The sequence below is a fragment of the Bacillus sp. PPSBB_11 genome (assembly GCF_038023285.1).
Taxonomy (GTDB): domain Bacteria; phylum Bacillota; class Bacilli; order Bacillales; family Bacillaceae; genus Bacillus; species Bacillus altitudinis.
The window spans coordinates 1240134-1297804 of the sequence record NZ_CP150633.1 but is presented as its reverse complement, the minus strand read 5'-3'; the positions used below and the strand labels follow the sequence as shown (position 1 = coordinate 1297804).

General features: G+C 41.8%; 56 protein-coding genes, 1 pseudogene and 2 riboswitches (1 of these 59 only partly in view). Of the genes and pseudogenes, 42 read left to right on the top strand and 15 right to left on the bottom strand.

Features of this window, described 5'->3' with window-relative positions; all coding sequences use genetic code 11:
* A protein-coding gene (locus tag V7L95_RS06580) for an amino acid permease (protein ID WP_007498042.1) crosses the window boundary here: on the bottom strand, positions 1-67 show its start. The gene continues 1271 nt to the left of window position 1, outside the view; 67 of the gene's 1338 nt are visible here — the first part of the coding sequence; its start codon is at positions 65-67; its stop codon lies beyond the left edge, outside the window.
* A gap of 318 nt (positions 68-385) precedes the next feature.
* Between V7L95_RS06580 and V7L95_RS06575 the strand changes: the two genes are divergently transcribed.
* Positions 386-1900 (top strand): PAS domain-containing protein, encoded by a 1515-nt coding sequence (locus V7L95_RS06575; RefSeq protein ID WP_017358622.1) that lies wholly within the window; start codon positions 386-388, stop codon positions 1898-1900.
* A 41-nt stretch (positions 1901-1941) separates the two neighbouring features.
* Here the strand turns inward: V7L95_RS06575 and V7L95_RS06570 are convergent, their stop codons facing one another.
* Together V7L95_RS06570 and V7L95_RS06565 are read right to left on the bottom strand one after the other, a co-directional pair.
* The gene (locus V7L95_RS06570; protein WP_008345742.1) at positions 1942-2925 is read right to left on the bottom strand and encodes a Gfo/Idh/MocA family oxidoreductase; all 984 of its coding nucleotides are present in this window, start codon (positions 2923-2925) and stop codon (positions 1942-1944) included.
* Positions 2926-3069: 144 nt separating this feature from the next.
* On the bottom strand, positions 3070-3429 hold the full coding sequence (locus tag V7L95_RS06565) for a MerR family transcriptional regulator (protein WP_007498034.1): 360 nt from the start codon (positions 3427-3429) through the stop codon (positions 3070-3072).
* 311 nt (positions 3430-3740) lie between these two features.
* Here V7L95_RS06565 and yidA point away from each other — a divergent pair, with 311 nt between their 5' ends.
* Positions 3741-4553, top strand: coding sequence for a sugar-phosphatase (gene yidA, locus V7L95_RS06560; protein ID WP_008345739.1), 813 nt, complete (start codon positions 3741-3743; stop codon positions 4551-4553).
* A 35-nt stretch (positions 4554-4588) separates the two neighbouring features.
* On the opposite strand, the gene V7L95_RS06555 is transcribed toward yidA, so the two are convergent.
* Positions 4589-5596: a LuxR C-terminal-related transcriptional regulator gene (locus tag V7L95_RS06555; RefSeq protein WP_017358624.1), complete on the bottom strand. Its 1008-nt coding sequence runs from the start codon at positions 5594-5596 to the stop codon at positions 4589-4591.
* A 125-nt stretch (positions 5597-5721) separates the two neighbouring features.
* Between V7L95_RS06555 and V7L95_RS06550 the strand changes: the two genes are divergently transcribed.
* The 3 genes from V7L95_RS06550 (at position 5722) to V7L95_RS06540 (ending at position 8976) form a co-directional block, all read left to right on the top strand.
* On the top strand, positions 5722-6429 hold the full coding sequence (locus tag V7L95_RS06550; RefSeq protein WP_048002491.1) for a class I SAM-dependent methyltransferase: 708 nt from the start codon (positions 5722-5724) through the stop codon (positions 6427-6429).
* Positions 6426-7523 carry a saccharopine dehydrogenase NADP-binding domain-containing protein gene (locus V7L95_RS06545; RefSeq protein ID WP_017358626.1) on the top strand — a complete coding sequence of 366 codons (1098 nt, stop codon included), beginning with the start codon at positions 6426-6428 and terminating at the stop codon, positions 7521-7523. Before V7L95_RS06550 ends, V7L95_RS06545 begins: the two co-directional genes overlap by 4 nt.
* A gap of 181 nt (positions 7524-7704) precedes the next feature.
* Positions 7705-8976 (top strand): MFS transporter, encoded by a 1272-nt coding sequence (locus tag V7L95_RS06540; protein ID WP_046526804.1) that lies wholly within the window; start codon positions 7705-7707, stop codon positions 8974-8976.
* A gap of 129 nt (positions 8977-9105) precedes the next feature.
* Here V7L95_RS06540 and V7L95_RS06535 read toward each other — a convergent pair whose 3' ends face one another.
* Entirely contained in the window at positions 9106-10929 is a 1824-nt protein-coding gene (locus V7L95_RS06535) for an acyltransferase family protein (protein WP_017358628.1), read from the bottom strand.
* Between the two features lie 239 nt (positions 10930-11168).
* Here V7L95_RS06535 and V7L95_RS06530 point away from each other — a divergent pair, with 239 nt between their 5' ends.
* The 11 genes from V7L95_RS06530 (at position 11169) to V7L95_RS06480 (ending at position 21846) form a co-directional block, all read left to right on the top strand.
* Positions 11169-12044, top strand: coding sequence for an aldose 1-epimerase family protein (locus V7L95_RS06530; protein ID WP_340968550.1), 876 nt, complete (start codon positions 11169-11171; stop codon positions 12042-12044).
* Positions 12045-12104: 60 nt separating this feature from the next.
* Positions 12105-13049 carry a sugar-binding transcriptional regulator gene (locus tag V7L95_RS06525; RefSeq protein WP_048002487.1) on the top strand — a complete coding sequence of 315 codons (945 nt, stop codon included), beginning with the start codon at positions 12105-12107 and terminating at the stop codon, positions 13047-13049.
* 84 nt (positions 13050-13133) lie between these two features.
* Positions 13134-13805, top strand: coding sequence for a deoxyribose-phosphate aldolase (gene deoC / locus V7L95_RS06520; protein WP_017358631.1), 672 nt, complete (start codon positions 13134-13136; stop codon positions 13803-13805).
* Positions 13806-13972: 167 nt separating this feature from the next.
* The gene (locus V7L95_RS06515) at positions 13973-15154 is read left to right on the top strand and encodes a NupC/NupG family nucleoside CNT transporter (protein WP_017358632.1); all 1182 of its coding nucleotides are present in this window, start codon (positions 13973-13975) and stop codon (positions 15152-15154) included.
* Between the two features lie 24 nt (positions 15155-15178).
* Positions 15179-16480: a pyrimidine-nucleoside phosphorylase gene (locus V7L95_RS06510; protein ID WP_052320658.1), complete on the top strand. Its 1302-nt coding sequence runs from the start codon at positions 15179-15181 to the stop codon at positions 16478-16480.
* Between the two features lie 541 nt (positions 16481-17021).
* Positions 17022-17465 (top strand): MarR family transcriptional regulator, encoded by a 444-nt coding sequence (locus V7L95_RS06505; RefSeq protein ID WP_052320558.1) that lies wholly within the window; start codon positions 17022-17024, stop codon positions 17463-17465.
* A gap of 13 nt (positions 17466-17478) precedes the next feature.
* On the top strand, positions 17479-18117 hold the full coding sequence (locus tag V7L95_RS06500) for a nitroreductase family protein (protein WP_046344796.1): 639 nt from the start codon (positions 17479-17481) through the stop codon (positions 18115-18117).
* A gap of 25 nt (positions 18118-18142) precedes the next feature.
* Positions 18143-18436, top strand: a complete 294-nt coding sequence (locus V7L95_RS06495) for a putative quinol monooxygenase (protein WP_008345714.1) — start codon at positions 18143-18145, stop codon at positions 18434-18436.
* A gap of 189 nt (positions 18437-18625) precedes the next feature.
* The gene (locus V7L95_RS06490; RefSeq protein WP_052320557.1) at positions 18626-21007 is read left to right on the top strand and encodes an immune inhibitor A domain-containing protein; all 2382 of its coding nucleotides are present in this window, start codon (positions 18626-18628) and stop codon (positions 21005-21007) included.
* Positions 21008-21214: 207 nt separating this feature from the next.
* The gene (locus tag V7L95_RS06485; protein WP_008345710.1) at positions 21215-21478 is read left to right on the top strand and encodes an ORF6C domain-containing protein; all 264 of its coding nucleotides are present in this window, start codon (positions 21215-21217) and stop codon (positions 21476-21478) included.
* The gene (locus V7L95_RS06480; RefSeq protein WP_007498006.1) at positions 21475-21846 is read left to right on the top strand and encodes a DUF1304 domain-containing protein; all 372 of its coding nucleotides are present in this window, start codon (positions 21475-21477) and stop codon (positions 21844-21846) included. The genes V7L95_RS06485 and V7L95_RS06480 overlap by 4 nt, the downstream gene beginning before the upstream one ends.
* 143 nt (positions 21847-21989) lie before the next feature.
* Here V7L95_RS06480 and V7L95_RS06475 read toward each other — a convergent pair.
* Positions 21990-22184 (bottom strand): annotated as a pseudogene (locus V7L95_RS06475) (hypothetical protein); the annotation flags it as partial.
* Between the two features lie 224 nt (positions 22185-22408).
* On the opposite strand from V7L95_RS06475, the gene V7L95_RS06470 reads away from it, so the two are divergent.
* The 11 genes from V7L95_RS06470 to V7L95_RS06420 all read left to right on the top strand — a co-directional run bounded on the left by V7L95_RS06470 (position 22409) and on the right by V7L95_RS06420 (position 34819).
* Entirely contained in the window at positions 22409-23065 is a 657-nt protein-coding gene (locus V7L95_RS06470; RefSeq protein ID WP_017358640.1) for a type 1 glutamine amidotransferase domain-containing protein, read from the top strand.
* A 141-nt stretch (positions 23066-23206) separates the two neighbouring features.
* Positions 23207-24334 (top strand): hypothetical protein, encoded by a 1128-nt coding sequence (locus V7L95_RS06465; RefSeq protein WP_008345703.1) that lies wholly within the window; start codon positions 23207-23209, stop codon positions 24332-24334.
* A 56-nt stretch (positions 24335-24390) separates the two neighbouring features.
* A riboswitch (TPP riboswitch) is annotated at positions 24391-24494 on the top strand.
* Positions 24495-24581: 87 nt separating this feature from the next.
* Positions 24582-25268: a thiaminase II gene (tenA, locus tag V7L95_RS06460; RefSeq protein WP_048001186.1), complete on the top strand. Its 687-nt coding sequence runs from the start codon at positions 24582-24584 to the stop codon at positions 25266-25268.
* Entirely contained in the window at positions 25265-25864 is a 600-nt protein-coding gene (locus tag V7L95_RS06455) for an ECF transporter S component (RefSeq protein WP_052320556.1), read from the top strand. Before tenA ends, V7L95_RS06455 begins: the two co-directional genes overlap by 4 nt.
* Positions 25839-27437, top strand: coding sequence for an energy-coupling factor transporter ATPase (locus V7L95_RS06450; protein ID WP_340968540.1), 1599 nt, complete (start codon positions 25839-25841; stop codon positions 27435-27437). Before V7L95_RS06455 ends, V7L95_RS06450 begins: the two co-directional genes overlap by 26 nt.
* Entirely contained in the window at positions 27427-28161 is a 735-nt protein-coding gene (locus tag V7L95_RS06445; protein ID WP_046344791.1) for an energy-coupling factor transporter transmembrane component T, read from the top strand. The genes V7L95_RS06450 and V7L95_RS06445 overlap by 11 nt, the downstream gene beginning before the upstream one ends.
* Positions 28162-28310: 149 nt before the next feature.
* On the top strand, positions 28311-29150 hold the full coding sequence (locus tag V7L95_RS06440) for a methyl-accepting chemotaxis protein (RefSeq protein WP_024719223.1): 840 nt from the start codon (positions 28311-28313) through the stop codon (positions 29148-29150).
* Positions 29151-29323: 173 nt separating this feature from the next.
* Positions 29324-30139, top strand: a complete 816-nt coding sequence (locus V7L95_RS06435) for a YwqG family protein (RefSeq protein ID WP_017358646.1) — start codon at positions 29324-29326, stop codon at positions 30137-30139.
* Between the two features lie 224 nt (positions 30140-30363).
* Positions 30364-31197 (top strand): PRD domain-containing protein, encoded by an 834-nt coding sequence (locus V7L95_RS06430; RefSeq protein ID WP_017358647.1) that lies wholly within the window; start codon positions 30364-30366, stop codon positions 31195-31197.
* Between the two features lie 324 nt (positions 31198-31521).
* Positions 31522-33429 (top strand): beta-glucoside-specific PTS transporter subunit IIABC, encoded by a 1908-nt coding sequence (locus V7L95_RS06425; protein WP_017358648.1) that lies wholly within the window; start codon positions 31522-31524, stop codon positions 33427-33429.
* On the top strand, positions 33401-34819 hold the full coding sequence (locus V7L95_RS06420) for a glycoside hydrolase family 1 protein (RefSeq protein ID WP_048001184.1): 1419 nt from the start codon (positions 33401-33403) through the stop codon (positions 34817-34819). The genes V7L95_RS06425 and V7L95_RS06420 overlap by 29 nt, the downstream gene beginning before the upstream one ends.
* Before the next feature lie 54 nt (positions 34820-34873).
* Here the strand turns inward: V7L95_RS06420 and V7L95_RS06415 are convergent, their stop codons facing one another.
* The 5 genes from V7L95_RS06415 to V7L95_RS06395 form a co-directional block, all read right to left on the bottom strand.
* On the bottom strand, positions 34874-35998 hold the full coding sequence (locus tag V7L95_RS06415; protein WP_048002481.1) for a 5-methyltetrahydropteroyltriglutamate--homocysteine S-methyltransferase: 1125 nt from the start codon (positions 35996-35998) through the stop codon (positions 34874-34876).
* Positions 35999-36085: 87 nt separating this feature from the next.
* A riboswitch (SAM riboswitch) is annotated at positions 36086-36198 on the bottom strand.
* A gap of 81 nt (positions 36199-36279) precedes the next feature.
* Positions 36280-37599, bottom strand: a complete 1320-nt coding sequence (locus V7L95_RS06410; protein WP_008345676.1) for a gluconate:H+ symporter — start codon at positions 37597-37599, stop codon at positions 36280-36282.
* 50 nt (positions 37600-37649) lie between these two features.
* A complete protein-coding gene (locus V7L95_RS06405) occupies positions 37650-39071 on the bottom strand; it encodes a four-carbon acid sugar kinase family protein (RefSeq protein WP_046526794.1) in 1422 nt (473 codons plus the stop codon).
* 6 nt (positions 39072-39077) lie between these two features.
* A complete protein-coding gene (garR, locus tag V7L95_RS06400) occupies positions 39078-39971 on the bottom strand; it encodes a 2-hydroxy-3-oxopropionate reductase (protein WP_340968534.1) in 894 nt (297 codons plus the stop codon).
* Positions 39972-40171: 200 nt separating this feature from the next.
* Complete coding sequence (locus V7L95_RS06395; protein ID WP_017368342.1) at positions 40172-41029, bottom strand: MurR/RpiR family transcriptional regulator; 858 nt, start codon at positions 41027-41029, stop codon at positions 40172-40174.
* Positions 41030-41190: 161 nt separating this feature from the next.
* Between V7L95_RS06395 and V7L95_RS06390 the strand changes: the two genes are divergently transcribed.
* Positions 41191-41868: a DUF3298 and DUF4163 domain-containing protein gene (locus V7L95_RS06390; RefSeq protein WP_008345668.1), complete on the top strand. Its 678-nt coding sequence runs from the start codon at positions 41191-41193 to the stop codon at positions 41866-41868.
* A gap of 78 nt (positions 41869-41946) precedes the next feature.
* Here the strand turns inward: V7L95_RS06390 and V7L95_RS06385 are convergent, their stop codons facing one another.
* Both V7L95_RS06385 and pepT read right to left on the bottom strand, forming a co-directional pair.
* Positions 41947-42126, bottom strand: coding sequence for a hypothetical protein (locus V7L95_RS06385; RefSeq protein ID WP_008345664.1), 180 nt, complete (start codon positions 42124-42126; stop codon positions 41947-41949).
* Between the two features lie 288 nt (positions 42127-42414).
* Complete coding sequence (gene pepT / locus V7L95_RS06380) at positions 42415-43647, bottom strand: peptidase T (protein WP_008345662.1); 1233 nt, start codon at positions 43645-43647, stop codon at positions 42415-42417.
* Between the two features lie 226 nt (positions 43648-43873).
* Here pepT and V7L95_RS06375 point away from each other — a divergent pair, with 226 nt between their 5' ends.
* The 5 genes from V7L95_RS06375 (at position 43874) to V7L95_RS06355 (ending at position 47270) form a co-directional block, all read left to right on the top strand.
* Positions 43874-44197 carry a WXG100 family type VII secretion target gene (locus tag V7L95_RS06375; protein ID WP_340968530.1) on the top strand — a complete coding sequence of 108 codons (324 nt, stop codon included), beginning with the start codon at positions 43874-43876 and terminating at the stop codon, positions 44195-44197.
* 4 nt (positions 44198-44201) lie between these two features.
* Positions 44202-45398 (top strand): glycine zipper domain-containing protein, encoded by a 1197-nt coding sequence (locus tag V7L95_RS06370; protein WP_017358662.1) that lies wholly within the window; start codon positions 44202-44204, stop codon positions 45396-45398.
* Positions 45399-45410: 12 nt separating this feature from the next.
* Entirely contained in the window at positions 45411-46169 is a 759-nt protein-coding gene (locus tag V7L95_RS06365) for a hypothetical protein (RefSeq protein WP_340968527.1), read from the top strand.
* A 21-nt stretch (positions 46170-46190) separates the two neighbouring features.
* The gene (locus V7L95_RS06360) at positions 46191-46718 is read left to right on the top strand and encodes a YfjD family protein (RefSeq protein ID WP_340968524.1); all 528 of its coding nucleotides are present in this window, start codon (positions 46191-46193) and stop codon (positions 46716-46718) included.
* Positions 46719-46814: 96 nt separating this feature from the next.
* Positions 46815-47270 (top strand): helix-turn-helix transcriptional regulator, encoded by a 456-nt coding sequence (locus tag V7L95_RS06355; RefSeq protein ID WP_008345651.1) that lies wholly within the window; start codon positions 46815-46817, stop codon positions 47268-47270.
* A gap of 51 nt (positions 47271-47321) precedes the next feature.
* On the opposite strand, the gene V7L95_RS06350 is transcribed toward V7L95_RS06355, so the two are convergent.
* Positions 47322-47669 (bottom strand): helix-turn-helix transcriptional regulator, encoded by a 348-nt coding sequence (locus V7L95_RS06350; RefSeq protein WP_008345648.1) that lies wholly within the window; start codon positions 47667-47669, stop codon positions 47322-47324.
* A 206-nt stretch (positions 47670-47875) separates the two neighbouring features.
* Between V7L95_RS06350 and V7L95_RS06345 the strand changes: the two genes are divergently transcribed.
* The 6 genes from V7L95_RS06345 to V7L95_RS06320 all read left to right on the top strand — a co-directional run bounded on the left by V7L95_RS06345 (position 47876) and on the right by V7L95_RS06320 (position 53600).
* The gene (locus tag V7L95_RS06345) at positions 47876-48865 is read left to right on the top strand and encodes an asparaginase (RefSeq protein ID WP_017358664.1); all 990 of its coding nucleotides are present in this window, start codon (positions 47876-47878) and stop codon (positions 48863-48865) included.
* Between the two features lie 28 nt (positions 48866-48893).
* Complete coding sequence (aspA, locus tag V7L95_RS06340) at positions 48894-50315, top strand: aspartate ammonia-lyase (protein ID WP_008345644.1); 1422 nt, start codon at positions 48894-48896, stop codon at positions 50313-50315.
* A 143-nt stretch (positions 50316-50458) separates the two neighbouring features.
* The gene (gene nhaC, locus V7L95_RS06335) at positions 50459-51865 is read left to right on the top strand and encodes a Na+/H+ antiporter NhaC (protein ID WP_017358666.1); all 1407 of its coding nucleotides are present in this window, start codon (positions 50459-50461) and stop codon (positions 51863-51865) included.
* 295 nt (positions 51866-52160) lie between these two features.
* Complete coding sequence (locus tag V7L95_RS06330) at positions 52161-52586, top strand: DUF5082 family protein (protein ID WP_017358667.1); 426 nt, start codon at positions 52161-52163, stop codon at positions 52584-52586.
* A 37-nt stretch (positions 52587-52623) separates the two neighbouring features.
* Positions 52624-52890, top strand: coding sequence for a YwqI/YxiC family protein (locus tag V7L95_RS06325; protein ID WP_008345634.1), 267 nt, complete (start codon positions 52624-52626; stop codon positions 52888-52890).
* 284 nt (positions 52891-53174) lie between these two features.
* Positions 53175-53600 carry a DUF5082 family protein gene (locus tag V7L95_RS06320; protein WP_007497950.1) on the top strand — a complete coding sequence of 142 codons (426 nt, stop codon included), beginning with the start codon at positions 53175-53177 and terminating at the stop codon, positions 53598-53600.
* A 47-nt stretch (positions 53601-53647) separates the two neighbouring features.
* Here V7L95_RS06320 and V7L95_RS06315 read toward each other — a convergent pair whose 3' ends face one another.
* Entirely contained in the window at positions 53648-53845 is a 198-nt protein-coding gene (locus V7L95_RS06315; RefSeq protein ID WP_017358669.1) for a hypothetical protein, read from the bottom strand.
* Positions 53846-53982: 137 nt separating this feature from the next.
* On the opposite strand from V7L95_RS06315, the gene V7L95_RS06310 reads away from it, so the two are divergent.
* From V7L95_RS06310 to V7L95_RS06300, 3 genes are all read left to right on the top strand, one after another.
* A complete protein-coding gene (locus V7L95_RS06310; protein ID WP_108611103.1) occupies positions 53983-55941 on the top strand; it encodes a BglG family transcription antiterminator in 1959 nt (652 codons plus the stop codon).
* An 89-nt stretch (positions 55942-56030) separates the two neighbouring features.
* Positions 56031-57341, top strand: coding sequence for a PTS transporter subunit EIIC (locus V7L95_RS06305; RefSeq protein WP_007497945.1), 1311 nt, complete (start codon positions 56031-56033; stop codon positions 57339-57341).
* 15 nt (positions 57342-57356) lie between these two features.
* The coding region (locus V7L95_RS06300; protein ID WP_340968514.1) for a mannonate dehydratase at positions 57357-57671 on the top strand (315 nt) is incomplete at its 3' end.

Sequence of the window (57671 nt, the reverse complement as noted above, 5' to 3'; positions counted from 1 at the left end):
CAATCATGCGAATATGACGCGGCGATAAAAGCTTTTTTAATTCGTGTTGTTCCTGATTCGCGCTCATGACGTTCTCCTTTTTTAAAATGCTTATGTTCCATTTTCTTTTTTCGAGCGGTCAGTGTCAATATAAAAAAAGAGATTTTTCAGACAAAATAGGCGGTTGATTCTATCAAATGAGCCGTTTTCTTCCATAAATCTTTTCCATGACCCATCCCCAAAATCTGAAACTTCGTGAAAAAATGAACTTTTGCCTTCATTCTGACATAAACAATTTTCAGTTTTTGTCGATATATCTTTTGTATTACTAAAGTCCTAATAAAGAATTGTTTATAACTGTAAAATATTTCAAAAACGTACGAAAGAATGAAAGGAGTTATTGAAGATGTTTATGAGAAAAGCAAGTGATTCATCGTCGGAGGCCCTTCTAAGTGAAAGCAGTCAATTAGTTGAACGAATAGAGAAGGGAGATTTTTCAGCCAGAATTGATACTGCTGCATTCTCTTCTAGTCAAACAATAGAAGCAGTGGCTCAAATAAATGAAGCGTTGCAAAAGATGCAAGAAGCGCAAGAAGATATTCATATGCGTATGAATTTAGTGACAAAAGCCATTCAAGTGGGTCTATGGGATATGACGGTTGTAGCAGGAGATCCTGTGAATCCAAAAAACGAATTCACATGGACGGATGATTTCCGCAGAATGCTAGGTTTCCAAAATGAAAACGATTTTCCGAATGTCTTAGACAGCTGGGCATCTCGAATTCATCCAGATGAGCAGGAATACACCTTGAATGCATTCTCTACGCATTTATTGGATCATTCTGGCCGTACACCGTATGATATCGAGTATCGTCTGAAGTTGAAAAATGGCGATTATCGCTGGTTCAAAGCAACTGGAACGACGATTCGAGATCGAAATGGGGTACCTCTTCGTGTGGCAGGGGCTCTTTTTGATATTCATGATCAGAAATTGAAAGAAGAAGAGCTGCAAGCATTCGTGACAAGATATGACTTGATCAACCGTGCGCTTGTGGAAGCGCCTTGGGATATGGTTGTAGAGGCTGGCGATCCTGTCAATCCAAACAATGAATTCTGGTGGTCTCCACAGTTTAGAAAAACGCTTGGTTTTACAGATGAAAAGGATTTCCCGAACGTGTTGAGCAGCTGGAGTGATCGTTTGCATCCTGAAGATAAAGAATCGGCTCTCCAAGCTTTTGCGGATCACTTAAATGACCATTCTGGCCGCACACCATTTGACATTGATTATAGATTGCAGAGTAAAAATGGCGAGTATCGCTGGTATCATGCGGGCGGTGAAACCATTCGTGATGAGAAGGGTGTCCCTTTACGTGTCGCAGGAACGATTCGTGATATTACGTTAGAAAAAAATAAAGAAAAAACAGCGAATGAAATGGCTTCTCAAGTAGAGCAGCTTTCAAGTTCTATTAGTGAAATGGTATCTGGCATCAGTTCTGTGACAAACCAAGCACAAGAGCTTGCTGTCGCTCAAGAGCAGTCAACGTCTGCTGCTAATCTGGCGAAAAACAGTGCAGATGAGACGAAGAACATTTCAGACTTAATCAAAGAAGTGGCAAACCAAACGAATCTGCTTGGTTTGAATGCCGCGATTGAAGCAGCAAGAGCAGGCGAGCAGGGACGCGGTTTCTCAGTCGTTGCCGATGAAGTGCGTAAGCTAGCGCTTCATAGTGCCAATGCGACAGAAAATATCGAATCTAGTTTAACTGAAATGAAAACACAAATCGATCAAATTCTTGAAAATATCTCCAATATGACAGCTCTTACGCAAACACAGGCTGCTTTAACAGAGCAAGTGAACGCTTCAGTTGATGAAGTGAATCATATGTCTCAGCGTCTGGTGGCATATTCAAAGAGTATCTAATGTCAAAAAACCGCCTTTTCATCAGAAGGCGGTTTTTTTATTTAAGCATGATCCGCTGGGAAAACAATACCGGCGTCTTTCCTAGCGGCTTCAAGAACCTTCATGACAGAAAGACTGTCATCAAGCCATTCATAACACTTTTCGACATTTCCTGTTTCAATGATATGCTGAAATGCTTCCGCTTCATAAAACAGGCGGTTTGAATTGGTTTGTGCATTGAGTGAAGTGACTTGGTCTCCTATATGCAGCAACACTTCCTCACAGCCATTCGCACCATTTTTCACATGCAGGAACCCTTTTTCCCCTTGAATCAAAGCGAAATTCATACTGCTTGTATCTTTGCTGCCAACACTTGTGGCGATGAAATCATTGTAAGTAAAAGTTAAAACACCAGATGTGTCGATGCCGTTTGGATGGCGGTTGGCCTGGTAACGAATGTCTTTCGGTGAACCAAATAGATTCATAATGAAATGAACATTGTAAATGTTAATATCCATGAGGGCACCGCCAGAAAACTCTGGGTTAAAGACATTCGGCGTTTCCCCGGCGAGCAGCTGATTATATTTACTTGAATATTGACTATAGTTGCATTGAACGAGTTTGATTCTGCCTAATTGATGAAGGTGTTTTTTGATTAAATGATAGTTGGGCATATGAACGGTCGTAATGGCTTCAAATAGGAAGAGCTGCTTTTCCTTTGCGAGAGCGATTAAGGCTTCTAGCTCTTTCACATTAGAGGTAAAAGGCTTTTCGCAAATCACATGTTTTCCGTGTTTCAATGCAGCCGTGGCATGCTCGCTATGTAAACGATTGGGTGATGCGATATATACCGCTTCTATGTGGGGATCTTCTAACATAGCGGTTAAATCCGTATAAGTCGTTTGCACCCCAAATTGATCTGCGAGTTTCTTTGCCGTAGCTTCCTTCCTTGAATAGACAGCGTGGCAAGAAGCACCTTCAAGCTGTTCAATTGCCTGGAGGAAACCTTCCACAATCACACCTGTTCCAATGGTTGCTATTCTCATTCTATTCATAACCCCTTCCATACGATTGATGTCACGTCAAGCTGTCTCTAGTATACCTGATGTTTTCATACAACGTGTACTTAACAGCTAGGCGCAGAGGGGTGCCAGTAAAAAATACCGGCACATCTTTGGCAGTCTCTACAATTAACTAATGTTAGCTAATGTTTGTTTCGTTAACAGTTGAATGGCCGCCTTCCTCTTTTTTAACTCTTGAATGGATTTTTGAATATCTTCTACTTTTTGTTCGAGCAGCTGTTCCGCTTCTGTTTTCGACTGTTTCTCGAATAGTGACGTGATAATTTCTCGAATTTCTTTGAGTGAAAAATCTAGCTTTCTTGCTTCAGTGATAAAGGATAGCATGAGTACATATTTTTTATCATATAAACGATAGCCGTTATGTGCTCTCTTAGGCTCGGGGAGCACACCCTCATTTTCATAAAAACGAATGGTTTCAATATGTACACCAGACATTTTTGACAATTTGCCTCTCGTAAATGTAATCATTCCCTGCACCTCCTTTCTTTGCTATCCATCATACAATTAGATTTGCTAGTTTCAAAATATTCTCCGATGAACATTTGTTCCTTTTCATACTGTTAAAATGACAGGTCTGTCCTATTCACAGCGGATTTCATAGAATAGGTTATAATAGATGAGGATGAAGTGATTTTTTGTTACAGATATGAACAAGTAGACAGTGTGAGAAAAAAACGATAGGCTAAAATAGGTACATAGTATGATGAACAGCATGTGATCATGTAGATGATCACTCAAAATAGTGACAGCATGTTTTGCTGAGAAAAGGGGAGCAGTGAATGTATAAATTAGTCGCAATTGATATGGATGGTACGTTATTAAATGATCAGCATATGGTGCCGGATGAGGTGTTTGAAGCCATTCAACAGGCGAAGGCAGAAGGCGTTAAAATTGTTTTATGTACAGGCCGGCCGATTGGCGGGGTGCATCGCTATTTAAAAGAGCTGCAGCTTGATCAAGAGGGGGATTATGTCATCGCCTATAATGGAGCGCTTGTACAAAACAGCCATACAAATGAAGTCGTATCAGAATTAACTTTATCCTATGATGATTTGACTTCTTTATATGAACTGAGCCGTCAGCTGGATACACCTATGCATTATTTCGATTCAGCTCATCTATACACACCAAATCGGGATATTAGTGAATACACGGTACTTGAATCGTACTTAACGAAATTGCCGCTCAAGTATTTACCTGTCGAAGAGGCAGACCCATCCATGAGACTTCCGAAGATGATGTATATTGATCAGCCGGAACGTTTGGAAAAGACGATACAAGCCATTCCATCTGAAGTGAAGGATCAGTACATGATGGTAAAAAGCACAGATTTCTTCCTAGAAATTCTTCATCCTGATGTGAGCAAAGGGAATGCTGTGAAGCTTCTAGCGCATGAACTGGGGATTTCTCGTGAAGAAGTGATGGCGATTGGTGACAATGGGAACGACGTGTCGATGCTAGAATTTGCGGGCTGTGGCGTTGCGATGGGAAATGCCATTGAAGATGTCAAAGCAGTTGCGGATGTTGTGACAAAATCCAATAACGAAGCAGGAGTAGCACATGTTCTGCATGAGCGAGTCATCGGAAAATAAAGAAAGAGCGGTCTACCAATGAGGTAGCCGCTTTTTTATATGTGTGAGAAAAAGTAAACGAGCATACGTCTGCTGTTCAAATTTGTTTTTTCGAGCATCGCCTTTACATGATCATGCACCGTATGAGGCGAGATAAATAACGTACTGGCAATTTCCTTTGTGGATTGTCCTTTTATTAAGCAGTCAAGGACGTTCATTTCTCTTTCTGTCAGCCGATATGTTTTCGCTATATAAGGAAGGATGTCACTTGTTTGAGCTCGTTTAATATGAATCATGACAGCCTCTTCCTGCCCGGCTGCTTGTGCTAAACGAAATGCTTGAAGAGAGAGAAAACGCCCTGTCGGCATTCTGGTGATGCTGACCGCTGTTTGGTCACCGCCGCCATATAAAAGCTTAGCACCTAATGCTCTAAACGGACGGGGCATGATGGCACCGTCATGAATTTGCTCAAAGGTTTGGAAGGTGTGGAGCCAATGAAGACCGGTTTCATTTCCATAAAGAAGATGGTAATCGTGTGAAAGAATGAGGAAGCCTTGGTGTTCCGCCGTTTCATCTTCTTCCGTTTCTCTTCTTTTAAAAAGTTCATCTCTCAGCTTGGCTGCGAGTGCTGGTGTTTGGCGACTAACCGCTTGTATATCTTGTTCATGAAAAGGTTCCTTCTCCTTTTTCCGATAAAGGCTGGCGATTCCCCAGCATTCACCTTGAATCACAAGGGCTGCCCGCAATTCATCTGCCCATCCGTTAGGCAACAAAATGTGCTGGTATCGACCACTATTGAGGTATTCTCCGCTTTGGACGAGACTGGCAACGTGGACAGGACCTTTCGCTAGATCTTCATGCTGGTGCACATCTTTTTTTAAATATTCATTTTGAAACAGCTCGTTATGTATGGCTTCAATCGGTTCATCTGTAAAAGAACCCGTCGAGAGGAGAGTAGCTGGATCAATAGTTGTGATACAGGCAGCATCAAAATCACAGATAGCAGCAAGTTCATCTCGAATGCTTTTTCTCAGCTGCTGAAAATGAGCGGCTGGATTGTTCATTTGATCTCCTCCTCAATATCCCTACTTTTAGGGATCGTTTTTTCTCATCTATCTTCTTACAATGAAGATAACATACCGTTAGTGTAAAGGAAACGAAGCAAAGCGGAAACTGGAGGAGAAGACATATGAGTGTAAATCAACATTGGCATGATCCTGTTGCTGAATCCTATGCAGCGACAATTGCACATAAAGTACCGGGCTATCATCTTTTGCATGAGCTGACAGTGGATAGAGTAGAAATCGATTTAATGGGAGCGGCTTCTCGCATGTTAACAGTCGGAGCAGGTGGGGGCGAAGAGATTATCAACATGCTTCAAAGAAATAAAGACTGGCATATCACAGGGGTTGATCCATCTCCAACCATGCTTGATATGGCCAAGCGCAGAGTGGCACAGCTTCATATGCAAGATCGCGTCACATGGTATGAGATGGCCTTAGACAAAGTGCCGGTTGAAAAGTTGTACGATGCAGCAGTAAGTTTGCTTGTCATTCATTTTGTAAAAGATCAACTGACCTTTTTACAGGAGATCGCCCGCCGGCTTCAACCAGGGGCGCCTCTCGTGTTGGCGTTTATTCAAGGAGACCCAGAAACGCCTGCATTTCAGCAGGAGCTTCAAATGCTTTCTCTCTTCATGAATCGTCAAGGCTTGGGAAAGGAAGTGTTTACATCCTTCCGAGAAAGGCTGGGTGTCACAACATATCCCGTGTCTGAAGAAAAAATGACAGCACAATTAACCGAAGCAGGATTTCAAGACATCAGACCTTATTTTCAAGCGGGCATGATCAAAGGGATTGTTTGTAAAAGAGGCAATAGAAAGGCGGTTGGAAAATGAGGTCAAAAGTGATGGTGATAGGCGGTTATGGACATGTGGGGCAGCAAATATGTCTTCAATTAAGTGACGTGTATCCAGGCCAAGTCTTTGCGGCTGGCCGAAGTTATGAGAAGGCTGAACAATTTGCACGCCAAACAAATGGGCGTGTACGTCCATTTCAGATAGACGTCAGACAACCAATGGATACGGACTGGATGGATGAAACGAAACTCGTGATCATGTGTCTGGATCAAGATGACACGTCATTTGCTGAAACATGCTTACGATCAGGTATTGATTATCTCGATATTTCGGCAAAAGGAGCCTATATTGAGAAGCTAGCAAAGGTCCATCAACAGCAATTGAACGCAACGGCTGTGCTGAGCGTAGGTCTTGCACCTGGTCTCACCAATTTGCTTGCAGCGAAGGCGGCATCTATTCTGACCTCTGTGGAGCAAATTGATATTAGTATCATGCTTGGGCTAGGTGACCAGCATGGAAAAGCAGCTATTGAATGGACGCTTGATCATGTGCATACGGATTATGAGCTAACGAAGAATCATCAGCGAAAGAAAGTCAAAAGTTTTACTGGAGGGAAACGCATTGATTTTGGCAAAACGCTTGGAAAGCGGCAAGCCTATCAATTCCCTTTCTCTGACCAGCAAACATTGCCTTCAACGCTCCATGTGCCTTCTGTGACAACAAGGCTCTGTTTTGATTCTGGTGTAGCGACACGTGCATTTGCTCTCACAAGGAAACTCGGAATGACGTCCCTTCTCACGATGCCGAAAATCAAGGAACGAGCCATTTCACTGATTCAATCTGCTCAAATGGGTACAGATCAATATGCAGTGAAAGTGGAAGCGGTAGGAATGAAGGGTAACGAAATTCATCAAGCAGCGCTTGGAATAAAAGGTCGCGATGAGTCTCAAGCAACGGCTCAAGTCGCCAGTGCTGCGGCACTGCATGTATTGAGCAGGCAGTTTCAGGCAGGTGTCTTTCATATCGAAGAATTATTTTCATTAGCGTATGAGAATGGTGATTTTGCGTTGGTGGATCAAAAAACGAAGGAAAAGCACGCATTAGCATTGAGAGCCAGCCTTTTAACGGCATAAAAGAAAACGACAAGAGATACGCATCAGCTCAAAAGTACAGGTCAGTCATGTGGCGCTTTATTCATGATCCGAAAACAACCGCTTGCTCTCCATGTAAATGGCCGAGAGGCAATCAAGGATGGTAGTCGGAACTGATATAATGGTTACATTGGGCAAATAAACCTCAAGTGGGTGTTTACAAGTGTTAGATACAGAACAAGATGTGGTGAAGAATTATATAGATTCACCCCAAAAATTGAAAAATTTATATAGACGAGTATTGTTCGTTGTCAGTCTATCGCAAATATTTGGAGGGGCTGGAATAGCTGCAGGAATTACGGTAGGTGCCATTTTAGCGCAACAAATGCTTGGAACTGAAGCCTATGCAGGAGTCCCAATCGCTTTATTTACTTTGGGGTCAGCTGGGTCAGCTTTCATTGTAGGAAAGCTTTCGCAACGTTATGGACGACGCATCGGTTTATCGACAGGTTTTGTTGCTGGAGGGCTCGGAGCAATTGGCGTTGTGCTGGCAGCTATGATGAATAGTGTCATTTTATTATTTGCATCGCTCTTCATTTACGGAGCAGGAACATCCACGAACTTACAAGCGCGTTATGCTGGGACGGACTTAGCGAATTCTAAACAGCGTGCAACTGCCATTAGTACAACAATGGTCATGACAACATTTGGAGCAGTAGCAGGTCCGAATTTAGTTGAAGTGATGGGTAAATTTGCAGTGTCCATTGGTGTTCCAGCACTTGCCGGTCCTTTTATTTTATCAGCAGTAGCATTTATTGTAGCTGGTCTTGTCCTTTTTATTCTGTTGCGTCCTGATCCATTAGACATTGCCCGAAGAATAGCAACTTACAAAGCAGAACATGGTCATGGAAATAAAGCAGATGCTGCTGATAAAAAAACAGATAAAAAAGGGCTTACAGTAGGTGCCACAGTGATGATCTTAACTCAAATTGTCATGGTGGCACTCATGACCATGACACCGGTGCATATGCAGCATCATGGTCATGGATTAGCCGAAGTGGGCATTGTGATTGGTTTTCATATAGGGGCCATGTATCTTCCTTCACCTATCACGGGTGTACTTGTAGATAAACTAGGACGAACAGCTATGAGCATAGCGTCGGGCATCACATTGTTACTTGCTGGTTTATTAGCAGCATTCGCACCAAGTGATTCAATGATTCTATTAATCATTGCTTTGTCTTTACTTGGATTGGGATGGAACTTTGGTTTAATTAGTGGTACTGCTCAAATAGTGGATTCTACAGATCCATCAACCCGGGCAAAAACCCAAGGAACACTCGATGTTTTTGTTGCGTTAGCAGGTGCTTCTGGCGGTGCCCTTTCAGGAATGGTCGTGGCGAATACGAGTTATGCTACATTATCTTTAAGCGGAGGAATTTTATCGTTAATTCTCATCCCTGTCATCGTTTGGTCTTTTAAAAGTAAAACATAATGCAGCTCCGTGCTCATCCATCACAAAAAAAGACATGCCTCCAATCATTGGAAAGCATGTCTTTTTTTGAATCTTCTATCAAAATACACAGAGCAACTGCACACATGTCTTCACAGGATGCTAGCTTTCTTATGATGCTGAGGACACATCTCCTTTTTTCTTGATACTGGCTTTAATGAGCTCAGTCAATGTGTCAGAGCCTTTTGTGGAAAGGTGAACACCATCTGGCTGAAAATAGGATGGCTGTCCGGTAGCGGCTGAATGCCAATCGACTAAGCTCACATTGTGATGTTGATTGGCCACACGCTCAATGACTGCATTCACATCATTTTCCCAAGATCTTGGAACGCGAGTGTTCACAAGAAAAATATGAGCCTTCGAGAAATGTTGAATGAATGAGGTCAAAGTCCCCTCTGTAAAATAACCATTTGTGCCAAGCTCAATAATAACAGCGGCATCAGCCTTGTTAAAAGAAGCATATTGAGGGGCGATGCGGATGGCTTCGTTCATTTGCCTTCCGACCCTTGCGTCAATGGTGATGGGTTCATAGGCCTTTTCTAAATTTGAAGCAATGTCTAACATGACGGAATCACCAATGGCAAGAACTTGGTTAAATTGTTTAGGATCCGCTGCTTTTTTCTCATGTTTGTCTTTCTTTTTCTTCACTTTTGATTCTGTCTGACCGCCTGCCTTTTGGGGCGCTGTCTTAATTTGTGTTACTTCCTTGGCATGTGGGGATGTATGAGACGAGCTAGACATGCCAATGGTAAATAAAATCAAAAGGACTGCGGCAATCCCAAGAAACACTTTGTTGGACATAGACCATTGCTTGATTCCTGTTTTCCAAATCGACCAAGAGGCAAAATAGTGTCTAAACCCGAGTTTACGAATCGGCTGTTCGATCAAACGATAGGAAGCCTCTGATATGAGTAGAATTGCGATGAGCTGCAATGTGACACGTCCTATGGAAGGCTGTCCAATCTCAATGACCGGTGTGGTCAGCACGATAATTGGATAATGCCATAAGTAGATGCCATAAGACCGCTTTCCGAGCCAAACGAGTGGTTGAAAAGACAGCCATTTCCCAATAAGACTGGCAGGATGGCAGACACACGCAATTAAGATCGCTGCATTCAAACAGAATAAAAGCATACCGCCTTGGTAGAGAAAGCCGTCAAATTCGTCGACTGCATAAACACATAAGAGGAAAATGACCATCGAACCGAATCCGGCTATTTGTAACATACGTCTGCCGACAGGAAGTAACTTTCTGCTGGAAAGTCTGTGCATGGGCCAGACAAATGCAAGACTGCACCCGATGAGGAGTGCAAACGCACGTGTGTCTGTTCCATAATAGATCCTGCTTGGGTCAGTATCCGGTGAATAGAGAATGGCCATCCATAACGCAGATACAAGTGCCAGACCAAAGGTGATCATAGGAAGATGGGATCTATTTTTCACCCATTTCAGTCCAGCAATCAACAGTACAGGCCAAATGAGATAAAATTGCTCTTCAATCGCCAAAGACCATAAATTTTTTAGTGGAGATACAGCATTGAAGCTGTCAAAGTAAGAGAGCTGATGAAAAATATACCACCAGTTACTCACATAAAAAAAGGACGATAAGGCATCGCCACGAATGGACATTAATGCATTTGAACCAGCAATGGCGCACCAGCTGACGATTAAAAAAATCATGACGTAGGCAGCTGGAAGCAGCCTTCTGATGCGGCCCATCCAAAAAGGCAGAAGCTCTTGATAGCCCAAATCCTGCTTATGCAGCAAGATGGTTGTAATCAAGTAACCAGAAATCACAAAAAACAAATCAACGCCAAGAAACCCGCCGCTTGCGGGTTCAATATGTAAGTGATAAGCAATGACCGCCAATACGGCAACAGCTCTCAGCCCATCTAATCCTAATATGTAACGTAAACGGTTTTCCTTGCTGTTCATGAAAAAGAATCCCCCATCAATGTCAAACGCGTCTTTTTTGTTGTCACTCCAAAAGAACAACGATTCTTTTATTTTATATAAGATTAGACGAATCAGCATTACATTTTGTTGGCGAATTTCTGTCTTTTTTAAAATTTTTTTATATGAAGAATTATTCTAAGGCTTGAGGGATTCTTATTTTTATACTCAAACCGAAAATCCCTGTCATAATAAAAGAAGAAGGAAAGGGGATGTGTTGAATGAGAACGATTGAAAATGATCTGTTATTGGTTCAAATCAATGAGAGAGGTGCCGAGGTGAGAGAGGTGCTTCATAAAGAAAGTGGACGTCAATATATGTGGTCTGGTGACCCTGCTTATTGGGGCAGGGTGTCGCCCGTCTTATTTCCGATTGTCGGACGGTTGAAGGATTATCAATACAAGATAGACGATCAAACGTATCAACTCTCGCAGCATGGATTTTTGCGTGATGTTGATTTTGAACTATTTGAAGAAGCAAAAGATCAGGTGATTTTTCAATATCAATCAAATGGCCGTCACACGTCACAATATCCGTATGAATTTACAGCGCGCATCAGTTATGCACTGTCGGAAAATGGACTAACGATTTCCTGGGAAATTGTTCATGAAGGAGATGGCACGATGTATTTCTCGATTGGTGGGCATCCGGCATTTCATGTCCCGCTTGTTGAAGGCGAGCAGACAGCTGATTATTCACTCACATTGATCCCTTCCACCGAACATGATCCAATTCAATATGAACTTCATGATTCACTTGTGAGAGAGAAGAAGAAAGGTGTTGAGTTTGAGTCGATTCAACTTCGCCCAGAACTTTTTCAGAACGATGCAATGATCTTTAGTCATATTGAGCAAGTATCATTGACTTCTCAAGCAGGTCACGGCGTTGAGGTCGATCTCAGTGGTTTTCCGTTCGTTGGTATTTGGTCTCCATATGATCAAGAAAAGGGAACAATGGCTCCTTTTGTTTGTATTGAGCCTTGGTATGGGATCGCTGATATGGAAGGGACAAACGGGCAGTATAAGGAGAAATTCGGCATTCAAACCTTAGAGAAGCAAGAGACCTTTCACGCAGCTTACACCATTTTCTTTAAATGAACATTTGTGCATGGTGAAGTGAACAATTTGTTATGATAGAGGAAAAAAGGAGGCGTACGAATGGATCGGGACAAACAGCAATTAAGTATTGAAGCAGCAAGGCTCTATTACTTATCTGATTACAGTCAGCAGGAAATCGCCAAGCAGCTTGACCTGTCGAGGCCAACGGTGTCTCGTCTGCTTCAGTATGCGAAGGAAAAAGGGTACGTCCAAATTACAGTGATGGACCCATTTGAGGATTTAAATGAGCTGTCCTTATTGCTGAAAGAAAAATATGATCTGCTCGAGGCTCATGTGGTATTTTCGCCAAAGGACGATTATCCAACGATTACGGATTACTTGAGCCGGTTTGGTGCAGATTATCTTCAAAATACGGTGAAAGACGGCGATATCGTTGGAGTGAGCTGGGGCACCACGATGTATCAAATTGCTCAAAAGATGCAACCTAAACAGGTAAAAGGGGTAGAAGTGGTTCAGCTGAAAGGTGGAATCAGCCATTCACATGTAAATACATATTCTGCGGAAACGATTCAGCTGTTTGCATCAGCTTTTCAAACGGCACCACGCTATTTGCCACTGCCTGTTGTGTTCGATAGTGCCGCCGTTAAAGAGATGGTCGAACAGGACAGACATATTCAGCGCATTATTGAAATGGGCAAACAGGCAAATATCGCTGTGTTTACTGTTGGGACGGTAAGAGATGAGGCGCTTTTGTTTAGACTCGGTTATTTCCGTGAAGAAGAAAAGGCGCTGCTCAAGACATCCAGTGTCGGAGATATCTGTTCGCGTTTTTATGATCAAGAAGGACGCATTTGCAGTGAAGCGATTAATAATCGCACAATCGGTGTGGAGCTGGATGATTTGAGAACAAAAGAGCGCTCCATTCTTGTTGCTGGTGGACATCGAAAGGTTGCCTCTATCCATGGGGCGCTGAGAGGAAAATATGCGAACGTATTGATGATCGATCAGCACACAGCAAGAGCTCTTTTAAATGTCACAAAATAGATGAACAAAATTTCATAACTATATTTACAATTGTTCAATAGTCATTTAAGATGAAAGTATCATATTTAAAAGGAAGTGTGAATCATGACAATAGCAAAGCTCATTGATCATACAGCACTAAAACCAGATACATCTAAAGCTGCGATCATGCAGTTACTAGAAGAAGCAAAGACATATCAATTTGCTTCCGTTTGTGTGAACCCAACTTGGGTATCTCTTGCGGCGAAAGAACTAGAAGGAACAGGCGTTGATGTATGTACAGTCATCGGTTTCCCGTTAGGTGCAAACACAACAGCAGTGAAAGCATTTGAAACAAAGGATGCCATTGAAAACGGTGCAACTGAAGTGGACATGGTCATCAATATTGCGGCATTGAAAGATGGCGAATATGATGCAGTTGAACAAGATATTCGTGCCGTTGTAGACGCAGCAAAAGGCAAAGCCTTAGTGAAAGTCATCATTGAAACTTGTCTACTCACGGATGAAGAGAAAGTACAAGCTTGTGAACTTTCTGTAAAAGCTGGCGCTGATTTCGTCAAAACATCGACTGGATTTAGTACAGGCGGTGCAACAGCTGAGGACATCGCATTAATGCGTAAAACAGTTGGACCTGACATCGGTGTCAAAGCATCAGGCGGCGTGAGAACAAAAGAAGACGTAGAAGCGATGACAGCTGCAGGCGCAACCCGTATTGGTGCCAGTGCAGGCGTTTCCATTATTAAAGGGGATCAATCAGCTCCTTCTAAAGACTATTAATTCATACGATCCTATGGTAGGATAACAATCATGACTCATTAGATGATGAAAAAGTCATATGCGGAAGGGTCTCATTTCTGGGATTTTCTTCCGCAATTTGTTTGCGAAATAGGGTTTGTTCCATACAAGCACATTAATGTAAACGAATTCATTCAAGGAGGAAAAACATGAAATACGTCATTGGTATTATCGGTTTGCTGGTGATTCTCGCCATTGCATGGCTGGCAAGTAACGGGAAAAAGCGAGTGAAATTCCGTCCAGTCATTGTCATGATTGTACTGCAATTTATTTTAGGTTATATTCTGCTCAATACAGGTGTTGGGAACTTCCTAGTCGGGGGCTTTGCAAAAGGATTCCAAATGCTTCTAGGCTATGCTGGTGAAGGGATCAACTTCGTATTTGGCGGTTTAATGAATGATAATGCGTCAACTTTCTTTATCAATGTCTTGCTGCCGATCGTCTTCATTTCTGCCTTGATTGGTATCCTGCAGCATTGGCGTATCCTTCCGCTGATCGTACGCGGAATTGGGTATTTGCTTAGTAAAGTCAATGGAATGGGGAAACTAGAATCTTACAACGCCGTAGCGTCAGCGATTTTAGGTCAATCCGAAGTGTTCATTTCCATTAAGAAGCAGCTTGGATTATTACCTCAACAGCGTCTTTATACATTGTGTGCATCTGCGATGTCGACTGTATCAATGTCCATTGTCGGTGCGTATATGCAAATGATTAAACCGGAGTACGTTGTTACAGCACTTGTGCTGAACCTATTTGGTGGATTTATTATTGCGTCTATCATCAATCCATATGAAGTGTCTAAAGACGAAGACATGCTTGAAGTCGTAGAAGAAGAAAGACAATCTTTCTTCGAAATGCTCGGCGAATACATTATGGATGGTTTCAAAGTAGCCATTGTTGTGGCTGCGATGTTGATTGGATTCGTTGCATTAATTGCGATGATTAATGGTATTTTCACAGCTGCCATCGGTGTTTCTTTCCAAGATGTACTTGGATATGTGTTTGCACCATTTGCTTTCCTTGTTGGTGTACCTTGGAGTGAAGCGGTACAAGCAGGAAGTATTATGGCGACCAAAATGGTATCTAACGAATTTGTAGCGATGCTTGCTCTATCTGGCGACGGTCTTCATTTCACTGCTCGTACAGAAGCGATCATTTCTGTATTCCTTGTGTCATTTGCGAACTTCTCGTCTATCGGTATCATTGCTGGAGCAGTGAAAGGCTTAAATGAAAAACAAGGAAACGTTGTCGCACGCTTTGGATTAAAGCTGTTATTCGGTGCAACACTCGTCAGCTTCTTAACAGCAGGCGTTGTCGGTTTGATTTACTAAACTAAAAAAGGAATGGTGAAAACAATGAGAATGGTAGATATCATTGCGAAAAAACGTGACGGAAAAGAATTATCTTCAGAGGAAATTTCTTTCTTTGTCAAAGGTTATACGGACGGAACAATTCCTGACTACCAAGCAAGTGCCTTGGCGATGGCGATTTTCTTCCAAGATATGACGGATCAAGAACGTGCAGATTTAACACTCGCTATGGCAAACTCAGGGGACACGATTGACCTGTCTGCTATCGAAGGTATTAAAGTAGACAAGCATTCAACAGGCGGTGTAGGCGATACAACAACGCTTGTACTCGCTCCTCTTGTTGCAGCACTTGATGTACCTGTTGCAAAAATGTCTGGGCGTGGTCTTGGACATACGGGTGGAACAGTCGACAAGTTAGAGGCAGTCAAAGGCTTCCACGTTGAAATTACAAAAGACGAGTTCATCGAACTGGTGAATCGTCATAAAGTAGCGGTCATTGGACAATCAGGCAACCTGACACCTGCTGATAAAAAACTGTATGCCCTTCGTGATGTAACAGGAACTGTTAACTCAATCCCGCTCATTGCAAGCTCGATTATGAGTAAGAAAATCGCTGCAGGCGCAGATGCAATCGTATTAGATGTGAAAACAGGTGCAGGTGCTTTCATGAAAACACCTGAAGACTCTGAGAAGCTTGCAAAAGCAATGGTTCGTATCGGAAATAATGTTGGCAGACAAACGATGGCTGTCATCTCAGACATGTCTCAGCCGCTAGGATTAGCGATTGGAAATTCCCTTGAAGTGAAAGAGGCGATTGACACGCTTAAAGGCGAAGGCCCTGAAGACTTAAACGAGCTTGTGCTCACATTAGGAAGTCAAATGGTCGTTCTTGCGAAAAAAGCAGAGACACTTGATGAAGCAAGAGAAAAGCTAATTGAAGTCATGAAAAACGGCAAAGCACTTGAGAAATTCAAGGAATTTTTAGAAAACCAAGGTGGAGACGGCTCGATTGTAGATCAACCGGAAAAATTGCCACAAGCACCTTATCAAATCGAAGTGCCGGCAAAAGAATCAGGTGTGATCGCTGAAATCGTCGCAGACGAAATCGGTGTTGCAGCGATGATTCTTGGAGCAGGACGTGCAACAAAAGAAGATGATATCGATCTATCTGTTGGCATCATGCTCAACAAAAAAGTAGGCGATCGTGTAGAAAAAGGTGAATCTCTCGTGACGCTGCATGCAAATCGTGAAGATGTTGAGAATGTCATGGAGAAAATTTATGACAACATCCGCATCGCTGACCATGCTGATGCTCCGACTTTGATTCATACAGTGATTACAGAATAAAGAGAAGAAGACAAAAGTGATGAATCGCTTTTGTCTTTTTTTTATGTAAATTTTAGGTAGCGCTTCTTCTAGATATGATAAGTTAGATGAGTGGGAGGGGATAAACCATGAGAATGCTCAAACTCATTCTCTTTATTTTTGTAGTCTTGATGATCATTGGATTTATCAGCTACTATGTGGGACCAACATCGACACCAAGTTCTTAAGGCGAGCAAAAGCTCGTCCCAGCGTGAAGACAAATCCTCGCATTCGGTGTCAGTCCTGCGCGCTGGTGCTCACGAATGTCAAATTCGCTCCGCAAAAGTAGCTGTCCTTTCTAGACTGCAAAGGTTTTCTATCACGCTGAAAAGAAGACAAAGGGCTCAAATAAACTACATTTTAGCCCTTTGTCTACGACGAGCAAAAGCTCGTCTTTTTTAATTGGAATAAAAAATTTCACTTTATGAAACAAACCTCTTGCAATCATGAAACAATGGGTGTATATTAGTTGACGAGTCAATGATTGATATATCAACTAATTGATCTGAATAGAAAAGAGGGGATGGCATTGACTGCATTTTGCTCTGAAGAAGCAGAGGTATTATATCGTTTGCAGTGTGTGAACCGTATGATGGGTGTGAAGTTCGAAGCATGCACGGGCATCAGCCAATCAAGACTGGAGTTGCTATCACTGTTATTCCAAGCCGACGAAATCAGCCAATCCGATTTGCAGAAAAAAGTAAATATTGATAGTGCAGCTGTGACGCGTCACTTAAAACAGTTAGAAACAAAAGGAATGGTCATGCGCAGAAGAAAGCCGGAAGATAATCGAGTCACGCTTGTTCGTCTGACAGATGAAGGCAGAACAAGAATCGAAGCTTCTAAAAAAGAAAAAGAACGATTTATCTCAGAAATGCTTGAAAACGTAAGTGATGAAGAACGAAAGCTTCTCACTGATGTGCTCATCCGTATACAACAAAACATCGAAAAGATTCAAACAACCTAAAGGAGTGTTACACATGGCTATAACATTAAAAACAAACGATTTTATGGATATTATGAAAGGGCGCCGCTCCATTCGTAACTATGATCCAGCAGTGAAAATTAGCAAAGAAGAAATGACGGAGATTTTAGAAGAGGCAACAACAGCACCATCATCAGTGAATGCACAGCCTTGGCGCTTCATGGTCATTGACAGCCCAGAAGGAAAAGAAAAGCTTGCACCACTCGCAAAATTCAACCAAACACAAGTAGCTACATCATCAGCTGTCATCGCTGTGTTTGCAGATATGAAAAACAATGAATACTTAGAAGAAATTTATTCAAAAGCAGTAGAAAATGGCTACATGCCGCAGGAAGTAAAAGAAAGACAAATTGCTGCATTAACTGCACATTTTGAAGCTCTTCCAGAGCAAGTGAATCGTGAAACGATCTTAATTGACGGTGGACTTGTGTCAATGCAACTGATGCTTGCTGCTCGTGCGCATGGCTATGATACAAACCCAATTGGCGGATATGACAAAGAAGTCATCGCTGAAACATTCGGCTGGGATAAAGAGCGCTATGTACCAGTTATGCTTCTATCCATTGGGAAAGCGGCTGACGAAGGTTATGCTTCTTACCGTTTACCGATCGATCGCATCACAGAGTGGAAATAATTTTTTAAAAAAGGGAGACGATCATATGATTATTATTCATGCAGGGATGACCATTCATCCAGAGAAAGAAAACGTATTTCTAGAAGAAATCAACGGTTTAATGAAAGCTTCACAGGAAGAAGCAGGCAATGTGTCCTACAAGCTTTTCAAGGATACAGAGAAAGAAAACACCTTTTTAATGGTAGAAGTGTGGAAAGATGAAGCAGCGGTTCAAAGCCATAATGCAAGTGCACATTTCCAAGCTTTCGTCGCAAAGGCAAAAGAATTTTTAGCCGCTCCACTTGATGTTGTTGCATATCAAGGAGAGCAGCTTTCATAGAAAAACAACAAACACCCTAGGCATTTATAGCCTAGGGTTCTTTTATTTTCGACAATTCGTTCCACCTATTTCAATCTCGTATTGTGCATTTTCCACAAAGTTTCTGAAAATAAAATGTTTTTCGACTTAAGTATATTGGAATATGCTAGAATTAGATATTATTTATTACCAAATTAGGGAGGAACCAATATGAAAAAAGGGAAATGGACGAGCATCGCACTAACAGCTGTCCTCAGTTTAGGCACATTGACAGCTTTCAGCACCCCTCTATCTGCCCACACCTCAGAAAAGTCAACATCCTCAGATGGTGGTCATTATTCAGGTATTCCATTCGACGCAAGTGTTGTCAATGAAGACCGCCTCATCAAAGCCTTGAAAAAACAAGGAAAGATCAAAAAGAATGCCAATGAGGCAGAAACCCAAAAAGCATTAAAGAACTACTTAAAGAAAAAAGAAGAAGCAGCGATGAAACAAAGCGCAAGTACCTTAACAGAAGAACCTGAATTCCTAAAAGAATACAAACAAAATGTACATAATAAACTAGCCAAAAAGAAAAAGTTAAAGAAGCATAAAGGAAAAGAAGGCAATCAAGTAAAGCCGGTGAAAAAGGAAAAATATAAAGGCGACGTCCGTAATGATAAAGTTTTGGTATTATTAGTAGATTTTAAAGATTATAAGCATAATAGTATTAAAAAAGAAGAGACTGATATGTACTATGACAAGTACGATCAGCAGCATTACCAAGATATGCTTTTCGGAAAAAATGGCTACATCGGTCCAGATGGTAAAAGAAAAGTATCTATGAAGCAGTATTATGAAAAGCAGTCCGGTGGAAGCTACACGATTAGTGGAACAGTAGCTGGATGGTATACAGCCAAGCATGAAGCAGCATATTATGGCGGGAACGTACCAGACGAATCAGGCAGTGACGGCAGACCGCGCGAATTGGTGAAAGAAGCCCTCGAAGCAGCGGCAAAGGATCCAAACATTGACCTTGGTGAATATGATCAATGGGACCGCTATGATATGGATGGGGACGGTGTTTATAATGAGCCGGACGGTATCATTGACCACCTCATGGTTGTACACGCTGGCGTAGGTGAAGAAGCTGGCGGCGGACAGCTTGGCTCTGACGCGATTTGGTCACATCGCTGGTCACTTGGTGATGTATTTGAGATTCCAAACACTGAATCAGAAGTGGGTCAAGGCGGAAAGTTAGGCGCTCTAGATTATACGATTGAGCCTGAAGATGGCGCAGCAGGCGTGTTCACACATGAATTTGGACATGATCTTGGTCTGCCTGATGAATACGATACACAATACACAGGCAGAGGAGAGCCCGTTTCTTATTGGTCTATCATGTCAAGCGGAAGCTGGGCAGGTAAAGTACCTGGTACGGAACCAACAGGTTTTAGTCCATATGCAAAAGAAATGCTTCAAAACTTGCATGGCGGCAACTGGCTTTCTGGAAAAACCATTGATGGTAAGACATTAACAAAAAGCAAAACAGTGTTAATCGATGAAGCAGCAACAAAAGGAACCAACCATGATGCGGTTCGAGTCGATTTGCCAGATAAAGAGATTGTGGTCACTCAGCCTGCACAAGGGCAATATTCATACTTCAGCGGAACAGGTGACAATTTGAATGCTACCATGACGACATCAGGGATTGATTTGTCGAAGGGAAGCAAAGCCGAGCTTACGTTTAAAGCATGGTACGATATCGAAGAAGATTATGACTATGCGTATGTAGAAGTTCGTGAAACTGGGACAGACAAATGGACAACCATTGCTGGTAATATTACGAATGATCGAAATGAGGCAGGAGCGAATGAAGGCAATGGCATCGATGGAAAATCAGATGGCTGGGTAGATGCATCCTTTGACCTTTCTGCTTATGCAGGGAAGAAGATCGATCTGCAATTCCGCTATACAACCGATGCAGGATATTCACTGCCAGGTTTATTTGTAGATGATCTAAAGATTACAGCAGATGGAGCAAAAGTGTGGTCAGATGATGCCGAGGGAACGTCCACGTTCACTTTTAATGGATTCTCTCAATCTAATGGAAAACAATATGCCGCTCAGTATTATTTACTAGAATGGCGCTCTTATGCTGATGTCGATAAAGGCTTAAAGCATATCAAACGAGGAGCAAGTCTGATGAGCTATAATAACGGTTTGGTCGTGTGGTACGTCGATCAATCGTACAGTGATAACTGGGTTGGAAAACATCCAGGGAACGGCTTCCTTGGAGTCGTAGATGCAGATCAACAAGTGTTGAAATGGAGTGACGGCTCTATTGCAGCGACAGGTTTCCAAGTACATGATGCAGCATTCTCTTTGAATCCAAGCACGAAGCTGAATATTGATTATACTGAAACAACAGGCTTAACCTTAGAGGATCGCTATATCCGCCCAACGCGTACATTTAGTGATAAAAAGAACTATGTGAATCCAAATAACCCGGATGCAGGACGTGATGTGCCAACATACGGCCTATCCTTTAAAGTCGTCGGACAAAGTAAGGACCGTTCTGTTGGAAAGGTATTAATTTCTAAAAGCAACTAAACAAAAAGCCGGATTCTATCCATGAATCCGGCTTTTTGATACGTTAAGACATGGATTTTTAGCGTATGACTCGTCTTTGATCGAATGTTTGTTCTTTTTTATTTTGATATCCGAATGAAACCATTATATAATAGAGATTGGAAGGTTTTTCTTTCATTCAATGTTCTTTTTAGTTGTTAAAAAACCAAGAAAGGATGAGCGTTACCAATGAGTTGTGTCACTGCCAAGCAATTAAAGGTGATTCGAGGGACGATGCAGACTTTTTGCAGCCATTTAGAGTATGATGGCCACGGTAAGCTTCATATTAATACCATCATGGCTTTTATTAAAAAGGAATTTGGTGTAAGAAAAATGAAAGACATTCCACAAAGTCGTTTTCATGAGGCGTTAGAGCTAATCCAAGACTTTGATTTATACACGGACAAAATACAAATACGAGACCGTCTATCAGAAAGGAATTCACTAAATTGAATATTTTAGCAATGATTTTAGTAGGAATTGTCGCTTTAGAGCACATTGTCATCATGTTACTAGAAATGTTTTTTATGGAATCAAAAATGGCGAAAAGATCTTTCAATCTGCCTGAACACTTACAAAAGGATCCAAATGTGAAAGTGATGTTTGCTAATCAAGGGCTATACAATGGCTTTCTAGCTGCTGGACTCATTTGGGGGCTCATTCTTGGTTCGAATACCGTAGGATATATGATTCAGCTATTTTTCGTTCTTTGTGTGTTCATCGCAGCAGTATTTGGCGGTGTGACGTCTAATAAATCGATTATCATCAAACAAGGGTTACCAGCTTTTCTTGCATTAATTGCACTTATCCTGGCTATATAATCCTATCAGCGTGATAGAAAACCTTTGCAGTTTAGGAAGGACGAGCATCGGAGCGAATTTGACATTGGTGAGCACCGAAGCGCAGGACTGACACCGAATGCGAGGGTTTGTCTACACAGTAAAGCCGCCCCAGAGGGCGGCTTTTATCTTTTACGCATTCCCATCAAACGAATAATGGACGTAAGACAAAGGGCAACAGCGACAGCCAATATGATTTTTCCATACATGACGCCCGTAAGATTCATTAAAAAGACAGCCAATATGATACAGAGCGTGATGATAATCATCACAATCGAATAGGTTTTCATCTCTTTTTCCACTCCTTTTAAATTCCCTCTAGCGCAAGAGGTCTGTCAATTGTTTCTCATATTATATCATTTCATCACAATTTTACATGAAATTCCCTGTCAATAGAATGTGACAGAATGATTAGATTTGAAGTGAGGCTATATTTTTTAAAAAATCGGGTATAACATAAAGAGTTGTATCCAAGTCTGATTGCTTGATATTTAATTGTGCAAAATATAAAATAGCCACATGATAAATAGAAAGGATGATAAAGTTGAGCAAGAACGTTTTATTAGTATCAACAAGCAGCTCAGAAATGAACGGACACCCAACAGGCTTATGGCTAGAAGAATTGGCCGAGCCATTTCATATTTTTAAAGAAAATGGACTCAACGTGCAAATTGTTTCAATAAAAGGTGGAACAGTACCGATCGATAAAAATTCAATTCCTGAAGGAGTTCCAGCACAATATCAAGATGTGTATGAATTACTTCAAGACACAAAGGCACTGACAGATGTAAACCCAGCTGAGTATGATGGCATTTTCTTTGCTGGAGGACATGGCCCAATGATCGACTTTGCATCCAATCAATTGGTTGCCGATGCGATCTTAGCGATTTCAGACAAAAATGGAGCCGTTGGGGCAGTTTGCCATGGCGTTTCTGCCTTTGTTGATGTGAAGGATCGTGATGGAAAATCATTTATCGACGGCAAGAAAATAACAGGATTCACAAATGAGGAAGAGGATGCTGTTCAGCTGACATCTAAAGTTCCATTTTTATTGGAAACAAAACTTCGCGAGCAAGGGGCAGCATTTGAAAAAGGCGATGCATTTGCGCCATTCGCTGTTGTAGATGGACAAATCATTACTGGACAAAATCCAGGATCAAGTGCAGAAACAGCACGCTTATTTGTCAAAACCATTGCATAAATCATCAAAAAAACCAGTCGTGACTCATACGGCTGGTTTTTTGTTATAAAAATTTCCTAAAAAAGTCCAAAACAAGTATTAGAAAAATGGTAAAATAATCACAGGGTAAAAAACCCAAATTAGGGAAAAGGGGATGTTCCTGTGAGAGCATTTTATGTCAAAATCACCGCCGCCTTACTGTCTATTTTATTGGTCACAACAGGTTTATTTTCACCAGCAATCAAAGCAGAAGATGCACCAAAATCAAGTGAAAAAGTATCGCCACTGACTGAAAAAGCCATTCAGCAAGTGCAAGAGTCGTTTGAAAAGCAGGATAAAGGGACTGCGGTTCAACAGAAGGAAGTAAAAAAATCATTTAAAGTAGATAAGAAAAAGGGAATAAGTATTAAACGAAAAGCGGCTGCAGATGGAAAGATGCGCACGTCTGCCGTTCGCTCTATTGATGGACTAGCCATTAATCAATCGGCAGTTTTAAACGAGGAAGATCCAGTTGATTTATGGTTCTTAAGTACATCGTCCCCTCAGGCGCTCATCAGCAGGATTACCTCTCCAAATGCTGATTATTTCGTTCAGTTATTTGTTATTGATTATGAAGAAGGACAAGCTTATCCAACGGATCTGATTCAACCAGCAGGCAGTCTGCTTGCGTTAAGCAATTTACCAGCGGGTGATTATGCGTTTGGTATTACTAGCGGTGGAGACTTTGGAGACTCATATACATTACAGGTGAATGCAAAAAACCCACCAAATTTCACAGGTGCTGAATCCCTGTCATCAACATTGCAATACTTTGTTGCTTCGTATGCCAATGGGGATGTTTTCGCAAATGGTACAAAAGTGTATAACAAACAATCTAAGACCGCCGATTATAAATGGGAGCGTGTATTTTATTTCTCATATGATGGAAAATATCAACAGAGAACGCATTCTGTTGACAGTGTAAAAGTGAAAAGTATTTCGGCACCAGTATCGTACTCTGCTCCATACGCGAGTTCCTCTGAGGCCATTCTTGTCTACTTAGATGTGGAGACATTATTTATGTATCATGAATCATCGTTTGCTAGTGGGCAGTACTACCATAGCAGCTTTGTTGATACTCTCGGAAAGACAACGCCAAGGCGTTTAGACATTGATGACCTGACAAATTACGGCGATCATATTTTGGCTGTTGATTTAAAGACAGGAAAGCCAATTGATTTCTTCAGTGTCCTTAATTTCTACTATGCAGCAGGGATCGAGAAGCTGCCAACGATCAATACATTGAATTAAGATCGGCGGTTGACATCAAATCGCCACATGTGTAGAGTAAAGATAATTAAATGACAAAAGTCCACTAGGGGAGTCATGTATGACTGAGACAAGAGAAAATCTTGGACCCTTTGAACCTGATCTAGTTTGTACTAGCGGAGGGAAGTGGAGCTGGACCTTGTCTTATTCATGATTGAATCGATAAGAAGGCCGCTCCATTTGGGGTGGCTTTTTCATTTATTCAACTGAAAAAGAGGAGGCTTTTTTTATGACATTTTCAACCCAATTAAGGCAAGAAGCAGAACCATTATTTGAAGCGATTTATCAGCATCCGTTTGTGAGAGGACTCGCAGCAGGAGAACTCGAAAAGGAACAGATCATTCATTATGTCAAACAGGATGCAGAATATTTAAATGCCTTTATTAAAATTTATGCGGCAGCCATTAGCAGATGTACAGACAGAGAGGACATTACCTTTTTCCATCAACAAATGGCTTTTGTCCTTGATAGTGAGACACATCCTCATCAAAACCTTTGCCGGGTGGCAGGTGTCGCTTATGATGAACTGCAAGGTGCATCTTTGGCGCCAAGTGCTCATCACTATATTCATCACATGCTGCAAGTCGCCGAGGAAGGGACGCTAGGAGAAATCATTGCGGTTTTGCTCCCTTGCCCTTGGACCTATTGGGAAATAGGCAAACGAATGCTCAGAGATGTAGAGCCCGATCCTGCCCATCCATTCTATGAGTGGATCACGTTTTATGGCGGGTTAACGGACTCTGTTACAGTGGAGCTTTGCAAACGGCTTGATCAGTGGGCGGAAGAAGCAAGTGAGAAGGAAAAGAAGAAAATGAAACAGCACTTCATCTTAAGCTGTCAGCTTGAGTATAAATTCTGGGACATGGCCTTTACTGTCGAAGAGTGGCCTGTCCAAATGGAGGTGCATTCTTCATGACATGGAAGATGAAAGAAGTCGTTCTTGCTGTCATTTTATCTGTGGCATGCGGAGTCATCTATTTAGGGTGGTCGACTCTTTATTTACCGATTACAGCCCTTGTCGGTCCAGCAGGAGGCAACATCATGTTCGGAATTTGGGTCATTGCCAGTCCAATCGTTGCTTACATTATCCAAAAGCCTGGCGCTGCCCTCATCGCAGAAACAGCTGCCGCCGCCGTGGAATTACTGACAGGCAGCCACTTCGGTCTTTCTGCGCTTTTGATTGGTGTGTGCCAAGGACTTGGAGCAGAAATCGCCTTCGTTCTATTTGGCTATAAGCGATATCGCATGTGGACACTCATGTTGTCTGGTGCCTTTGCAGCAGTAGGGGCAATGGCATATAGCCTCATTGCCAATGGATTCGGCTATTACACGCCTCAAGTGTTACTCATGACCCTTGTCACTCAAGTCATTAGCGGCATGTTACTCGGTGGTTGCTTGGCAAAGGTTGTGGTGGATGCTTTATCTAAAACAGGTGTGCTGGATCAATATGCCATCATGAAAGAAAAACGAAGTAAGGGTGACCAGCATGGATTCATTTCTCGCGTGCAGTAATCTCACTGTCCGTTTTTATGAACAGGCGAATCCCGTTCTTCATCAAGTATCTCTTTCTATTCAAAAGGGGGAAAAGGTGCTGATTTTAGGACCAAGTGGAAGCGGGAAATCTACGCTGATTTCTGTGCTTGCTGGCATTATTCCAGAGCATATGGAAGCTGAAGTACAGGGAGAAGTGATGCGGCAAAGGCATACTGGTGTCATGTTTCAAGACCCAGATTCGCAGTTTTGTATGCACCGAGTCAATGAAGAAATTGCGTTTAGCTTAGAGAATCGATCTGTCCCTCGTGAACAAATGGATGATATGATTCAGCATCTCATGAAAAAAGTACAGCTAGATGTCGACCCAAATACAGATATTCATACCTTATCTGGCGGAATGAAGCAGCGGTTGGCGCTTGCTTGTTTACTAGCATTAGAGCCAGATGTCCTGTTCTTTGATGAACCGACTGCACAGCTTGACCCAGCAGGAAGAATGGAGATATTTCAATTGCTTCAGCAGCTTTCGGCTGAACAGAATCAGACGATGATTTTTGTGGAGCATGTGTTAGACGGTGTCATCGAGTGGATGGATCGGGTGATCTTATTAGATCATCAAGGCTGTATTATAGCAGATGGAACGCCAAAAGGCGTGATGAACACATTTGAGGGAGAAATGAAAGAAGCCGGCATTTGGCGTCCGAAAATATTTCCCGAGAAATGGTCCACTATCGTACAAGATTCATTTCATCCACTGAGTCAAACACTCTTGCAAACCTTTGAGGCGAGAAAAGAACGTCATGAGAAATTGTCATCAACAAATCGAGAGATCATTATTCGCACAGATCATCTACAATTAAGCTACGGGAAAAAAAGCATTATAGATGACCTGCACCTTGATATAAAAGCAGGAGATTGGGTTGCGATCATTGGTGAAAATGGAAGCGGAAAAAGTACGTTTCTTAAACATGTCATCCGTTTAGAACCAATAAAGAAAGGTCACATTTTTTTAAAAGGAAAACACCTGAAAAAGTGGTCTGACCGAACATTATATGAAAAAGCCGGCTTTGTATTTCAAAATCCAGAACTTCAATTTATACAGGACACAGTGTTTGATGAAATCGCATTTGGTGGGAGACAGCGAAATTGGCCAGAGCCTGTGGTGCAAGAAAAAACGAATCAGCTATTGGCAGAGTTCGGCCTAGAGAAGCATAGAGACGTGCATCCTTTCACCTTAAGTTTAGGACAAAAAAGAAGATTAAGTGTTGCCACGATGCTTCTTTTTGATCAGGATGTACTCATTTTAGATGAGCCGACCTTCGGGCAGGATGAGAAAACGGCGAGGGAGTTAATCCGGCGTTTAAAAGAACGTCAACGACAAGGCACCACTATTATCATGGTCACACATGATATGGAACTCGTTGATGAGTGCGCTGATCAAGTGCTTGTTTTTCATCAAGGGGAGCATGTTTATGATGGTACGCCTTTTGATTTATTTTCTCATCAGGAACTTGTCACTTCCTGTGAGCTGAGAGTGCCGTTACATTATCGCTATATGGCTGAAAGAAAGGAAGTGATGACGATTGCAAAGTAATCACTCTTTTCTATCCACTGTAAATCCAGTCATGAAATTACTCGCCCATCTCCTTGCGATGTGCGGTCTGATGGCGATTTCTGATCCTAAAACGACGTTCATCATCTGGCTGTTTGCACTTGGAATTGGACTTGTCCTAGGCGGCTGGAATTTGAAATATCTCATCACCAGACTTGTACCTTATCTGCTCTTTTTCATTCTCGTGTTTTGGATGATGGCGGCCTTTGGCAAGGGAGATCATACAGTTTGGAAATGGGCATGGTTTCATATCACAGAGGAGAGTTTAAGAAATGGGCTGACCATTTCTTTTAGAATGCTTGGGTTTGTGACATTTGGTCTCCTTTTTACATCAACAACTGATTTGACGGCCTTTATGATGAGCTTAATCCATCAATGCCGAATGTCACCCAAATGGGCATATGGGATGCTGGCAGGCTTCCGGTTTATCCCGTTGTTTCAAAGTGAATTGAAGCAAATGAAGGCTGCACATAAAATTAGAGGTTACAAGCAAAAAAACAGTTGGAAAGCGTTTATACGTTATGCACTCCCTCTTTTCACGCAAGGCGTACGGAAATCTGAACGACTAGCCATTGCGATGGAAGCAAGAGGCTTCACAGGGACGAGGGAGAGAACGTATTATCATGTCATCAGCACTTCATGGATCGACTGCATGTATCTTTTTTTCATCGTCATTAGTGTGTTGATATGCATCTTCTTCTTTTAAAAACAGCCACATTCTCTTGATAGAATGTGGCTGTTTTATATGTCTTAGGTCATTTGGTTGATATTAGTACACATTGCAGGCTGTAATAGATCATATAAAGAACCGATAAAGAGAGTGTACTGAGAAAAAGAGAGGATGAACGTGAGCGAATGTCACAGAGAATTGATAACATAATAGACGCTTTACCAATCGTTGGACTAGCTATGAGAGAGCAGCTAACCTTTTCTGTATTAGGGAAAGAGAAGGTTCTTTATTATCAGCAGCACGGGAACATTGACTTAGGGTTTAAAGCAGGGGACGTTGTAGCTCCCGGGTTCCAAAACTTTTCGATGTTGAAAAATGGGAGAGAGCCATCATTTATCCAGATTCCTAAAGAGGTGTACGGTATTCCTATGGACATCGTCGCCGTCCCGATTAAAGATGACAATGGTCAAGTGATCGCTGCCTTCTGTGTAGCATATGACCAAACGAATCAACAACGATTAGAACACATTATGACGGAAAGTAACGATGCTTCCGAAAAACTGGTCGCGATGGTACAGCAAGTGGCTGCACATTCAGAGGAACTACAAGCGACAAGTGAACAAATTCTACAAAATACAAAAACCACTGTCGAAAATTCCTCTAAAATCAACCAAGTGTCTAATCTCATCAAAGGTATCTCTGATCAAACGAACTTACTTGGACTCAATGCATCCATTGAGGCTGCAAGAGTCGGTGAAGCAGGAGCAGGCTTTGGGGTGGTTGCTACGGAAGTGAGAAAGCTGTCTACTCACGCGAAGCAAGCAACGACTGATATTGAAACAGCGCTAAAAGATGTGCAAGGCTCAATCAAAGGAATGGAAGAAGAAATAGCACAAATCGTGGCTTCTTCTGAACATCAAGCAGAACTCGTTGGCACTTTCACAAAAATTATTGAGGGGCTGCACGAAACGAACGAAACGATGAAATCATTGGCAACAGACTTAGTGAATTATCAAGTGAAATAAATAAACGAATCACAAAACCTCCAGCCGTATCGGAGGTTTTTTAACGTGTTGAAGTGAGTTTTTTGTCATGATATTGACGGATTTTTCACTGACAGGGAAGTTACACTTCTGTATGATAGAAAAAGAGAGACCTGTTTTGATCATTAGACCTATTCATAAGGAGGAAGACCATCTTGACACAATCAGCAAAGCTGCAAGAAGTACTTGCGCCTTACCGTCCATTGCTAGATCAAACTGAAAAACCACTGATTCAATTACAGATAAAACAAGGAAAAACAGGACCATATGACAGCAAAATAGCAGGTGATCCTTATTTCCCCAAAAACGACGAATATCCCGTTGATGGAGAAGGCCATCCTATGAAGCTGCTGGCACAAATCAATTTCGGCCAGCTGCCAAAGCTGAAAGATTACCCAGAAACAGGACTTTTGCAAGTGTTTATTTCTGTACATGATGATCTTTATGGGATGAATATTGACCAAAAAACAGAGCAAAAAGATTTTCGGATCAAATTTATTGAGGAACCTTTCTTAGCTGAAGAAGACTTATTGACTGATTTTTCATTCGTGAAAATTCCTGACGATTTTTATTTTCCAGTTACGAAGGAAGGTGCAATTACAGGTGAATTATCAAGCGAAACGATCAGTGTAGGAGATTTCCGCTTTGAAAAAGTCACAGGAAAGCAAAGCTGGGATCTATTCGAAGATGCTGTTGGTATTGATGGTGATGAAGCAGATCAATTGCTAGATGAATTTTATGAGACAGCAAGTGGTTTTGGCCATAAAGTTGGCGGATACCCAGGTTTTACACAAGAAGACCCGCGTACCTATGTAGACCAAGAACATACTGTGCTATTATTGCAAATTGACTCAGATGATGAAGTGGACATGTTGTGGGGAGATTGCGGCATTGCTAACTTTTTTATCAAACCAGAAGACCTCAAACGAAAACATTTCGAAAATGTCGTCTATAACTGGGATTGCTCCTAATTTTGTAAAAAACACTCTTTTTGAAGAGTGTTTTTTGTCTATTTTTAGCCTTTTTGCCCCTAAATCGTCATTTCTGAGAGGTAATATGTCATTCTTTCTAGTTGACCGTATCAAAAAAAAATGTAAAATCATCTTAAAGTCCTCTTTTTTGAAAATAATAATAAAATGACATATCAATCAACAATGAAATGCTCGAAAAAGCGGAATGTACTGGGGGGGATCAATTGATCATTTCGAAAGTAATCAACAATAATGTGGTCAGTGCGTATGATGACGAGCAGCATGAGCTGGTCATTATGGGTAGAGGGATTGCGTTTCAAAAGAAAAGCGGAGACCCGATTGACGAAGAACGTATCGAAAAAGTATTTTCCATTCAAAATAAAGATATATCAGAAAAATTCAAAACCCTGCTTTATGATATTCCGATCGAGTATATGCAAGTGTGTGAGGCAATTATCGATTACGCGAGAACGACCCTTAACAAAAATTTAAATGACAGCATCTATGTCACATTAACGGATCATATTACCTTTGCTATTGAACGTCATCAAAAAGGAATGGACATAAAAAATGCCTTGCTTTGGGAAATCAAACGGCTGTACAAAGAGGAATTCATGTGTGGTGTAGAAGCGATTCGGATCATACAGGACAAGCTCAACATCCATCTTCCCGAGGATGAAGCAGGCTTTATTGCGATGCATATTGTCAATGCAGAACTGAATGAGGAAATGCCGAATGTCATTCAAATTACAAAACTGATTCAAGATATTTTGAACATCGTAAAGTATCATTTCCAAATTGATTTGGACGAAGAATCATTAAATTATTTCCGTTTTGTCACGCATTTGAAGTTTTTTGGACAGCGTCTGTTTAACGAAACACAAATGGAAAATCAAAATGAGTTTCTGTATGAAGTGGTAAAGGAAAAAAATACAGCCGCTTTTCAATGTGCGGAGAAAATTAATGACTATGTTCAAAAAGAATACAACCGAAGTCTCATAGAAGATGAGATGTTATACTTAACTTTGCACATCGATCGAGTCATAAAAAGAAAATAAATCAAAAAGAAAGCGTTGACATATCAAAATTAACATGCTAATTTATAACTATAAACTCAATAACCCACAATCTTTTAGGATTGTTACTGGTCAAGCAGGCAAAACCTAAATCATTGTCCCTATCTTTGATAAGGCATGATTTAGGTTTTTTGTATCTAAAGGCTTATAAAATTGAATAACGATCAATCGCTATGAAGGATTGTTACTGGTTAAGCAGGCAAAACCTAAATATCGATTAATGTCTGAATCGCTATTTTTCGGGCATTAATGGATGTTTAGGTTTTTTCTATATCAAGATGAAATCAACGATTGGAGGGTAACACAATGAACCACAAACAAACAGCAAAAGAAGTTCTAGAGCTTGTCGGCGGTGAAAAGAATGTTAAGCATGTCACGCACTGTATGACAAGGCTCCGCTTCAACTTATACGATGAAAGCAAAGCGGATAAAGAGAAGCTGCAATCAACAGACGGCGTCATGGGCGTGAATCAAAGCGGCGGTCAATACCATGTCATTATTGGCAACGACGTATCAAACGTCTATCAAGCAATGATTGCTGATTCTGGGTTATCAACAGATGTAAAGTCAGGCGATTCAGAAGAAGCATCAAAACAAAATGTGATTTCAAAGCTTTTCGATTTTATCTCTGGTGTCTTCACACCGATTCTTCCAGCCATCGCTGGAGCTGGTATGATCAAAGGGATCTTGGCATTAATGCTGACGTTCCAATGGATCTCAGATAAAAGCAGCACATATGCGATTTTAACAGCTATCGGAGACGGAGCCTTTTACTTCTTACCGATTCTGCTTGCTGTAAGCGTAGCCAAGAAAATTGGCACAAATCAGTATATCGCCGCTGCCATTGCAGCAGCCGCACTGCACCCGCAGTTAACTGCTTTACTAGGTGCAGGAAATACAGAATTTCTAGGCTTGCCAGTGGTTGCCGTTGTGTACTCTTCATCGGTGATTCCAATTCTACTCACTATCTGGCTCGGCTCATATGTTGAAAGATTCGCAGAAAAATATAGTCCGAAATCACTAAAAATCATTCTTGTTCCAACAGTTACACTTCTTGTCGTGGTACCAATTATGCTCATCGCGGTTGGACCGCTTGGTGGGATTATCGGAAATGGCCTTTCAGGTGGAATTGATTTATTGTTCAAACATGCAGGTATTTTGGCCGGACTCTTAATCGGTGGCTTTATGTCACCATTGATCATTACGGGCATGCACTATGCACTACTTCCAATCATGATCAACAACATTACATTAAACGGTTTTGACTTCATTCTTCCAATGATGTTTGTAGCGAATATGGCACAAGCAGGCGCAGCATTCGGTGTCTTCTTAAGATCAAAAAACAAAACATTCAAATCATTGGCGATGTCTACAAGTATCACTGCATTAATGGGTATTACTGAACCTGCTATGTATGGTGTGAACATGCGATTGAAAAAACCGTTCCTTGCAGCCCTCATTGGTGCAGCAGCAGGCGGCGTGTTCATGTCCATCTTCAAAGTAAAGTCGTATGTGATATCTGGATCAGCAGGTCTCCCAGGTCTCCCAACGTTCATTGGACCGACATTTGTTTACTCCATCATTGGATTAGTGATCGGCTTTGTTGTAGCAACCATCATGACACTTGTTCTAGGATTCAAAGATGTACCAGTGAAAGATGATACAAAAGCAGACAAACCAGAAGAAAAGAAAGACACAGTAGCGCTTCAAAATGAATTGGTACAAAGCCCGCTTGAAGGTCAACTAAAGCCGCTCAATCAAGTAAATGATGCAACATTCTCTAATGAAATCATGGGTAAAGGAACAGCCATTGTCCCAACAGTTGGACGTGTAGTAGCACCGTTCAATGGCAAGGTTGAAACCATTTTCCAAACAAAACATGCCATTGGTTTAAAGAGTGATCAAGGCACAGAGCTTCTCATCCATGTGGGGATTGATACAGTAAAACTTGGCGGTAAACATTTCACAAGTCATGTAGAGTCAGGTGATCTTGTTCAAGCAGGAGATGTGCTCGTTGAATTTGATATCGAGGGCATTCAGCAAGAAGGCTATGATGTAACAACGCCAATTATCGTCACCAACACAAATGATTATGCACAAGTTGATGCGAAAACAGATGGGGCGATTACAGTAAAAGAGACATTGCTTACAGTCAGTGTAGAAGAAAATGAGGAGGGCATTCAACATGACCAATTTAGAAAAAACATTTCCTAAAGGTTTCTTATGGGGCGGCGCAGTAGCCGCCAACCAAATTGAAGGCGCTTATAACAAAGATGGAAAAGGCTTATCCACAGCGGATGTATCACCACACGGTATTATGCACCCATTCGATGAATCAATGAAAGACCTTAACTTATATCATGATGCGATCGACTTCTATCATCGCTACAAAGAAGATATTGCCCTGTTTGCAGAAATGGGATTCAAGTGCTTCAGACTATCCATTTCTTGGCCACGTATTTTCCCAAATGGCGATGATGCGGAACCGAATGAAGCGGGCCTCGCTTTCTATGAAAAAGTATTTGATGAACTGCATAAGCATGGAATTGAGCCAGTTGTCACGATCTCTCACTATGAAATGCCACTTGCACTTGTGAAAAACTACGGCGGATGGAGAAACCGTAAGCTTGTGGGTCTTTATGAAACATACGCTAAAACATTGTTCACTCGCTTTAAAGATAAAGTGAAATATTGGATGACCTTCAATGAAATTAACGTCGTCTTACATGCTCCTTTCACAGGGGGTGGCCTTGTATTTGAAGAAGGCGAAGACGAGAAAAGCATTCAATATCAAGCTGCGCATCATCAGTTTGTTGCAAGTGCTCTAGCTGTTAAAGCAGGACACGAAATCATTCCTGATGCGAAAATCGGTTGTATGATTGCAGCGATGACAACTTATCCGTACAGCTCAAGACCAGAAGATATGTTTGCTGCGATTGATCAAGATCGTAAAACATTGTTCTTCTCAGATGTACAGTCAAGAGGCTATTACCCTGGATATATGAAACGTTATTTCCTGGAAAATAACATCAACATTGAATTCCAAGACGGTGACGAAGACATTCTAAGAAACCATACAGTCGACTATATTGGCTTCAGCTATTATATGAGTTTTGTGACAAGTACAGATCCAGAGGTACTTGGACAAGTGACTGGTGGCAACCTATTTGAAGGCGTGAAAAACCCTTATCTAGAAGCAAGTGATTGGGGATGGCAAATTGATCCAAAAGGACTTCGTACAACACTAAACCAACTATATGACCGCTACCAAAAACCATTGTTTATCGTAGAAAATGGATTGGGTGCTGTGGATCAAGTAGAAGAAGACGGCTCAATTCAAGACGATTACCGAATTGATTACCTAAGAAGTCATTTGCTTGAGGCAAGAGAAGCGATCGCAGACGGCGTTGACCTGATCGGCTATACAAGCTGGGGCCCAATTGACCTTGTCAGCGCATCAACAGCTGAAATGAAAAAACGCTACGGCTTCATTTATGTCGACCGTGATAACGAAGGAAAAGGTACATTAGATAGAAAGAAAAAGAAAAGCTTTGATTGGTATAAACAAGTGATTGCGACAAATGGAAAGCATTTAGACGCATAAAAAAAAGAGACAAACCGCTGATCAAACGGTTTGTCTCTTTTTATTGTGAGTGGACTATGATGTCCACACTTGATCCGCAATCTCAATCACATGACGCAGCTTTTCCCATTGCTGTTCTTCTGTTAACAAATTGCCTTCCTCTGTTGAAGCGAATCCGCATTGTGGGCTCAAACAGATTTGGTTGATGTCCACATATTGAGCTGCTTCCTCGATTCGTCTTTTGATCTGATCAACGGGTTCAAGTTCCCCATACTTTGAAGTGACAAGACCTAGTACGATTTGAAGGTTTGGATTCTTCACATAACGCAGGGGTTCAAATCCGCCAGAACGGTCATCGTCGAATTCTAAGAAGAGACCATCCAAATCGAGACCCGCAAAAATCGTTTCTGCCGCTGCCTCATAACCACCTTCGGCTGCCCAAGTTGATTTAAAATTACCACGGCAAATGTGCATAGTGATCACCAAATCCTCTGGTCGATCGGCAACCGCTTCATTGATTGTTTTCGCAAACGATTCACGCAGTTCATCTTCCTCGCGGCCAAAAGCTTTGATTTGTTCATGTCCTTTTTCAGAAAAGAACACAGCCCAAGCTGTATCATCTAGCTGCAAATAGCGGCAGCCTGCATCATAAAAAGCACGGATGGCTTTTTTATAAGCTTGTGCCACGTCATGGTGAAAATCATCTAAGCTGTCGTACACACCTTCTTCAAGCTTTCCACGGAAAAAGAGCATATTCGGACTTGGAATCGTCATTTTAGCCGTATGATCACCCGCGATGCTGTGAAGGAAGCGATAATCCTCCAGCATTGGATGATCAGTAAAATCAATCTTACCTGTTACTTTGATGCCTCTCGCTTTTGTCGTCGTATTGTGGAATTGAATGCCTTGGTCTGCTTCAAATCCTTCGACCCCATCAAGCCCTTCTAGAAAGTCAAAATGCCACCATGCACGTCTGAATTCTCCATCTGTGACAACCTCTAATCCAATTTCTTTTTGCTTCTCTACAATACGAGTGATTTCTTCGTTTTCAATTTGTCTGAGCTGTTCTGCTGTCAGTGTACCGTCTGCTTTTTGCTTGCGGGCTTCTTTGATGCGTTCAGAACGAAGTAAACTCCCTACTTGATCTGCGCGAAATGGCGGCTTTGTTGTTTTCTTACCAATGGTTTGTACTTGTGTCATGCTGAATCCCTTCTTTCTTCAGGTTATAATTCAAATAAAAAAGCTCTTCCTTGGATAAGGAAGAGCATCATATACTGTGAGATCTCTGCCTTATCTTCAAACAAGCTTCAGCTTGCTTAAGGAATTAGCACCATTCTGTTCCTAGGAACAGCGGTTGCCGGGTTTCACAGGGCCAGTCCCTCCACCACTCTTAATAAGGTTACCTTTGATTCAATTTTCTTAATAAACACAATTATTCAATCTTTTCGAGAAAAAGTCAATGGTTTTTCCTATTTATTTTCCTACATAAACAAATCAGCGACGAGAACACCTGCTAATCCAACAAGTGATAGAACTGTCACCATTAAAGTCCACGTTTTAAAAGTTTGAGCCATCGACAAATTAAAGTATTCTTTGTAAATCCAGAAACCTGCATCATTCACATGAGAGAATGTTATACTGCCGGCGCCTGTTGCAATCACCATTAGTTCTGGGCTGACTCCCGTCAAACCAATTAGCGGTGCAGAAATGCCAGCTGCTGTGAGACCCGCGACAGTCGCTGACCCTAAAGAGACACGAAGGACAGCTGCAATTAGCCAAGTGAGGAGCAGAGGAGACAGTGTGCTTCCTTGCATAATCCCTGCAATGTATTGATCAACGCCGCTGTCAATGAGCACCTGTTTAAAGGCGCCGCCGCCTGCAATGATCAATAGAATCATCGCAATGGAGCCAATTGAATCCGTAATCGACTTCATGACGTCCTGCATGCTCTTTCCTCTGCCAAGACCAAATGTGTAGATGGCAAGTAGCACAGAGATTAATAGGGCAATCGCCGGCTCACCTAAAAACTCAGCCGCCGGTAGCAGCGGGGAGGAAGGGAAGAAAATTTCTAAACATGCTCTGAATGTCATGAGCAATACAGGTAAAATAGCGGTGAAAATACTAATGCCGAAGCTTGGCATTTCCTCTTCTGTAAATTCCTTTGGATTAAACAAGTCCTTTGGAATGTGTGCATGCAGTTGGTCTTTCTTAAATAGTTTCGTAAACAGAAGTCCGCCTACTAAAACAGCAGGAATGGCTAAAATAATTCCAACCAATAAGGTTTGTCCCATGTTGGCTTGAAATACATTGGCAATGGCTGTCGGCCCTGGGTGAGGAGGGAGGAAGCCATGTGTGGTAATGAGTGCAGCGACGAGCGGCATTCCCACATACAACACAGGAAGTCTTGCGGCTTGAGCAATGGTAAAGACTAATGGAATAAGAATAATGAATCCGGTTTCATAAAATAGAGCAATTCCGATAACAAATCCAGTCAGCATCGTCGCCCATTGGATTTTCCCGATACCAAAGCGGTCGATGAGTGTCATGGCAATACGCTGAGCACCGCCAGAATCAGCCATCAATTTACCAAGCATCGCTCCAAAGCCAAGAACCAACGCCAGATGGCCGAGTGTACTTCCAAGCCCTTTTTCGACTGAAGCAATCGCTTCAAGTGGTGACATGCCTTCTAAAACGGCAACGATTAAAGAGACAATAATCAACGAAATGAAAGCGTTTAACTTAAAGACAACCATGAGTAAAAGTAATAACAAAACGCCAAGTCCGATAAAAACTAACGACATGATCTTTCCTCCTTTGTGCTGCATAAGGGAGCGTGAACGCTCCCTCTGCTTTATCCTTCAAGTATGTCTACTGCTTCTTTTAACGTATCCTTTGAGCCAACATTTCCCGGGAAAATCACATAAGACATGAATGGGAATTTGCTTTCTTCTCCTGTTTGCCAAACGGGAATACCTGGTTTGATTTGACCTGCGACGGTCGCACGTTTGACGCTGAGTCCTCTTGTTCCAATATCGCTTGAGGTGATTCCACCTTTGGCAATGAGGTACTTAGGACGAATGGAGAGGCGCTGGACAATGCTTGTCACCGCATCACTAATCTGAACAGAGAGTTTCAATTCTTCCTCTCGGCGATTGTCTCCAAGATCAAGCCGTTCTCTCCTTGTATAAACAGCAACCGATTGTCCGGTTGTTAAAAGCCTTTCAGTTTGTTGAATCACGCGGTCAATTTCCTCTTGAAATGCTTCAGGTTCTAACACGAGGTGTGTATCAAATTCAATAAATGCAATGTCTTTATTTTGCTGCAGCGCTCGCAATTGTTCCGTTGTTTTTTTGACATGGGAACCGACCATGATGAGGCCACCGTGCGTGCTTTCTTCCTGTATTAAGTCTTGTCTAGCTAAAAGTGCTTGATCCTCAACACCGCCAAGCACTTTTGTGAGAGCGGCCGCACTTCTAAATAGAAAGTGCTGACCTGCTTTGATGGCATCTATGAGGGCAATGACAAAGACTTTGACATCGTCATAGTCTACTGCATTTACAACCACTTTTTGAAAATCCTTCACGGTCATCAGCTGATCCTTGATTTGTTCAATACGTAAAGCCCGGATATCTTCTAAAGAAATATAAGTAGTGTTTTCCTTAGTGAACGATCCGTTTGATTTCTCTTCGATCCATTCTCCGAGGTGAGAAGATTGAAATCCGAATGTACGATCCAATGCAAATTCTGTGTCACCAGCAGGAATTAATTCGTGACCTTCCTGTACATAGTGAATATTGCCAATCGTAAAGCGGCCGCCTTCTTTAAAAAAGGGAAGAAGGATTTCGCCGTCAAATTGGCGGGAGCTTTGCTGTTCAATGGTCGTTCTGAGAATGTCAGTCTCTAGCGGAAAGTGTCCACGCAGGGTGGAGTCCCCCCGGCTGACAATGATGAAATCTTGATCAAGCCGTTCAGCCGTTTTCACAATCGTTGATGCGATCATTTCATGAAGAACCGCCGTTTCTTTCTCTGTCATACTGCGAGAGTTGGTTAAGATAAAGAACATACGGCTGTCTTCAAGAAAACCAGCTTCAATGCTTTTCTCTGACCAATCGGTGAAAACAGAGACGCCGTGTACGGTTTGAATGCCTGTTGGGTCATCGTCTAATACAATCACTTTATGGTGGAAATGGTTTAGTGCTTGTTCGTATGCTGATTGAATGCGGTCTGAATCCGCTTTCGGAATGGCATTTAGTAATTCAATGCTTTGTTTCATAGAACCTCATCCTTTCTTCACTTCAACATGAGCCATTTTTTCGTAATATTGAACGATTCCGCCATGATCAAGTCCAGATTTTCCGTCAGCTTTAAGGGCGTGGAAGATTTCTAGCAGCTGACTAGAAAGCGGGAGAGGAACGCCGATATCATGGGCGGTTTCCATGACATTGGTTAAATCCTTTAAGTTGATGTCAATACGTCCACCAGGCTCAAAGTTTCGTTCTAAAATGAGGGGAACCTTCGCATCGAGGACAGCACTTCCTGCCAGTCCACCTCGGATGGCTTCATACATTTTATCAATCGCAATGCCAGACTTAGCGGCAAGGATGAGTGCCTCGGACATGGCAGCGATATTTAAGTTGACGATGATTTGATTCGCAAGCTTAGCGGTTGTCCCGCTTCCATTTGATCCAACTAATACGACATCTGTGCCCATCGCATAGAGGACATCCTTTACTTGTTCAAAGATCTCTTCTTCTCCGCCCGCCATAATCGCAAGTGTCCCGTCTATCGCCTTTGGCTCTCCGCCACTGACAGGAGCATCGATAAATTCGATCTGATGCTGTTTTGCCAGTGCCGCTAATGCTCTAGAAGTAACAGGTGAAATAGAGCTCATATCTATAATGATCGTGCCAGGTTTTGCTGTAGCCAATATGCCTTGTTCACCTGCTACGACTGCTTCTACATGCTCACCTTTTGGAAGCATCGTGATGATGATATCGCTTACAGATGCTGCCTCAGCAGCTGATGCAGCGGCATTTGCACCCACTTCTTTTAATGCTAGAACAGCTTCTGTATGAATATCGAAAACAGTCACAGTATGACCGGCTTTTAATAGATTGAGTGCCATAGGTTTCCCCATAATGCCTAATCCAATGAATCCAATTTGCTTTGCCATTTTGTCCGCCTCCTATTTAGAAACCCCTTACAAAAAGCGCTTTCTTTTCTTTTTGTTAGTATATATACTATCTTTCTAATTTAATAGTAGGAAATAAACTATTGTTCATTTAATGTACATGACGAAATAGGAATGTGTCAACGGAAAATATGAGAAAAGTCACAAAAAAAAGACCGGAAACAGCTCCGGTCTATTGTCGATTATGTTTTATTTTTAGCTACAGCTAATCGAGAACGTTTGACGTTGTCGATCGCATTTGATCCTAATTCTAAAACAGCTGCGACATACAAAACATCAATAATCACAAGCTGATTAATACGAGAAATCATTGAGTCAGAACGATAGGTTGTTTCTCTCGATGAACTGAGCAGATGAAAGTCAGATTTCTTGGCGAGCTCTGATTTCGGATAGCTCGTAATCGAGGCGACCGTTGCACCTTTTTCCTTTGCAAATTGTACGGCATCAAGGATTTCTCTACTTTCCCCTGAATGTGAGATCGCGACGATAAAATCATGTTCTGTTGCATGTGTTGCAATCATATTCATCATATGAGGATCGCTGCATAGACTCACTTCAAAGCCAAGCTGGAGAAACTTATGATAGGCATCTCCGGCAATAAAACTGGAGGCACCTGCTCCAAAGAAGACGGTTTTATGAGCCTGTTTCATTTGCTCAATAAATTGTGTCACAGCTTGGTCTTCTAAAATATGTTTCATATCCTGAATAGAGTTGGTTGTTAACTCTATGACCTTATGTTTAATATCTGCGACACTATCAGATGCTTCGATCTCACCGTATATGGATTGAGGCGTATTGGTCGCAATATCCTGCGCGACATGGACACGAAACACTTGATAGGACTCATAGCCAATTTTTCGCAGAAAACGAAAGATCGTCGTTTCACTTGTGTTGCATTCAGCAGCGAGTGCACTAATCGAATGAAGCACAACTTTCTGAGGGTTTTGTAAAATGTAATTGGCAATCTTTTTCTGGGTAGGGGACAAACTATGAAATGTTGTCCGGATATGACTAAAAATATTCTCTTCTATGATAAACACCACACTTCATCTAACATTCTATCTTAAGCATACAGGAACTTATGAAAACGGTAAACAAACCTCACATGAAAAATAAAGAATAATATGGAAGAAAACACTTCTTTTGGTTCTTTTGTCATGGTATACTCAATTGGTAATAGACAAAAATGGGGGTTTTTACTATGACAATGAAAAAAGGCCTAACGATCAGCCTGCTCATTTTTTCGCTGATTGTTTCGTTGTTTGCGCCAGTTGGATCTGCGGATGCCAAACAAGTGAAAAAAGCAAAAGTAAGTACACACTATTATAAAAAGAAAAAAACGTTTAAATATGCACAGGTGAAAAACCTTAGTAAAGCGCATATGAAAACCATCAATCGTGATTTAAAAGAAGATATTGCATTCTCTTATTCTACGTACTTGTTCTTAAAGGACGAAGCGAAAAAGGAAGGCTACGGGAAGGTCACGTATGAGAGAACGTATGAAACGAAATTTAACAATGGTAAGAAACTGAGTATCTTAAACTATGATTACATGTATAACGGTGGAGCGCATGGGGATACGATGGTTACGAGCATGAACTATGTGTTAACAAAGAAAAAAACAAAGCAACTGTACTTTACAGATGTGGTGAAAACAAAGAAAAAGCGTACAAAAGTAAGAGATTATATCTATAACTACACAAAGAAGCATAAAAGTAAATTCTATGCGAATCTGAAAAAAAGCGATATTCAAATCGGCTACGACACGCAGTACTACTTCACGAAAAAGGGAATCGCTGTTGTCTTCCAGCCATATGAAATTTCACCGTACTATGTAGGAATTCCTATGATTCAAGTACCTGCGAAGGTGTATAAATAAACAAGAGAAACGGCCATGAATTTGGTCGTTTTTTATACATAAAAAGAGCCCCTGGTGATGAGGCCCTTCTTTTTACATTTATACTTGTTTGGGTGCATCGTTTAGTGGGTGACGGCGTTTGCCGTTGTAGTGGCGGCGCATACGAAAGATTTCAAACTCCGAAAGCTCTGCGCTTTTTCGTTTTTGGGTGCGGTTATCTTTTTTGAAAGAGAATAGTAAGTAGCAGCAAAGTGAAGCGATAATCAATAAAATCATCATATGACATTCCTCCAATTCATCCTATTCTTTAAGTGTAGACAGGGTGAGTGATGTTTATAACTGAAAATAGTGAGCAAATAGCGTTTAGTTCTAAAGGTTTATTATAGGTGCTTTTTTAGGTCTAAAATACTGGTTGTTTTTAACTATTATATTTCCAGTTATTTCACTCGTCAAGAAGAATTTTTCTGGGGTTGTCTCTATTAGTACGATTAAGTGTCATAAAAGTTTCAGAAAATTGTAAACTTTTATTAAAAAACCGTTCCCGAACAGGAACGGTTGTAAACATGTTTATGCTTTTTCTTCAAATAAACGTGCAATTTCCACGATCACTTCTGACGCTTTCAGCATGTTCTCTACAGAGATGAATTCATATTTACCATGGAAGTTTTCCCCGCCAGTAAAGATGTTTGGCGTTGGAAGTCCTTTATATGAAAGCTGTGAGCCATCTGTACCGCCGCGGATTGGTTCAATGACAGGTGTCACTGAGCGGTTTTCCATGGCTTCATGAGCGATGTCTACGATATGTTTAACTGGCTCAATTTTTTCTCTCATATTGTAATATTGATCCTGAATGCTAAGGGTGATGCTGTTTTCGCCGTAGACTGCTTTTAAGTCGTTTGCGATTTTTTCAAATAGTGCTTTGCGCTTGTTGAATTTCTCTTTATCAAAATCACGAATAATATATTGCAACTCTGCTTCTTCTACTTCTCCTACAAATCTTGTGAGGTGGAAAAAGCCTTCGTATCCTTCTGTGTATTCTGGAGATTCATCTGAAGGAAGTTTGTTGTGAAAGAGCATGCCGATCTTTGCAGCACTGACCATTTTGTCTTTTGCTGTCCCTGGATGGACGTTGTTTCCTTTAATTGATACTTTTGCACCTGCGGCGTTGAAGCTTTCATATTGAAGCTCTCCTAGCGGGCCACCGTCAATCGTATAAGCATAGGAAGCGCCAAAGGCATCAACATCGAATTTGTGAGGTCCTCTGCCGATCTCTTCATCTGGTGTGAAGGCGACACGAATTTTTCCATGCTTGATTTCTGGATGCTCAATCAGGTAATGCATGGCGGTCATAATTTCTGCGATACCAGCTTTGTTATCTGCACCGAGCAGGGTCGTGCCATCAGTCGTGATGAGCGTATGTCCTTGGTATTTTTGTAAATTTGGAAACTGTGCTGGAGATAATACGATATGTAGATCTTCGTTTAACGTGATGTCCCCGCCTTGATAGTTCTCGTGAATCTGCGGTTTCACGTTCTTGCCAGTGAAGTCAGTGGCTGTGTCGATATGAGCCAGGAAGCCAATGGTTGGCACTTCTTTGTCTGTGTTAGATGGGATCGTGCCCATGACATAACCGTTTTCATCCATTGTCACTTCTTGAATGCCGATGGATTTCATCTCTTCAACTAGCTGCCTTGCTAGGTTCAGCTGTCCTTCAGTGGATGGGCAGCTCTCTATGTCTGCATCAGACTGTGTATCCACTTTTACATAACTTGTGAATCGCTGGATCATTTCCTCTTTCATCAATACGTCACTCCTTTTGTAGAATATGTTCATTTTATCATGTCTTGAATGCGCTTCATAACAAGAAAGGCTTTCTCTGACAATTAGAGAGGAAAAAGACCTACTTTTATTTTGCGATGTGCTGAATGGTTCTTTAGGGTGATTTTTTTGGGTGTCTTTTTATTTATAATGAGGACATATAAAATCATCCATTTGTACGTTAATTTGGGAGAAAGGGGTGCGAAAGTTGGATTCTAGTCAAACACTTGCACTCGCTCAAAAGTTCCAAGAAGCCGCTGATGGCATTCGGCAGTCGAAGCAGCTACTTGAGAATCGGCTGAAGGCAGTTGGATCAGGCTGGCAAGGGGAAGCAAGAGATAAATTTGATCAAAGCTTTGAGGAAACAGTGACACGCTATGATCAATTTGAAAAGGACTTGCTTGAAACAAGTCAGGAACTGCGGGATGCTGCTGTTAAAATCGAGGAACGTAAAGCTGAAATCGCCAGAATGGAAGAGCTTGAGCGAAAAAGGCGAGAAGAACAGAGAGAAAGAAACCGAGAAGGGAGATGATGTGATGGCGCGTGACATTGTAGTAGATCCAGATCAGTTGACAGGGCTGGCGAATGATTTTGTAGGAGAGCTTTCGGCCATCGAAACAAAGCACCACGATTTACATAGTGAACTGGATGGCCTCATCCTAGGCTGTGATCCCCGTTATCGAAGCTGTTTTTCTGGAGTAGGAGATGCATGGGGTTCTGGACAAGCCTTAATGAGCAAATTGAGCAGTGACGACATTGCCATTCGTCATGCAACGGATAAAATGGTCGAAGCTGATGATATTTTAAGGAAAATGTACAGTCTGTATGATCAATATGGTACACTCACGAGCCTAGCTGGTATTGTGATGATGCAGGCAAAATACTATGGACTTGGCATGACGACCTTTATTAAAGAAAATGGCCGCTATGCTGCGCAGCATTCAAAGCTCCTTCTTGATGTGACCGGACGGGTAGAAGGAACGAGATTTGACCGGTTGGCAAGGATTTGGCTGAGTAAAAAAGAATTATTAAAACGATCCAATTGGTCGATGGCTGACCTGGTCCATAAGAAATTTACAAAATTTTATCCTAGCGATACAGTGGCGTTCACGAACAGTGTACGTGATTTCACAAAAGGAAGTATTAATTGGAAGGACACAGCTGGCATCAAGTCTGTTCTGAAAAATGGTGCAAGGTTTGCGAAAGGAAATGCCATCATTGCAACGGTCGTCACGGGTGCAACAGAAACGGTTGGCTGCGGTCTGAAAATTGCGGAGAACTATGCGGAATTTGGGGATCAGCCAGAAGTTCTCAAGCGTGAAAATGCAAAGGCTGTTGGAAATGCAGTGAATAATACGGTCTTTATTGCAGGCGGATCTGTTGCAGGTGCCGTGGTGGGCGGCGCTCTTGGAAGCTTTGCAGGACCGATTGGAACAGTCGTTGGCGGTGCGATAGGATCAGCAGTAGGTGGCTTTATTGGTGAAAAAGTCGCCAAGCTTACTTCTGGTTTTGCAGAACAGGTCGCAGTGAAATTAAAAGACCCAATTCATGCGGTTGTCGATAAAGGAAAAAAAGCATTTGAACTGGCAGGTCAAGGTGTTAAAGCAGTCAATGACACCATTGATCAAGCAAATCAGGTGATACATAAAGGAATAGAAAAAACAAAAGAAACCGCAGATTCGCTGTTGAAAGGTGCAGGTGATTTCTTGAAGGGCGCATTTTCTTTTGGATAAGGAGAGATCAAGTTGGATCAGCTAAGTCTAAGTATCGAGGAACTCATCTTTAGTTTTTACAGTGAAGGCTATTTTGAGCAAGGGATGTCTTTAAAGGAAGCCTATTATCCAGATGTAGAGGATGAACGTCTTGGATTTTTATTTGAAATTGCATGTCGCTCTTTGCTGGCAAAAGACGTGCTGGAATTCCGAAATAGACAATACCGTTATAAAGAAAAATACCGGCATTTCATTCAAGCCATGAACGATGCATCACATACCGTGAAAGCTTCAAGGTTTGGTGCATTAGATGAAGAGGTCAGTACGTCCTTTCATACGACTCAGGCAGGTGTGTATTCACACCATACGCTTTTTGATCAACAAGTGCATCAGATTCACAAACTAAAAGACGATCAGCAGACTGTGGAGCAAGTGACAACCTTTTTGAACATACACATGAGTGAACACCTTACACCAGTCATCAATTTGCAGGCGGAAGAATTTGAACTGCTGTTAGAACAAGCCAGTCAAGGGAATGAGGATTGCCCTTCTTTTCTAAATAAAGCAGAGAACCAAGAGCTTGTGCGGGCATTTGCTTCTGATGTAAGGGTCAGAAAAGGAAAAATGGATTCTTTGATGAAGGTCACTTATGATAAAAATAATACGCCGGATGTAGAGTCTATGATATTTGTTATTCCGGGGCAGAAGCATTCTTGGCTAGTGTCGGGCATGAAGGAAAATGAATTTCGGATAGAGACGGCTCATAGGGACGGATTACGTTCTATATTCTAATGGAGAAAAGGAGAATGGCGCTTGAATCCAAGTGAAGTAATAGAAGTGAGGAGCAGACCCTTTCTAAGAGTATGGGCATTCTTAGCAACGGGCGGGTTTGGCATCATCGGTATTTGGTTATTTTCAGAAGCTCTTACATTTGAATCGAATTATACGTTGTTTTTATTTTTAGGCGGATTATTAGGCATTGTCTATGGGTGGATCTCTTTTTTGATGATTCTTCCGGCTTTTACGAAGAGGGGAAATGTGATTTTTCGCATTCAGCGTGGAGAGAATGGCGCTGTTTTATACCGGCAACAAACAATCCCTTTTCAAGACATTCAATCTATTAATATGCGCAGGCATCGTTACAGTATCAGGGGATTTCTGTTCATGGATGTGCTCATTCGGAAAATGGATGGGAAATTGATCAAGATTCCGGCGTACAGTATTTTAGATGAAGAAGTATTTGAGCAAACGGTGAAACAAGACATTTATCCATATTTACATGAGACCGCCCAAGAGAATTGGAAACAGCAGCATGGTCATGGTGAAAAGCAGAATCAATAGATGTTTTCGCCATCATTCCATGAGGTGAGACGCCACTTTTTTTAAGAAATCGTGTATGATGTCAGTAAAGACTGAACAATCAAGAGGTGATGAGAGATGGACAAAGAAATGGTAATTGACCTCGTCACAGAACAAATGGCACGAATTCGAAAAGAAAAAGACTATACACAGGACCGCATGGCTGAGGTGCTTGGGCTATCCAAACGGCATTTGCAGCAGGTAGAAAAGAATCGTCTTCGCCTCAACTGGACGCAATCTGCGGCCGTATGTGCATTATTCAGGGATAGTGACATTTTAAAAGGGACACTTGGGGATGATCCGCTTGAGATTTTGGAAGTCGTCGCCCACGATGAATTGCATTTATCTGTTGAACGTACGATTGGCGGAAAGGTTTGGTGGCGGACGTCTGTGAGAAAAGGTACGTTTCGTCTCCAGCAAAATGTGCTAAGCCAGCATTACCGCATCTTAGATGATGAGAATTATCGCTATTATAGTTCCTTTAATAAAGAAGAAGCGAAGCGGCGGTTAGAGGAATTAAGTGAGCTGTCGTAAGCAGAAAAAGAGAGGTCCCTCTATGACAGGGACCTCTCTTTTTTGTGTTGTTTATACTTTCAGAGTGTTTTTCGCCCGAATAAAGGCAACAAGCTGTTTAATTTCTTCATCTGTTAGTGGAACGCCGTCTACATGGATGGTTCCTTCTTTTGCTTCCGTGAGTTCAACTTTGATATCAGAGATTTTGCGTTGTATCTCTGGCTCGTCCGTTCTACCAAGTAAAAAATCAATGGACGTATCATACAAATCAGCCAGCAGTTTCACTGCTTCAAGCGAAGGTCGTCGGTACCCAGATTCGTAACCGGCATAGGTGCTTTTGGCGATACCTAGGCGATCTGCCGTATGCTGGAGAGACCATTTTTTCTTTTTTCTAAGGGTGGTTAAACGATCGAGTATCATACATGAACGCTCCTTTATATACAACAACAGTATATCATATTTTGACAAAGAGTGTACGCGTTATGCGTAATAATTTCTTGATTAATTCGCGTTATGTGACTATAATGGCAATGAAGGTACGCGTAAAGCGTATATTATAGAATAGCACAAGCTGGCTTATAATATGTGTGACAAACGAAGTAATTTTACTGAAAGAGGTGGACCTGTTGAAGAAATTATTGCTTTTAACCACTGGTGGGACGATTGCATCTGTAGAAAGTGAAAATGGTTTAGCTCCAGGTGTTAAAGCTGAGGACCTTTTAAGCTATTTAAACGAAATTAATGCAGACTACACAATGGACACAAAGTCCCTAATGAGTATAGATAGTACCAATATGCAGCCTGAATACTGGGTTGATATCGCAACAGCCATTTATGAAAATTATGATCAATATGACGGATTTGTCGTCACGCATGGTACGGACACAATGGCCTATACATCAGCAGCACTATCGTATATGCTGCAAAATCCTGATAAGCCAATTGTCATTACAGGATCACAAATCCCAATTACGTTTAAGAAAACAGATGCGAAGAAAAACATTACAGATGCGATTCGTTTTGCATGTGACGGTGTTGGCGGCGTATACGTCGTGTTTGATGGCAGAGTCATTCAAGGAACTCGCGCAATCAAACTAAGAACGAAAAGCTACGATGCATTTGAAAGTATTAACTACCCATATATTGCATCGATTGAAAATCATCAAATTGAATACAATAGCAAAGTAAAAAGATCATCAATGAAACCGCTTAAATTAGATGCATCCTTGAACACAGACGTTTGTTTACTAAAACTGCATCCAGGACTGAAGCCTGAGTTTTTAGATTCAATCAAAGGGTTGTACAAAGGAGTCGTCATTGAAAGCTACGGCAGCGGCGGAATTCCTTTCGAAGGAAGAAACCTTTTAGAAAAAATCAACGAATTGCTGGAAGAAGGCATTTCTGTTGTGATCACCACTCAGTGTCTCGAAGAAGGAGAAGACATGAGTGTGTATGAAGTAGGACGTAAAATCAATCAAGAACTGGTTGCTCGTTCAAGAAACATGAACACAGAAGCCATCGTGCCAAAGCTCATGTGGGCATTAGGTAAAACAACAGATCCACGAGAAGTGAAAAAGATTATGGAAACGCCAATCGCAGAAGATTTAGTGATTTAACTATTCTATAGAAAGCAGGTCATACGAGATGGTTCAAGCAACTTATCGTTACGAGAAGGATTTTCTAGGTGAAAAAGAAATTCCCGCAGACGTGTATTATGGTGTTCAAACGCTTCGTGCAAAAGAGAATTTCCCAATTACAGGATATCGCATGCATGAAGAACTCATTCGAGCATTTGCCATCGTCAAAAAAGCAGCAGCTCAAGCCAACATGGAAGTCGGACGTTTATATGAAGGAATTGGAAATGCGATCGTTCAAGCTTCAGATGAAGTGATTGAAGGCAAACTCCATGAATATTTCATCGTAGACCCGATTCAAGGCGGCGCAGGAACGTCTATGAATATGAATGCCAATGAGGTCATTGGAAACAGAGCCCTCGAGATCATGGGACATCAAAAGGGCGAATACATTCATTTAAGTCCAAATACACATGTGAACATGTCACAATCGACAAATGATTCGTTCCCAACGGCGATCCATATTGCAGTGCTCAAGCAGTTAGACATTTTACTTGAGACGATGCAGGCCATGCAGGACGTATTTCAAAAGAAAGCAAAAGAATTCGATCATGTCATCAAAATGGGGCGTACTCATTTACAAGACGCTGTTCCGATCCGTTTAGGACAAGAGTTTGAAGCATACAGCCGTGTGCTCAGCCGTGATATTAAACGAATCAACCAATCAAAACAGCATTTATATGAAGTGAATATGGGTGCGACCGCTGTTGGGACAGGCCTCAATGCAGATCCTCGCTACATCGAAATCGTCGTGAAGAAGCTTGCTGATATTTCTGGACTGCCATTAGTAGGCGCAGAGCACCTCGTAGATGCGACGCAAAATACAGATGCATACACAGAAGTATCTGCTGCCTTAAAAGTATGCATGATGAACATGTCTAAAATTGCGAATGACCTTCGCTTAATGGCATCTGGCCCACGTGCAGGTCTTGCTGAGATTGCATTGCCAGCCCGTCAGCCGGGATCATCCATTATGCCTGGGAAAGTCAATCCAGTCATGGCAGAGCTCATTAACCAAATCGCATTCCAGGTCATTGGGAACGACCACACCATCTGTCTTGCTTCTGAAGCAGGCCAGCTTGAGTTAAATGTGATGGAGCCTGTTCTGGTCTTTAACTTGCTTCAATCTATTAGTATAATGAATAACGGATTCCGCTCATTCACAGATCACTGTTTAGCGGACATCGAAGCAAATGAAAAACGTTTGAAAGAATATGTCGAAAAAAGTGCAGGTGTCATTACTGCGGTAAACCCTCACTTAGGCTATGAAGCTGCGGCTAGAATCGCAAGAGAAGCCATTTTAACAGGACAATCGATCAGAGATCTTTGCCTGCAAAATGATGTGTTAACAGAAGAAGAACTTGATATTATTTTGAATCCTTACGAGATGACAAAGCCTGGCATTGCGGGTGCAGAGCTCCTAGAGCGATAATAATATCAAAAATTTTATTTTATTAATATGTTGAATTGCCTGTGAAAAAGAGAAAAACAGGCAATTCACTTTCTTTCGAATTGACACACTTTTTTCACAATATTTTGAAAACGCTTAACGCACGCACAAAGGGAGGAAACAAAATGAAAACACCACGTCTACCGTCTATTTTAGAAGTCGTGTCTGTACTTGGCTTATTTTTAGCAATTGTTTTATCATTCACTCTTTACTTCAAATTAGATATTCAGCTAGCATTGTTCATCTCATGGTTTATGGTTATTGCTTTAGGAATTCGTTTAGGGCATTCGTACAAAGACCTTCAAAATGCGATTACAAAAGGGATATCAAATGGATTAGAGGCTGTTTTAATCTTAATTGCAGTAGGTGCACTTGTTGGTACATGGATTGCTGGCGGTGTTGTACCCACGTTAATTTATTACGGACTGGAATTTATTCATCCTAATATCTTCTTATTAGCTACACTGATTATCTGTTCTATTATGTCTGTTGCTACTGGTACGTCTTGGGGTACAGTTGGAACAGCAGGTATTGCGATGATTGCGATTGGTGAAGGATTGGGTATCCCATTACCGATCGTAGCTGGGGCTGTTTTATCTGGCGCTTATTTTGGTGATAAATTATCTCCTTTATCTGATAGTACTGTGCTCGCTTCCTCTCTTTCAAAAGTGGACGTGCTGGCGCATGTAAGAGCCATGATGGTCTTATCCATACCTGCCTTTGTTATTACGGCTATTATGTTTACAATTACTGGATTTATGTATGGCGGAAGAAATATTGATCAAGATAAAGTAGAGTTTTTGAAACAAGCATTGCAGGATACATTCACGATTAATATTTGGATGATCATTCCGGCAGTCATTGTTGTCCTATTACTTGTATTGAAAAAACCGTCAATGCCTGTTATCGCAATTGGTGCACTGCTTGGGGCAGTCTGGGCGATGGCATTCCAAGGAATGAACCCAGCTGATGCGCTTGGTACAGCTTATAACGGCTTCTCTATTAATTCAGATGTAGATTTCTTAAATACACTGTTGAACCGTGGCGGTATTGTCAATATGTTAGGATCTCTAGTGGTCATTATTCTTGGACTTGGTTTTGGTGGAGTTCTTGAATACTTAGGCGTGTTAAAAGTGATCGTCGCAACATTCGAGAAAAAATTGCACAATGCAGGAAATGTGACACTGTCTACACTTGTAGTAGCATTCTTTGCGAATATCTTTGGTTGTGCAATGTATGTCTCATTAATTCTTACACCAAAAATCATGGAAAAAAGCTATGACAAATTAAAATTAGACAGACGTGTGTTATCTAGAAACTCTGAGGTTGGTGGAACACTTACGTCTGGTATGGTTCCATGGTCAGATAACGGAATTTACATGGCAGGGATTCTAGGCGTCTCGACATTCTCTTATTTACCATTTATGTGGCTGAGCTTTGTTGCCATTGGTCTTGCCATCATCTACGGATATACAGGGAAATTCATTTGGTACGTGAAAAATCAACAAGACTCAGAAGAATCGGCATCATAAGCCACTGCAAAAGCCGCCCCTCCCCCGGGCGGCTTTTGTTTGTCCTAGGACCGTAAGACTATGTGTGTTTCCAGAAGGGTGGTTGTGTATTTTGACCCCCTATAAAAGAGGGCTTAAGGTGTGGTGTGAAGCAGATTGAAAGCATATTTATACCATAAAAAGGGCACAAATCCCTATTCAAACATGAGTCTTTGAACCTTATAATAACAATATTGGAAAAAGTGCGATTCACCATTACGCTCGTTTAGAGGGACTCTAAGCAGCGTTTTTATTTTTGACAGGAGGAGGAACCCATATGAGCTTATCGGATATGCTGTCTGCCCTTAACGGTGGCATTTCAAATAAAAAGGCAGAGATCGAAGAGAAAATTGCTCGACTCAAAAAGGCAAAAAGTAAGATTGAACGTGAACAAGATGCCGCAGAAACAGACCTAAAACAAATCAAGCAGCCAAAGCTTGGGGCCTCTTGGAAAGGTGAGCGGAGCCAAGATTTCAAATCAGAACGAAATGAAGCGCATGATGCGTTGCAAACGATCGTAAGCGATAAATATCCACGCTACGTGAGCCGAATCGAATTCAAAATCAGTACACTAGAAGCAGAGCAGGCTGCCTTATCCTTTGCCAGCTCTTTAGCTGGAGATGCCGCACGTTTGGCTGAAAAAGGAGAAGACGCAGTAGAAGACGCAAAACGCTTGATCTCAAAAGCATGGAGCAGCTTGTAAGCGAGCTTCATGCTGAACCAATCTGGAGGATATCATAATGGGACAAATTAAGTTAAACTACCAAACAGTGATGGATAAACTAGATGAAGTCTCCCAAGCAGTTGAAGCTTTAACAATGAAAAAAGCAGCAGATAAAGCTGGTGAAAACAGCCTTGAATTTGTAACCAAATGGACGGCACGTGAAGCAGAGGTGGGCGAAATGGTCTCAAGCTTTAAAGAAGCCTTAATCAAAAACGTTCAGGATACACGCTCAAATGTGAAGACGCTAAAAGAACAGGATGAAGCGATTGCGGCAAAATCATAAGCCCCAATCGTTTTATTGATAGCGTAGCTGAGTACGATGTAAAATATAGTCGTAAAGACTCATATATAATTCGGGATTTATGACCTTAGATTATTCCGTTTTTCTTCCAAACACCATGTTAAAAGGACACCTTTTCCCTATTTAAGCCTAAGGCTTTTCACCTTATACTATACTTAATGAAAGCGAACGATAGAAATGTCAGGACTGGAAAAAGCAGATGATCTGCCCGGTTTCAAAAACGCTGACGCCGTGCTTTCTTATGAGGTCTAATAGAGGTGGATGACATGAGTTTATCCGAGATGCTGCACCATCTGCATATGGGGATTGAAAACAAACGTGCAGAATTTGACGAAATGATCTCTCGGTTAAAGACAGCCAAAAGTAATATTCGAACAGAACAAGATCTTGCGCAGTCTGACATAAAGGAAATCAAGAAGCCTGCTCTAGATTCGTCATGGAAAGGTGAGAGAGGAACGGACTTTCACCGTCATCGGAAAGAAGCCTATCACGTGCTGCACGACATTGTGAACAATGAGTATGAAACCTATATTACGGAGATAGACCAAAAAATTATGCACTTTGAGTTAAAAAAAATGGAACTCGCTGTCGCTAGTAATTTTGCAGGAAGAGCCCAAGATGTGATGGAAAAAGGCGAGGATTTTGCAAAGGATGTCAAACATTTAATTGAACGGGGCTGGAAAGCTCTTTAATAAAATAAACGAAACAGCCGGCTGAACAAGCGGCTGTTTTTTTTGGTTTAGTCACATCCGCCGCTACCACCTGAATCACCACCGCAGGAGGCATCAGAAGCGTGATGTGTATACGAATCAGTATAGTTACTGGTTGTTGAACTGTGATGTGCAGAATGCTTAGAAGATGAACGCTTATCTTTTGGTGTAAACATGTGGGCGGTAATGGCGCCTAAAGAAGCTAGTATGATGATGATAACAAACATGATGTATCCCTCCTCTTGTTTCATATTCATACGTTTGAGCCATAACAAAGTTCCCGGTCGGAAAGAAAAACTGGGCAAAGAGTTCTATTTTCGTTTATGATGATAGGCAAAAGTAATTGACCAAGGGAGGGGAGTCTATGTTATCTCTACGTCAGGAGGAGCTGTTGAGGCGGTTAATGCAGGCAGAGCAGGAGCTGACAGGTGAAGAAATTGCACGCCTGATAGGCGTCACATCACGAACAGTTCGAACAGATATGAAAGCGCTTAAATCAATATTAGAAGTACATGGGGCAACACTTCATATGAAACGTGGAGCAGGGTATACATTGACTGTCGAAGATTATGGAGCATTTCGTACTTTTTTGAAAAACTCAATGAGAGAAAGAAATGAAAAAAAGAATCAAGTTATTCCAAATCAGCCGGAGGATCGTATCTCTTATTTATTGAGAAGGCTTTTATTGTCCGAAGACTATATGAAATTAGATGAATTGGCCGAGGAATTATTTGTGAGTGAATCTACTGTGAAAAATGACCTGAAAGCAGTCAAGCATCTATTTTCTTTACATGGACTTTCTGTTGCACACCGACCTAAATATGGACTGAGGCTGAGTGGAGATGAAATGAAATTAAGGTATTGTCTAGCTGAGCATGTGTTTCAGCAAGAGCATCCGAACCCTGCCCTTTTACCTGAAGAAACGTATCAATTGATTCAAGATATGGTGCGTTCACGTACAAAGGCAAGCGGCCTTCATGTCTCAGAGATCGGTTTAAGCAACTTAGTGACACATATCGCCATTGCGTGCAAACGAATTGAAGAGAAAAAATTGGTGATGATGCCGGAAGGAGAACTCAAAGATATTCAAACACAGCCCGCTTTTCAAGTGGCGAGGCAAATGGCAGAAGATATGCGTCACGTACTCGGTATAGATTTTCCATTATCTGAAATGGCCTATATTGCGATTCATTTAATGGGGGCAAAAATGATGGCGTATGGAGAAACGGGACACACGCTATTTCACATGCTTGATGAAGAGCATTTCCGTTTAACTCATCAATTACTTGGTTATGTCGAAGAGCACATGTCACTTGATATTCAGACAGACAAGGAATTGATTGTGGGACTAAGTCTTCACCTGAGATCAGCGATTCATCGGTTCCGATATGATATGAACATCCGTAACCCCTATTTATCAGACATAAAAAGGCATTATCCGATTGCTTTTGAAGCAGGTGTCTATATGGGAAGATGGCTGAAGGAAAAAGAGAATGTAGAGATTCATGAAGATGAAATCGGATATTTGGCGCTGCATATTGGTGCTGCCATAGAGCGGACAAAAACTCAGACTGTGAGAAAAAAATGCTTGATTGTGTGCGCAACGGGTGTCGCGAGCAGTCAGCTTCTTCTCCATAAGCTGAAGGCCGCCTTTAGCGAAAGGCTAGAGATTGCTGGTACTGCAAGTGTCAGTGACCTTTTGTCGTATGACTTGAGAAGTATCGATTTGATCATTAGTACCATCCCGCTTCAGAACACACTACCTGTGCCAGTGATTGATGTACATACGATCCTCAGTGAAGACGATATGTTGAGGCTGAAACGATTTGTACAGGGGTCACAAGAAATGGGGGTCTTGCGATATATCAGTCCGAAGATGACTTTTTTTCAGCAAGATCTACAAACAAGGGAAGAGGTTCTTCAATTTTTCGTGAATGTATTGCAAGAACAAAACCGAATCCCGGATGATTTTGAACAGCTATTACTGGAAAGAGAGGAAGTGTCACCTACGTCGTTCGGTCATTTGGTCGCAATCCCTCACCCAATCAAACCGGCAACAGATGATACGTTTTGTGCGATCTGTACGTTGAGAAAACCAGTGTTGTGGGGCGACGATCGGGTACAGGTCGTCTGTTTGTTAAGTATACAGAAGACGTATCAGAAAGAATTGCAGTCACTTTATCAATTTCTTGTGCGTTTGACAGAGCAGAAGGAAGTGGTGGAGCAAATCATCAAAGCTGCTTCATTTGAAGAACTGACGGTGGCGCTGCACGTGTTGGAACAGCCAGATAAAAAAAAAGGACACCCATTTCCGCATCTGTGAGGAAAAAGATTAGATGTTAATGAAAGCGCTTTTAAAATAACATCAAAAAGGAGGATGATCACGAGTTTTTGTAAAGGGGGAGACGGATCATGAGCTTTAAAGAGAGAGCGGCCGACGTCATGGGACATGTCGCTTATCGTATTACAAATCAGAAATATATTATGGCGATTAAGCAAGCATTTGTCACATTAATGCCAATCATCATTACGGGGGCATTTGCTGTACTGGTCGCAAATATGATCATGAGCCCTGAAACGGGGCTTGCCCATTTTGAGATATTCAGGTTTTTAGCAGAGCTTCAGCCAATTATGAAGGCAATCAATTATGCCACGCTGAACTTTTTAACGATCGGGGCTGTGTTCCTCATCGGGATTGAGCTTGGGAAAATCAATGGACATAAATCATTATTCCCAGGATTAATGGCATTGATTTCATTTATATCCGTTATTCCGACGACACTTCTTCTTGAAGTCGATGGATCAATGCGTGAGGTTGTCGATGTGTTGGCGAGGCAATTCTCCGATCCAAAAAGCTTATTTTTGGGTATGATCATTGCCATCGTCTCTGTAGAGATCTTTTGTAAGCTTACCGAGGTGAAGTGGCTGCAAATTAAGATGCCAGATTCTGTTCCATCAAATGTGGCGACATCTTTTTCTTCACTTTTCCCATCAATTATTACGATTACAATCATTAGTTCATTCGGATTTGCGTTTCACCGTCTGACAGGCATTTATTTGCATGAAGCGGTGTATAACGTCGTGCAGCGTCCGCTTGAAAGTGTTGTGCAGGGACTGCCTGGTATTTTAACGTTAATGTTTGTGGCTCAATTTTTCTGGGTGATCGGTATTCATGGCAACCAAATGATTAAACCGATTCGCGAGCCGCTCTTATTAGGATCAATTGCAGTGAATATGACAGCATTTCAAGAGGGCAAAGAGATTCCGAATATTATCACGATGCCATTTTGGGATGTGTATATGAGCATTGGTGGTTCGGGTGTGACGATTGGTCTGTTGATCGCCATTTTTATAGCGGGTAGAAGGGAAGAGATGCGTAGCATTGCCAAGCTTTCATCGGGACCTGGACTGTTTAACATCAATGAACCAGTTATTTTCGGATTACCTGTCATGCTGAACCCTGTGATGGCGATTCCGTTTATTGTTACACCACTCGTGACAGGTACGATTGGCTATATCGCAACCGCTACAGGTTTTGCCGGGAAAGCGGTGGTGATGGTGCCGTGGACGACACCTCCGATTGTGAATGCTTGGCTGTCTACCGCTGGCAGTATGGGGGCTGTCATCACACAGCTCATCTGTATTGTTGTCGCTGTTTTTATCTATTTGCCTTTTGTCCTCTTGTCCAACCGGAAGCCAGAAGCAGCACCTGATTCAGAATAGAAGGAGGGCTCATGAATGAACATGCAATTTAGATGGTATGGCAAAGAAGATCCTGTCTCCCTTTCATATATTCGGCAAATTCCCGGCTTGAAAGGGATTGTCAGTGCCGTCTATGATGTGCCGGCTGGCGATCTGTGGCCGGAGGAAAGTATTGCTCATTTAAAAGCGGAAATCGAACGTCACGATCTTGCTTTTGAAGTCGTAGAAAGTCTCCCGGTCCATGAAGATATTAAGCTGGGAAAGCCTAGCCGGGATGTTTATATCGAGCATTATCAAGAAAATATCCGGCGATTAGCAAGGCATGGTGTGAAGGCCATTTGTTATAACTTC

Coding starts and splice junctions, on each gene's coding strand:
- V7L95_RS06575 (WP_017358622.1), top strand. CDS start 386: ATGTTTATGAGAAAAGCAAGTGATTCATCGTCGGAGGCCCTTCTAAGT.
- V7L95_RS06570 (WP_008345742.1), bottom strand. CDS start 2,925: ATGAGAATAGCAACCATTGGAACAGGTGTGATTGTGGAAGGTTTCCTC.
- V7L95_RS06565 (WP_007498034.1), bottom strand. CDS start 3,429: ATGATTACATTTACGAGAGGCAAATTGTCAAAAATGTCTGGTGTACAT.
- yidA (WP_008345739.1), top strand. CDS start 3,741: ATGTATAAATTAGTCGCAATTGATATGGATGGTACGTTATTAAATGAT.
- V7L95_RS06555 (WP_017358624.1), bottom strand. CDS start 5,596: ATGAACAATCCAGCCGCTCATTTTCAGCAGCTGAGAAAAAGCATTCGA.
- V7L95_RS06550 (WP_048002491.1), top strand. CDS start 5,722: ATGAGTGTAAATCAACATTGGCATGATCCTGTTGCTGAATCCTATGCA.
- V7L95_RS06545 (WP_017358626.1), top strand. CDS start 6,426: ATGAGGTCAAAAGTGATGGTGATAGGCGGTTATGGACATGTGGGGCAG.
- V7L95_RS06535 (WP_017358628.1), bottom strand. CDS start 10,929: ATGAACAGCAAGGAAAACCGTTTACGTTACATATTAGGATTAGATGGG.
- V7L95_RS06530 (WP_340968550.1), top strand. CDS start 11,169: ATGAGAACGATTGAAAATGATCTGTTATTGGTTCAAATCAATGAGAGA.
- V7L95_RS06525 (WP_048002487.1), top strand. CDS start 12,105: ATGGATCGGGACAAACAGCAATTAAGTATTGAAGCAGCAAGGCTCTAT.
- deoC (WP_017358631.1), top strand. CDS start 13,134: ATGACAATAGCAAAGCTCATTGATCATACAGCACTAAAACCAGATACA.
- V7L95_RS06515 (WP_017358632.1), top strand. CDS start 13,973: ATGAAATACGTCATTGGTATTATCGGTTTGCTGGTGATTCTCGCCATT.
- V7L95_RS06510 (WP_052320658.1), top strand. CDS start 15,179: ATGAGAATGGTAGATATCATTGCGAAAAAACGTGACGGAAAAGAATTA.
- V7L95_RS06505 (WP_052320558.1), top strand. CDS start 17,022: ATGGCATTGACTGCATTTTGCTCTGAAGAAGCAGAGGTATTATATCGT.
- V7L95_RS06500 (WP_046344796.1), top strand. CDS start 17,479: ATGGCTATAACATTAAAAACAAACGATTTTATGGATATTATGAAAGGG.
- V7L95_RS06495 (WP_008345714.1), top strand. CDS start 18,143: ATGATTATTATTCATGCAGGGATGACCATTCATCCAGAGAAAGAAAAC.
- V7L95_RS06490 (WP_052320557.1), top strand. CDS start 18,626: ATGAAAAAAGGGAAATGGACGAGCATCGCACTAACAGCTGTCCTCAGT.
- V7L95_RS06485 (WP_008345710.1), top strand. CDS start 21,215: ATGAGTTGTGTCACTGCCAAGCAATTAAAGGTGATTCGAGGGACGATG.
- tenA (WP_048001186.1), top strand. CDS start 24,582: ATGACATTTTCAACCCAATTAAGGCAAGAAGCAGAACCATTATTTGAA.
- V7L95_RS06455 (WP_052320556.1), top strand. CDS start 25,265: ATGACATGGAAGATGAAAGAAGTCGTTCTTGCTGTCATTTTATCTGTG.
- V7L95_RS06450 (WP_340968540.1), top strand. CDS start 25,839: ATGGATTCATTTCTCGCGTGCAGTAATCTCACTGTCCGTTTTTATGAA.
- V7L95_RS06440 (WP_024719223.1), top strand. CDS start 28,311: ATGTCACAGAGAATTGATAACATAATAGACGCTTTACCAATCGTTGGA.
- V7L95_RS06425 (WP_017358648.1), top strand. CDS start 31,522: ATGAACCACAAACAAACAGCAAAAGAAGTTCTAGAGCTTGTCGGCGGT.
- V7L95_RS06420 (WP_048001184.1), top strand. CDS start 33,401: ATGACCAATTTAGAAAAAACATTTCCTAAAGGTTTCTTATGGGGCGGC.
- V7L95_RS06415 (WP_048002481.1), bottom strand. CDS start 35,998: ATGACACAAGTACAAACCATTGGTAAGAAAACAACAAAGCCGCCATTT.
- V7L95_RS06410 (WP_008345676.1), bottom strand. CDS start 37,599: ATGTCGTTAGTTTTTATCGGACTTGGCGTTTTGTTATTACTTTTACTC.
- V7L95_RS06405 (WP_046526794.1), bottom strand. CDS start 39,071: ATGAAACAAAGCATTGAATTACTAAATGCCATTCCGAAAGCGGATTCA.
- garR (WP_340968534.1), bottom strand. CDS start 39,971: ATGGCAAAGCAAATTGGATTCATTGGATTAGGCATTATGGGGAAACCT.
- V7L95_RS06390 (WP_008345668.1), top strand. CDS start 41,191: ATGACAATGAAAAAAGGCCTAACGATCAGCCTGCTCATTTTTTCGCTG.
- V7L95_RS06385 (WP_008345664.1), bottom strand. CDS start 42,126: ATGATGATTTTATTGATTATCGCTTCACTTTGCTGCTACTTACTATTC.
- pepT (WP_008345662.1), bottom strand. CDS start 43,647: ATGAAAGAGGAAATGATCCAGCGATTCACAAGTTATGTAAAAGTGGAT.
- V7L95_RS06370 (WP_017358662.1), top strand. CDS start 44,202: ATGGCGCGTGACATTGTAGTAGATCCAGATCAGTTGACAGGGCTGGCG.
- V7L95_RS06355 (WP_008345651.1), top strand. CDS start 46,815: ATGGACAAAGAAATGGTAATTGACCTCGTCACAGAACAAATGGCACGA.
- V7L95_RS06350 (WP_008345648.1), bottom strand. CDS start 47,669: ATGATACTCGATCGTTTAACCACCCTTAGAAAAAAGAAAAAATGGTCT.
- aspA (WP_008345644.1), top strand. CDS start 48,894: ATGGTTCAAGCAACTTATCGTTACGAGAAGGATTTTCTAGGTGAAAAA.
- nhaC (WP_017358666.1), top strand. CDS start 50,459: ATGAAAACACCACGTCTACCGTCTATTTTAGAAGTCGTGTCTGTACTT.
- V7L95_RS06330 (WP_017358667.1), top strand. CDS start 52,161: ATGAGCTTATCGGATATGCTGTCTGCCCTTAACGGTGGCATTTCAAAT.
- V7L95_RS06325 (WP_008345634.1), top strand. CDS start 52,624: ATGGGACAAATTAAGTTAAACTACCAAACAGTGATGGATAAACTAGAT.
- V7L95_RS06320 (WP_007497950.1), top strand. CDS start 53,175: ATGAGTTTATCCGAGATGCTGCACCATCTGCATATGGGGATTGAAAAC.
- V7L95_RS06315 (WP_017358669.1), bottom strand. CDS start 53,845: ATGTTTGTTATCATCATCATACTAGCTTCTTTAGGCGCCATTACCGCC.
- V7L95_RS06310 (WP_108611103.1), top strand. CDS start 53,983: ATGTTATCTCTACGTCAGGAGGAGCTGTTGAGGCGGTTAATGCAGGCA.
- V7L95_RS06305 (WP_007497945.1), top strand. CDS start 56,031: ATGAGCTTTAAAGAGAGAGCGGCCGACGTCATGGGACATGTCGCTTAT.